The 57,671-nt window shown below is 55.9% G+C and carries 55 protein-coding genes (2 of these 55 cut by a window edge); 16 read left to right on the top strand and 39 right to left on the bottom strand.

Annotated elements, in window-relative coordinates:
• From aprB to rplM, 7 genes are all read right to left on the bottom strand, one after another.
• On the bottom strand, positions 1 to 155 hold the 5' end (the start) of the coding sequence (gene aprB / locus WC600_02525; protein ID MFA4901600.1) for an adenylyl-sulfate reductase subunit beta. Its footprint begins 268 nt before the window's first position; the window shows 155 of its 423 coding nt (coding positions 1-155); its start codon is at positions 153 to 155; its stop codon lies off the left edge, out of view.
• Positions 156 to 256: 101 nt separating this feature from the next.
• Positions 257 to 1,513 (bottom strand): sulfate adenylyltransferase, encoded by a 1,257-nt coding sequence (gene sat, locus WC600_02520; protein ID MFA4901599.1) that lies wholly within the window; start codon positions 1,511 to 1,513, stop codon positions 257 to 259.
• A gap of 179 nt (positions 1,514 to 1,692) precedes the next feature.
• On the bottom strand, positions 1,693 to 2,562 hold the full coding sequence (locus WC600_02515) for an adenylate/guanylate cyclase domain-containing protein (protein MFA4901598.1): 870 nt from the start codon (positions 2,560 to 2,562) through the stop codon (positions 1,693 to 1,695).
• Between the two features lie 229 nt (positions 2,563 to 2,791).
• Positions 2,792 to 3,592 carry a tRNA pseudouridine(38-40) synthase TruA gene (gene truA, locus WC600_02510; GenBank protein ID MFA4901597.1) on the bottom strand — a complete coding sequence of 267 codons (801 nt, stop codon included), beginning with the start codon at positions 3,590 to 3,592 and terminating at the stop codon, positions 2,792 to 2,794.
• A gap of 249 nt (positions 3,593 to 3,841) precedes the next feature.
• Positions 3,842 to 4,888: an N-acetyl-gamma-glutamyl-phosphate reductase gene (gene argC / locus WC600_02505; GenBank protein MFA4901596.1), complete on the bottom strand. Its 1,047-nt coding sequence runs from the start codon at positions 4,886 to 4,888 to the stop codon at positions 3,842 to 3,844.
• Positions 4,889 to 5,068: 180 nt separating this feature from the next.
• A complete protein-coding gene (rpsI, locus tag WC600_02500) occupies positions 5,069 to 5,464 on the bottom strand; it encodes a 30S ribosomal protein S9 (GenBank protein MFA4901595.1) in 396 nt (131 codons plus the stop codon).
• Positions 5,464 to 5,898, bottom strand: coding sequence for a 50S ribosomal protein L13 (rplM, locus tag WC600_02495; protein MFA4901594.1), 435 nt, complete (start codon positions 5,896 to 5,898; stop codon positions 5,464 to 5,466). Before rplM ends, rpsI begins: the two co-directional genes overlap by 1 nt.
• A 482-nt stretch (positions 5,899 to 6,380) precedes the next feature.
• Here rplM and WC600_02490 point away from each other — a divergent pair, with 482 nt between their 5' ends.
• Positions 6,381 to 7,133 (top strand): zinc ribbon domain-containing protein, encoded by a 753-nt coding sequence (locus tag WC600_02490; GenBank protein ID MFA4901593.1) that lies wholly within the window; start codon positions 6,381 to 6,383, stop codon positions 7,131 to 7,133.
• A 21-nt stretch (positions 7,134 to 7,154) separates the two neighbouring features.
• Entirely contained in the window at positions 7,155 to 7,907 is a 753-nt protein-coding gene (locus tag WC600_02485; GenBank protein ID MFA4901592.1) for an SH3 domain-containing protein, read from the top strand.
• Between the two features lie 225 nt (positions 7,908 to 8,132).
• On the opposite strand, the gene WC600_02480 is transcribed toward WC600_02485, so the two are convergent.
• Positions 8,133 to 9,116 carry a beta-ketoacyl-ACP synthase III gene (locus tag WC600_02480; GenBank protein MFA4901591.1) on the bottom strand — a complete coding sequence of 328 codons (984 nt, stop codon included), beginning with the start codon at positions 9,114 to 9,116 and terminating at the stop codon, positions 8,133 to 8,135.
• Positions 9,117 to 9,443: 327 nt separating this feature from the next.
• Between WC600_02480 and WC600_02475 the strand changes: the two genes are divergently transcribed.
• The 3 genes from WC600_02475 (at position 9,444) to WC600_02465 (ending at position 13,206) form a co-directional block, all read left to right on the top strand.
• Positions 9,444 to 11,651 carry a vitamin B12-dependent ribonucleotide reductase gene (locus WC600_02475; GenBank protein MFA4901590.1) on the top strand — a complete coding sequence of 736 codons (2,208 nt, stop codon included), beginning with the start codon at positions 9,444 to 9,446 and terminating at the stop codon, positions 11,649 to 11,651.
• 26 nt (positions 11,652 to 11,677) lie between these two features.
• The gene (locus tag WC600_02470; protein MFA4901589.1) at positions 11,678 to 11,818 is read left to right on the top strand and encodes a hypothetical protein; all 141 of its coding nucleotides are present in this window, start codon (positions 11,678 to 11,680) and stop codon (positions 11,816 to 11,818) included.
• A 251-nt stretch (positions 11,819 to 12,069) separates the two neighbouring features.
• Positions 12,070 to 13,206, top strand: coding sequence for a DUF4062 domain-containing protein (locus WC600_02465; GenBank protein MFA4901588.1), 1,137 nt, complete (start codon positions 12,070 to 12,072; stop codon positions 13,204 to 13,206).
• Positions 13,207 to 13,231: 25 nt separating this feature from the next.
• On the opposite strand, the gene WC600_02460 is transcribed toward WC600_02465, so the two are convergent.
• From WC600_02460 to WC600_02450, 3 genes are read right to left on the bottom strand one after another with little or no spacing between them, the layout of a single operon-like run.
• Positions 13,232 to 13,486, bottom strand: coding sequence for a BrnA antitoxin family protein (locus tag WC600_02460; GenBank protein ID MFA4901587.1), 255 nt, complete (start codon positions 13,484 to 13,486; stop codon positions 13,232 to 13,234).
• 9 nt (positions 13,487 to 13,495) lie between these two features.
• Positions 13,496 to 13,792 (bottom strand): helix-turn-helix transcriptional regulator, encoded by a 297-nt coding sequence (locus tag WC600_02455; protein MFA4901586.1) that lies wholly within the window; start codon positions 13,790 to 13,792, stop codon positions 13,496 to 13,498.
• Entirely contained in the window at positions 13,779 to 14,117 is a 339-nt protein-coding gene (locus WC600_02450; protein MFA4901585.1) for a type II toxin-antitoxin system RelE/ParE family toxin, read from the bottom strand. Before WC600_02450 ends, WC600_02455 begins: the two co-directional genes overlap by 14 nt.
• A gap of 797 nt (positions 14,118 to 14,914) precedes the next feature.
• Here WC600_02450 and WC600_02445 point away from each other — a divergent pair.
• Both WC600_02445 and WC600_02440 read left to right on the top strand, forming a co-directional pair.
• Positions 14,915 to 16,576, top strand: coding sequence for a B12-binding domain-containing radical SAM protein (locus WC600_02445; GenBank protein ID MFA4901584.1), 1,662 nt, complete (start codon positions 14,915 to 14,917; stop codon positions 16,574 to 16,576).
• A gap of 54 nt (positions 16,577 to 16,630) precedes the next feature.
• Positions 16,631 to 17,902 (top strand): AI-2E family transporter, encoded by a 1,272-nt coding sequence (locus tag WC600_02440; GenBank protein MFA4901583.1) that lies wholly within the window; start codon positions 16,631 to 16,633, stop codon positions 17,900 to 17,902.
• 38 nt (positions 17,903 to 17,940) lie between these two features.
• Here the strand turns inward: WC600_02440 and WC600_02435 are convergent, their stop codons facing one another.
• The 21 genes from WC600_02435 to ggt all read right to left on the bottom strand — a co-directional run bounded on the left by WC600_02435 (position 17,941) and on the right by ggt (position 36,403).
• Positions 17,941 to 18,744, bottom strand: coding sequence for a hypothetical protein (locus tag WC600_02435; GenBank protein MFA4901582.1), 804 nt, complete (start codon positions 18,742 to 18,744; stop codon positions 17,941 to 17,943).
• A gap of 86 nt (positions 18,745 to 18,830) precedes the next feature.
• Positions 18,831 to 19,523 (bottom strand): lysophospholipid acyltransferase family protein, encoded by a 693-nt coding sequence (locus WC600_02430; GenBank protein ID MFA4901581.1) that lies wholly within the window; start codon positions 19,521 to 19,523, stop codon positions 18,831 to 18,833.
• A gap of 46 nt (positions 19,524 to 19,569) precedes the next feature.
• Complete coding sequence (locus tag WC600_02425) at positions 19,570 to 19,944, bottom strand: DnaJ family domain-containing protein (GenBank protein MFA4901580.1); 375 nt, start codon at positions 19,942 to 19,944, stop codon at positions 19,570 to 19,572.
• 67 nt (positions 19,945 to 20,011) lie between these two features.
• A complete protein-coding gene (gene smpB, locus WC600_02420; protein ID MFA4901579.1) occupies positions 20,012 to 20,470 on the bottom strand; it encodes an SsrA-binding protein SmpB in 459 nt (152 codons plus the stop codon).
• Positions 20,467 to 22,251, bottom strand: a complete 1,785-nt coding sequence (gene ptsP / locus WC600_02415; GenBank protein ID MFA4901578.1) for a phosphoenolpyruvate--protein phosphotransferase — start codon at positions 22,249 to 22,251, stop codon at positions 20,467 to 20,469. The genes smpB and ptsP overlap by 4 nt, the downstream gene beginning before the upstream one ends.
• A complete protein-coding gene (locus tag WC600_02410) occupies positions 22,248 to 22,541 on the bottom strand; it encodes an HPr family phosphocarrier protein (GenBank protein ID MFA4901577.1) in 294 nt (97 codons plus the stop codon). Before WC600_02410 ends, ptsP begins: the two co-directional genes overlap by 4 nt.
• A 138-nt stretch (positions 22,542 to 22,679) precedes the next feature.
• Positions 22,680 to 23,528, bottom strand: coding sequence for a 16S rRNA (cytidine(1402)-2'-O)-methyltransferase (rsmI, locus tag WC600_02405; protein ID MFA4901576.1), 849 nt, complete (start codon positions 23,526 to 23,528; stop codon positions 22,680 to 22,682).
• 1 nt (position 23,529) lies between these two features.
• A complete protein-coding gene (locus WC600_02400; protein MFA4901575.1) occupies positions 23,530 to 24,486 on the bottom strand; it encodes a YraN family protein in 957 nt (318 codons plus the stop codon).
• Positions 24,483 to 25,121, bottom strand: a complete 639-nt coding sequence (locus WC600_02395) for a ribonuclease HII (protein ID MFA4901574.1) — start codon at positions 25,119 to 25,121, stop codon at positions 24,483 to 24,485. Before WC600_02395 ends, WC600_02400 begins: the two co-directional genes overlap by 4 nt.
• A complete protein-coding gene (gene rplS / locus WC600_02390; GenBank protein ID MFA4901573.1) occupies positions 25,118 to 25,471 on the bottom strand; it encodes a 50S ribosomal protein L19 in 354 nt (117 codons plus the stop codon). Before rplS ends, WC600_02395 begins: the two co-directional genes overlap by 4 nt.
• A gap of 4 nt (positions 25,472 to 25,475) precedes the next feature.
• Positions 25,476 to 26,216, bottom strand: coding sequence for a tRNA (guanosine(37)-N1)-methyltransferase TrmD (gene trmD / locus WC600_02385; GenBank protein ID MFA4901572.1), 741 nt, complete (start codon positions 26,214 to 26,216; stop codon positions 25,476 to 25,478).
• Positions 26,217 to 26,270: 54 nt separating this feature from the next.
• A complete protein-coding gene (gene rimM / locus WC600_02380; GenBank protein ID MFA4901571.1) occupies positions 26,271 to 26,798 on the bottom strand; it encodes a ribosome maturation factor RimM in 528 nt (175 codons plus the stop codon).
• A complete protein-coding gene (locus tag WC600_02375) occupies positions 26,791 to 27,021 on the bottom strand; it encodes a KH domain-containing protein (protein MFA4901570.1) in 231 nt (76 codons plus the stop codon). Before WC600_02375 ends, rimM begins: the two co-directional genes overlap by 8 nt.
• A gap of 59 nt (positions 27,022 to 27,080) precedes the next feature.
• Entirely contained in the window at positions 27,081 to 27,338 is a 258-nt protein-coding gene (rpsP, locus tag WC600_02370; GenBank protein MFA4901569.1) for a 30S ribosomal protein S16, read from the bottom strand.
• A gap of 49 nt (positions 27,339 to 27,387) precedes the next feature.
• Positions 27,388 to 28,725 carry a signal recognition particle protein gene (ffh, locus tag WC600_02365; protein ID MFA4901568.1) on the bottom strand — a complete coding sequence of 446 codons (1,338 nt, stop codon included), beginning with the start codon at positions 28,723 to 28,725 and terminating at the stop codon, positions 27,388 to 27,390.
• Between the two features lie 163 nt (positions 28,726 to 28,888).
• On the bottom strand, positions 28,889 to 30,328 hold the full coding sequence (locus WC600_02360) for an RtcB family protein (GenBank protein ID MFA4901567.1): 1,440 nt from the start codon (positions 30,326 to 30,328) through the stop codon (positions 28,889 to 28,891).
• Positions 30,329 to 30,384: 56 nt separating this feature from the next.
• On the bottom strand, positions 30,385 to 30,840 hold the full coding sequence (locus tag WC600_02355) for an archease (protein ID MFA4901566.1): 456 nt from the start codon (positions 30,838 to 30,840) through the stop codon (positions 30,385 to 30,387).
• A 149-nt stretch (positions 30,841 to 30,989) separates the two neighbouring features.
• Positions 30,990 to 31,652, bottom strand: a complete 663-nt coding sequence (locus tag WC600_02350) for an indolepyruvate oxidoreductase subunit beta (protein MFA4901565.1) — start codon at positions 31,650 to 31,652, stop codon at positions 30,990 to 30,992.
• Positions 31,653 to 31,868: 216 nt separating this feature from the next.
• Entirely contained in the window at positions 31,869 to 33,740 is a 1,872-nt protein-coding gene (gene iorA, locus WC600_02345) for an indolepyruvate ferredoxin oxidoreductase subunit alpha (GenBank protein MFA4901564.1), read from the bottom strand.
• Between the two features lie 331 nt (positions 33,741 to 34,071).
• Positions 34,072 to 34,473: a response regulator transcription factor gene (locus WC600_02340; GenBank protein MFA4901563.1), complete on the bottom strand. Its 402-nt coding sequence runs from the start codon at positions 34,471 to 34,473 to the stop codon at positions 34,072 to 34,074.
• 211 nt (positions 34,474 to 34,684) lie between these two features.
• Positions 34,685 to 36,403, bottom strand: a complete 1,719-nt coding sequence (gene ggt / locus WC600_02335; protein MFA4901562.1) for a gamma-glutamyltransferase — start codon at positions 36,401 to 36,403, stop codon at positions 34,685 to 34,687.
• Positions 36,404 to 36,531: 128 nt separating this feature from the next.
• Between ggt and pgsB the strand changes: the two genes are divergently transcribed.
• Genes pgsB through pgsW form a run of 3 tightly spaced genes read left to right on the top strand, consistent with a single transcriptional unit; the run spans position 36,532 to position 39,328 of the window.
• Positions 36,532 to 37,743 (top strand): poly-gamma-glutamate synthase PgsB, encoded by a 1,212-nt coding sequence (gene pgsB / locus WC600_02330; protein ID MFA4901561.1) that lies wholly within the window; start codon positions 36,532 to 36,534, stop codon positions 37,741 to 37,743.
• Positions 37,740 to 38,192, top strand: coding sequence for a poly-gamma-glutamate biosynthesis protein PgsC (gene pgsC / locus WC600_02325; protein ID MFA4901560.1), 453 nt, complete (start codon positions 37,740 to 37,742; stop codon positions 38,190 to 38,192). The genes pgsB and pgsC overlap by 4 nt, the downstream gene beginning before the upstream one ends.
• Positions 38,189 to 39,328, top strand: a complete 1,140-nt coding sequence (gene pgsW, locus WC600_02320) for a poly-gamma-glutamate system protein (GenBank protein MFA4901559.1) — start codon at positions 38,189 to 38,191, stop codon at positions 39,326 to 39,328. The genes pgsC and pgsW overlap by 4 nt, the downstream gene beginning before the upstream one ends.
• Positions 39,329 to 39,443: 115 nt before the next feature.
• Here pgsW and WC600_02315 read toward each other — a convergent pair whose 3' ends face one another.
• From WC600_02315 to ligD (WC600_02305), 3 genes are all read right to left on the bottom strand, one after another.
• Positions 39,444 to 40,247, bottom strand: a complete 804-nt coding sequence (locus tag WC600_02315; GenBank protein MFA4901558.1) for a hypothetical protein — start codon at positions 40,245 to 40,247, stop codon at positions 39,444 to 39,446.
• Between the two features lie 125 nt (positions 40,248 to 40,372).
• Positions 40,373 to 41,104, bottom strand: a complete 732-nt coding sequence (locus tag WC600_02310) for a DUF72 domain-containing protein (protein MFA4901557.1) — start codon at positions 41,102 to 41,104, stop codon at positions 40,373 to 40,375.
• Between the two features lie 77 nt (positions 41,105 to 41,181).
• Complete coding sequence (ligD, locus tag WC600_02305) at positions 41,182 to 42,777, bottom strand: non-homologous end-joining DNA ligase (GenBank protein MFA4901556.1); 1,596 nt, start codon at positions 42,775 to 42,777, stop codon at positions 41,182 to 41,184.
• A 1,029-nt stretch (positions 42,778 to 43,806) separates the two neighbouring features.
• Between ligD (WC600_02305) and WC600_02300 the strand changes: the two genes are divergently transcribed.
• Positions 43,807 to 44,445 (top strand): hypothetical protein, encoded by a 639-nt coding sequence (locus WC600_02300; GenBank protein ID MFA4901555.1) that lies wholly within the window; start codon positions 43,807 to 43,809, stop codon positions 44,443 to 44,445.
• 261 nt (positions 44,446 to 44,706) lie between these two features.
• Here WC600_02300 and WC600_02295 read toward each other — a convergent pair whose 3' ends face one another.
• From WC600_02295 to WC600_02280, 4 genes are read right to left on the bottom strand one after another with little or no spacing between them, the layout of a single operon-like run.
• Positions 44,707 to 45,291, bottom strand: coding sequence for a TMEM175 family protein (locus WC600_02295; protein ID MFA4901554.1), 585 nt, complete (start codon positions 45,289 to 45,291; stop codon positions 44,707 to 44,709).
• Positions 45,292 to 45,319: 28 nt separating this feature from the next.
• Positions 45,320 to 46,225: a non-homologous end-joining DNA ligase gene (gene ligD / locus WC600_02290; GenBank protein MFA4901553.1), complete on the bottom strand. Its 906-nt coding sequence runs from the start codon at positions 46,223 to 46,225 to the stop codon at positions 45,320 to 45,322.
• Positions 46,222 to 47,007 (bottom strand): Ku protein, encoded by a 786-nt coding sequence (locus WC600_02285; GenBank protein ID MFA4901552.1) that lies wholly within the window; start codon positions 47,005 to 47,007, stop codon positions 46,222 to 46,224. Before WC600_02285 ends, ligD (WC600_02290) begins: the two co-directional genes overlap by 4 nt.
• 31 nt (positions 47,008 to 47,038) lie before the next feature.
• A complete protein-coding gene (locus WC600_02280; protein ID MFA4901551.1) occupies positions 47,039 to 47,809 on the bottom strand; it encodes a Ku protein in 771 nt (256 codons plus the stop codon).
• 704 nt (positions 47,810 to 48,513) lie between these two features.
• Here WC600_02280 and WC600_02275 point away from each other — a divergent pair.
• The 5 genes from WC600_02275 to WC600_02255 all read left to right on the top strand — a co-directional run.
• Positions 48,514 to 49,140: a 2Fe-2S iron-sulfur cluster-binding protein gene (locus WC600_02275; GenBank protein MFA4901550.1), complete on the top strand. Its 627-nt coding sequence runs from the start codon at positions 48,514 to 48,516 to the stop codon at positions 49,138 to 49,140.
• Positions 49,137 to 51,566 carry a hydrogenase iron-sulfur subunit gene (locus WC600_02270; GenBank protein MFA4901549.1) on the top strand — a complete coding sequence of 810 codons (2,430 nt, stop codon included), beginning with the start codon at positions 49,137 to 49,139 and terminating at the stop codon, positions 51,564 to 51,566. The genes WC600_02275 and WC600_02270 overlap by 4 nt, the downstream gene beginning before the upstream one ends.
• Before the next feature lie 211 nt (positions 51,567 to 51,777).
• Complete coding sequence (locus WC600_02265) at positions 51,778 to 51,945, top strand: hypothetical protein (GenBank protein ID MFA4901548.1); 168 nt, start codon at positions 51,778 to 51,780, stop codon at positions 51,943 to 51,945.
• A gap of 72 nt (positions 51,946 to 52,017) precedes the next feature.
• Positions 52,018 to 54,330: a heterodisulfide reductase-related iron-sulfur binding cluster gene (locus WC600_02260; protein MFA4901547.1), complete on the top strand. Its 2,313-nt coding sequence runs from the start codon at positions 52,018 to 52,020 to the stop codon at positions 54,328 to 54,330.
• Positions 54,323 to 57,671: the 5' portion of an FAD-dependent oxidoreductase gene (locus tag WC600_02255; GenBank protein ID MFA4901546.1), read on the top strand. The gene runs 26 nt beyond the window's last position; 3,349 of the gene's 3,375 nt are visible here — the first part of the coding sequence; its start codon is at positions 54,323 to 54,325; the stop codon falls past the right edge of the window. The genes WC600_02260 and WC600_02255 overlap by 8 nt, the downstream gene beginning before the upstream one ends.

Raw genomic sequence — 57,671 nt, 5'->3', positions numbered from 1 at the left:
TTGTAGCATTCCCAACACTGTTCCGGCTCCTGGTTGAAAGCCTTTTTGCTCTCGGCATTCAGAACCATCAGGTCATTGGGGCAGATGTACTGGCAAGCGGTCTTGTCCAGGGCTTTACAGCCGTCACATTTTTCCACGATTACAAAACTCGGCATAACGTAAAACCTCCTCTTAGGGTTAAGCAGTTATCTTTATATACCTGCATGCTGTCGTGCGGGGCGCAAGAATCTTCCGCCCCGCACCACCTTACTGTTGCCTACTTTTTCTTGATGTCGCCGGTGGCGAAACCGTGCACCTTGACTTCCACTTTCTCGGTCAGGCCACTGTAGTACTTCCGGAGGACCTTCAGAACTTCGGCGCGGCTGAAGTGATCCGGCACCTCCAGGCCTTCGGAAAGCATCTTCCGCAGCATGGTGCCGGACAGCATGAGCCGGTCTTCCTTGCCGTGGCAGCAGGTGCGCATGGAGGCCATGCCGTCGCACTTGTGGCAATAGAAGGTCCAGTCGATCTTCAGGGGTTTGGTTTCCAGAGCATCTTCGGGGATGCAGTCGAAAATCTTCTGCGCGTCGAAGGGGCCGTAGTATTCGCCCACGCCGGCGTGGTCGCGGCCGACGATCAGGTGGGAGCAGCCGAAGTTCTGCCGGAACAAGGCGTGGAACAGGGCTTCCCGGGGGCCGGCATAACGCATGTCCAGCGGATAACCGCACTGAACCGCGGTGTCCTTCACGAAGTAATGCTCCACCAGGGTGTTGATGGCATCTACCCGTACTTCCGCCGGGATGTCGCCGGGTTTCAGTTTGCCCAGGAGCTGGTGGATCAGGACGCCGTCGCAGATTTCGATGGCGATCTTGCACAGGTATTCATGGGAGCGGTGCATGGGGTTTCTGAGCTGCATGGCGGCGATGGTGCTCCAGCCCTTTTGCTCGAAGATCCTGCGGGTTTCGTCCGGACGCAGATAGACGCCGGGGTAATCCTTGGGGAAGGAACCTTCGCTCCAGACCTTGACGGTGCCCGCCAGATTGACGTCAGCCTGGCCCATGACCATCTGGACGCCGGGGTGGTCCATCTCATCGGTGGTGAAGACCTGTTTGCATTCCCACTTTTTATCGATTTTGTACTTCTCGGTGACCTTCATGGTCCCCATCATCTCTTCGGTCTCTTCGTCCACCAGCAGGACTTCCTGGCCGATCTTGATGGAGTCGGCTTTGCCCTGGTTGACCGACATGGTGACGGGGATGGGCCAGAAGGTGCCGTCCGTCAGCTTCATAGCGTCGCTGCAGGAGCCCTTCCAGTCGTCGTGACCCATGAAGCCGTCCAGCGGGGTGAAGCCGCCGATACCCATCATGATGAGGTCACCGACTTCCCGGGAGGTCAGGGTGACTGCCGTCAGTTCCTTGGCCCGCTTCTTCTCTTCGGCGATCTGGGCCGGAGAAAGCAGTAAGGGTTTTAATTTCTTCTCTTTACCGTGCGGATTTACCAAACCCACTTTACATTTGGCAACTTCAACAGCCATCTATTTCCCTCCTCGGGCTTTAAAGAGTTTTTGTCAGAAATGCTAACTTTATGGAATAATGTGAAAAATTTCACATGCCATCCAGATTCTCACAATAAATCATCTCTCAATGCTTGTCAATAATATTTTTCACGAACTCATTTTTTTCCGACCGGTGCGGCAACCCTTGCATTTCCGCCTTAAGCTTCCAGCCGGTAAATGGGTGTGGGTTCCTTGCGACCTCGTAACACCGTGGCCGGCTCGGGCGTCGCCTGGAACCGCCCTTCCAGTTCCCGGAAGGTGGCTTCACTGATCAGGGTGTCGGCTTCCAGTTCTTTGGCCAGTTCCTGGAGCCGCGCCGCCACGTTGACCACGTCCCCCACCACCGTAAAGTCCATGCGCTTGGTTGAGCCAATGTTGCCCACAATAGCGTCGCCGGTGTTGATGCCGATGCGCATGCCCTGGATGGGAGTGAGACCCGCGGCCTGCATCTGCTTCAGGTGGCGCTGCATGGCCAGAGCGCATTTGACCGCCTGGGTGGCGGCCTGGGGAATCGGCAGCGGCACTCCGAATACTGCCATCAGGGCGTCCCCCACGAACTTGTCCAGGGTGCCCTGATACTTGAAGACCAGGTCCACCATTTCGGTAAAATAAGTGTTGAGGACTTCCACCACGGCTTCCGGGGCCATGGATTCAGACATGGAGGTAAAATTGCGGATATCGGCAAACAGGACCGTAACCTGCTGGCGACGCCCTCCTAAAGAGAGCAACCCCGGATTTTTCAGGATTTCCTCGCACAACTCGGGGCTCACATAGCGGGAGAAGGTATCCCGGAGCACGTGCCGTTCCTGGTAAAGGCGCAGGCGGCTCCTGAGCGACGCCTCATGGCTGGCCTCTTCCATGGCGATTTCTTTAAGGAGGGTCCTGAGCTCCGGATCGTCGGTCTCCTGGGCCAGGGTGGTGTAACTCTTCCGGGCCTCCAACTCGTGGGCAATAGCCAATTCAATGGCCTGAACAATGTTCAGTTCCGGTTTGGCTTCGATTGGGGCTTCGGGATTGTCCGCTACCATCTTATCCTTAATAAGGGACCTGGGCCAGGTCCACAGGCTGGGGTCTTAGGCTCTGAGAATTATATCACAATCTTTTGGCGAGGGAAGAGCAAGCTCATCTTTGGTCTAAATTTCTTCCAGGCTTCATGAGCCCATAGGCCTGCAGACATAATTACCTTGCACCATTGTTTGATATTTGACTGACCTTAATCCTCGCTAATAACCGGTAGGGCGGGCGTCTCGCCCGCCATCATTCAAGCGTCGCCTTTTGAGATGGCGGGCGAGACGCCCGCCCTACCATCTTTTCATAGTAAACTTCCACCAGATAGAGCCCCTGCGGCGGCGCCGTGGGGCCGGCCAGGTGCCGGGCGCCGCTGGCCAGCAGTTCCGCCAATCGGTCTGGCTGGGCCTTCCCCTTGCCCACCTCCACCATGGTGCCCACCAGGCTCCGGACCATGCCCCGCAGGAAGCCGGTGGCGGTGATGGTGAAGCTCAACCAGCCGCCGGGTTCCTCCCGCCAGGCCGCGGCCAGAACCTCCCGCACCGGGTTTTTGTTGTCGCTGCCGCTGGCCCGAAACGCAGTAAAATCATGTTCTCCTGGCAGAAACGCTGCGGCTGCGGCCAGGGCCTCAAGGTCCAAATGCAGGGCGATCCACCAGGCATAATGGTGATACAGGGGCGAGCGGGTTCTCCGCTTGAGGATGCGGTATTCGTAGGTCTTGTGCAGGGCGGATTTCCGCGCATGAAATTCCGGGGGAGCTTCCGTGGCCGAAAGCACCGCAATGTCCGGGGGGAGCATGGAGTTGAGCCCGTCGTGAAAGGCCTTGAGAGGGATGGTGCTCTTGAGGCGGAAACTGGCCACCTGCCCCAGGGCGTGAACCCCGGCGTCGGTGCGGCCCGAGCCGATGAGGGCCACAGACTCGCCGGTGAGACGTTCCAAGGCCTCTTCTATAGTTTGCTGAATGGTGGCGGCATCCGCCTGGCGCTGCCAACCGCGATAGCGGGTGCCGTTATATTCTAGCAGAAGGCGGATGTTGCGTCGGGGGTCCATACATTAAAGATATTTTGGAGGAAGACGGGGAAACAGCCGGGGGGGTAAAAGGGGAAGAGGCGAAAAGGGGAAAAGGAAAAGCAAATACGGAATATCCCCGGCCCCGATCACTATAAAGAAAAAATAGATAAATGAATTATATGCACGCAGACAGAACTTCCCCACCTTGGCGATAAACTTGAGTTGAGCTGGACCCCCGGTTTTTAACCCCTTTCGCCTTTTTCCCTTTTCCCCTTTTCGCCCATAGTTTTAAGGAACAAAGGGCACCACGTCCAAACCCGTGGTTTCGGGAAAGCCCATCATCAGATTAAAGTTGTGCACCGCCTGTCCGGCCGCGCCTTTGGTGAGGTTGTCGATGGCCGAAATGACAATGACCCGCCGGCCGCCCTGGTCCACCCTGAGGGCCAGATCGCAAAAATTGGCGCCGCGCACGTCCCGGGTATCGGGAAGACGTCCCTCCGGATGGAGGCGCACAAAGGGATGGCCCTGATAGAACTTCCGGTAGAGTTCCCGGAGATCGCCTTCGGACCGAGGCTCCGTCAGACTGGCATAAAGCGTTCCCAGGATACCCCGGCTCATGGGCACGAGATGGGGAGTAAAGGTAACTTTCACCGGTTTGCCGGCCAATAAACTCAGCTCCTGCTCCATCTCGGGGGTATGCCGGTGCTCAAAAACTTTGTAAGCCCGGAAGCCGTCATTGACCTCGCAGAACGAAAGCCCCAGCAGGGCCTGGCGTCCGGCGCCGCTCGCCCCGGATTTACAATCAGCTATCACGGAATCAGGCACCAGCAACCCGGCCTTAGCCAGAGGCGCTAACCCCAGGATCACGCCGGTGGGATAACAACCGGGGTTGCCCACCAGGCGGGTCCGGCGCACCTCTTCCCGGTGCAGTTCGGGCAGGCCGTAAACCGTCTCGGTTAACAACTCCGGCGCGGTATGCGTCTGATACCACTTTTCATAGAGGCTGACATCCCGGAAACGGAAGTCGGCGCTCAGGTCCACCACTTTGCACCCCAGTTCCAGATAACGGGGAATCATCCCCATGGCGGTTTGGTGGGGCACTGCAGTAAAGACCACTTCGGCTGCGGCCGCAATGTTCTCGGGGGTCGGGTCCTGGCTGAATGGCAGATCGACGATGCCGGCCAGGGCTGGAAAGATCTGGGAAAAGGGCCGGCCCGGATATTCTAAAGAGGCCAGGGCCGCCAACTCGCAACCCGGATGCCGCACCAGCAGTCGGACCAACTCCAGCCCGGCATACCCGGAGGCACCGATTACGGCAACTTTGATTTTGTCCATTATGGGGATCAATCCTTCCGTCGTCCCTTTTCTCCCGAGATGATCGGGGGGAAAAGGATAAAAGGGGAAAAGGTAAAAAGGGACACCGGCAAAGGAAGTCTTTTTCCCTTTTCGCCGTTTTCCCTTTTCCCCTTTTCCCCCTTCTCAGGGCGAAGGCCGAAGGTTCGCTGATGGAATAGCTTAGCGCTTGGAGTACTGGCAGCCGCGGCGGGCGCCCCGGAGGCCGTATTTCTTCCGTTCTTTGATGCGGGCATCCCGGGTAAGGAAACCGGCTTTCTTCAGGATGGCACGCAACTCCGGGTTAAACGCCACCAGGGCCCGGCTCAACGCATGCTTGACGGCCCCGGCCTGGCCTTCCAACCCGCCGCCCCGGACGTTGACCAGGATGTCGAATTCCGGGCCGACGTTCACCAGGAGCAGGGGCTTGCGCACCAGGTTCCGGGTGGTTTCCATCGGGAAGTAATCTTCGAACTCCCGCTGATTTACGGTAATCCGGCCGTTGCCGGGACGCATATAGACCCGCGCGATTGCGGATTTGCGTTTACCTGTGGCCTGGATGCTTACTTGCTCCGCCATTAATCCTCCCAGGGAAGGGGCGCCGGCTTCTGGGCCTCGTGAGGATGTTCGCCGCCGGCGTAGATTTTCAATTTCTTCAGCAGTTGCCTGCCCAAACTGTTCTTGGGCAACATGCCTCGCACGGCATGGCGTAAAACCTCCTCCGGTTTCTTCTGGAGGAGTTTCCGGGCGTTAATCTCTTTGATCCCGCCAGGATAGCCTGAATGCCGGTAATACATTTTATTGTCCAATTTTCTGCCGGTCAGATGAACCTGAGCGGCATTGACCACGACCACAAAGTCACCGGTGTCGATATGGGGCGTAAAGGTGGGCTTGTTCTTGCCCCGCAGCGTCATGGCAATACGGGTGGCCAGGCGGCCCAGGACCTTGTCCTGAGCGTCCACCAGGTACCACTCACGCGGCACTTCCCCGGTCCGGGCGGTATAACTTTTCATCGTTTCCGTATTCTTCATCTTTTCCATAAGGGACACTCCTAAATCAGAACCATATATATATATCGGGTGACCAGGGTGCTTGTCAAGAGGCCAACAGTTTTTCCAGGCATTTACGGGGAATTTTCTGCATATTCGCCCTTGATTGTGCCGGTTGGGCGCATCTGATATACCTACACCTGGATTGATTATACAGGAGACCTTAAAGTCTGCAAAGTCATGACTGGCATTATGTATACAGTCGCTCATGAGCCTTAGGCTCTCTCAAAACCATGAAACCCGGTAGGGCGGGCGTCCCCGCCCGCCACTCTACTTTGAACTTTGAACCTTGAACTTTTCCAACCAGAACGTCTCCAAGGGGCCATGAGGCGAGGGGCGCTGGCGGGAACTCCGCCATTGCCCGGATGAAATTCTAATTTCCTTTGCTTTGCTGGCAGAATGTGTTAGACAAATTTAATAACCTGTTGGTGAGAATATGGGAGTCTATGCCGTATTGTAATCAATGCCAGTTAGTCCATGGAGAGGAACACCGCTTCTGTCAGCGTTGCGGCCAATTGTTGAAAGGCTCTGACAATGAGGGGCGCTCCTGCGCCCGCTGCGGGACCTTAACCTTCCCCGGACAAAAATTCTGTACCGAATGCGGTTTGCCGCTGCGGACGGCCCGAGTCAACCCTGACGCGGAAGAGGCCCCCTCCAACCGGTCGCCGCTCTTTTATCCTCGGAGACCCGAACCTATGGCTCGTCGCCAAAAAAGGCGCCCTGGTCGTTTTCTGTCCCTCATCGCCCTGGTACTCATCATCCTGGGCGGAGTTTACCTTTGGCTTAATTTCTCGACGAGGAGCGTGCCCATCACCAAGGTTCCCACCACGTCGTCGCCCCAAGACGACCTGCGCCGGGAAGTGGAAAAAATTTCGGAGAAGATTCGCGCCGCACATCTCAACAAGGACATCAATAAATGGCTCAGCTGCTACAATTCCTCTTATCCCCATTTGGGGCGGGTGGAAAACCAGATGCTCGAGCTGTGGAAGAACTATGATATAAAGGAAGTCTCCTATCGTATTTCCAATGTCCAGCGGCTGAACGACAAGGAAGCCACAGCGGATATCGTCTGGAACATCCAGCTCTATGATCACCGCACCCATGATTACACCCTGGTGAGGCAGGGCTATAAGATTGTCGTGGAAAACGGTCCGGGAGGCTGGAAGATTCGTGATAGCAAAGAAATCGCAGGGGGATGATCGGACGTGGAGCTAGCGGCCATGCGTAAATCTTGGGCCACCCTGGGGGTGGGATTGAGCTTGACCTTGTGTCTGGCAGGCTGTCAGAGCCTATTCCCCCAGCCGGCGTATACGCCGCCTCCGGTACAAACCGCGCCGCCGCTTGCGCAGCCAGCGCCACCCCAGGCCCCCAGGGCCACTCTTTATGTGGCCGGCAATCGCCTAAACTTGCGGGCCTGCCCCGGGATGGATTGTCCCAAGATCGCCGTATTAGAGCGCAACGAGGAAGTAGAGAAAGTGGGCGACGCTGCGGATTGGGCCCAAATCAGGGTCAAACGGGACGGCACCATCGGCTGGGTGAGCTCTCGGTATCTCTCGGCCACCCCGGTGGCCGCACCGCCGCCGGAGATTGCCCCGGCACCCGCGCCAGCTCCTCAGGTAACCCCACCGCCTTTGCCGGAAATTCCGGAAAAGCCGAAGCCTGCCCCGGTGGTAAAACCTCCGGCCGTAGAGAAGCCTCCTGTCGTGGAAAAACCCAAACCGGCCAAACCCGCGGAAGTTCCGGCGCCGGCCATCAAGAAAAAACCCGAAGAAGCCGTTAAACCGGCTAAACCGACCAAACCAGCCCCGCCGGAGGAAGAAGAGGCTCTGGAGCCGGTAAAACCGGCTAAACCTGTGAAGCCCGAAAAACCGGCTAAACCGGCCCCGCCGGAAGAAAAACCCGCACCTCCGGAGAAGCCGAAGCCACCTGTGGAACCGGCTCCGGAGAAACCTTCCAGTATCCGGATTATGTAGGGATAGTAGCCAGTGGTCAGTGATCAGTGATCAGTTAGTGGCCGGGGTCTTCTGAGTCCCGGAAAAACCGCAAAGTCCAATATAATAAACAAAGCAAGGGCGGGTTATACCCGCCCTATTTTATGCCTAAATGTTTTTGTCTTAACAGGCTGAGCCTACAAAGTTCATGAACAACCCAGCCGTTATCTTTTCACTGACAACTGACCACTGACCCCTGGCTACTGCTCACCACTCCAAAAGCGTAGCCCCCCAGGTGGCTCCGGCGCCGAAACTGATGAGCAGCACCTTGTCGCCTGCTTTGATCTTGCCTTCCTGCACGGCTTCGTGCAGCGCGATAGGCACCGAGGCCGCCGAGGTGTTGCCATAGCGATTGATGTTGACGAAGACCTTATCCATGGGCACCCGGGCGAATTTAGCTCCGGCTTCCAGGATGCGGTAATTCCCCTGATGAATAATCAGATAATCGATTTCTTCCCGGGATATGCCGGCCATTTCCAGAATCCGGGGGATGGACATTTTCACTGCGTTCACCGCGAACTTGAAGATCTCCGGGCCGTCCATTTTCAGAAAATACCGGGGCGAATGGGTCTGCGGAGGAAGGAAGGGACTCACATCTTTATCAAAAGCGGTTTCGCAATAGAGGTTCTCGTTCAGTTTGGAGGCGATAAAAGATTTGAGGATGCGGCCCCGGGTGCTCGGGCCGATGACCACCGCACCGGCCCCGTCGCCGAAGAGCAGACAGGTGGACCGGTCGGTCCAATCCGTAAAACGCGAGCAGACATCGCTGCCGATGATCAGGGCATATTTGCCTTCAGAGGCCACCAGGCGCTCCCCCACATACAGGGCGTAGTTGAAACCGCAGCAGCCCGCCTGGAGGTCAAAGGCCGCGGCCTGCCCGCCAATTCCTAATTCCTCCTGGACCCGGATGGCTCCGGCTGGAAAAAAGTGCGCCGGGGTATTGGTGCCCAGGATAATGTAGCTCAACTGCTCCGGCTCGATACCCGCGGTCTGCAGGGCCCGGCGGCCCGCGGCCACTGCCAGGCTGACGGTGTCCTCATCAGGGGCGGCAATCCGCCGTTCCTGAATGCCGCTGCGTTCCACGATCCACTGAGCCGTGGTCTCCACAATCTTTTCCAGATCTTCATTAGTCAGGACCGTTTCCGGCAGATATACCCCGGTCCCCAGGATGCCGATTTGCTGTTGGCTCAACGTTACCACCTATAATTACAAGAGTATTAATACAATATATATCGCAGCGAGGGCAAAAAGGCAAATGAATTGGGGCAGTACCGAGCCAATTCATCGAGCCCCAAGGCCAGCCGCCGGGCCAGGCTAGCTTAATTTTCAGCTCCCCCTATGTTTTTTGTTCGCCTTAATTTATACTATTTATATGTATAGTATTTAATAGTTTGGCAGATCATTTAAGTGGTATGAAAAATTTCCTTGACACCCAAGATATTGTGCTTTAATATATTAAGTAATACAACATATTGCTATTTATACCATTTTTGCCAACCGCTTAAAATATAGGAGAAAATGATGGCGCCTCAGGGGGAAATCAGGGAAATCGCCGGAGAATTGCCGTTAAGCCATAACGCCATGGTAGTGTTGAAGAAGCGCTACCTGAAGAAGGACGAAGCCGGAGAGCCCACCGAAGCGGCCCCGGACATGTTTCGCCGGGTGGCCGACACCATCGCCGCGATCGATCGCATCTACGATCCTCAGGCAGACGTGGCCGCCACCGCCGCCAAGTTTTACGACCTCATGGCCTCCTTGCGCTTTATGCCCAACTCCCCCACCCTGATGAACGCCGGCCGGGAACTGGGCCAGCTCTCCGCCTGCTTCGTGTTGCCGGTGGATGATAATATCGAGTCCATCTTCGAAGCGGTGAAGCAGACGGCCCTGATCCACAAGTCCGGCGGCGGCACCGGCTTCTCCTTCTCCCGTATCCGGCCCGCCAACGACCCGGTGCTGAGCACCAAAGGCGTCGCCTCCGGCCCCATTTCCTTTATGAACATCTTCGACGTGGCCACCGAAACCATTAAGCAGGGCGGCACCCGCCGGGGCGCCAACATGGGGATCCTGCGGGTGGACCACCCGGATATCGAAGCCTTCATCACCTGTAAAAGCGACACCAAGCGCCTCACCAACTTCAATATCTCCGTGGGCTTAACCGACGCCTTTATGGAGGCGGTCAAAGAAGACCGGCCCTTTTCCCTGCTTAACCCCCGCACCGGCCGGGAAGTGAAACAGGTCAACGCCGCCCAGATCTTCGACCTCATCGTCCAGAGCGCCTGGTCCACCGGCGAGCCCGGGATCATTTTCCTGGACGCGCTTAACCGGGGCAATACCGTCCCCCATCTTGGAGAGATCGAGGCCACCAACCCCTGCGGTGAACAGCCGCTTTTGCCCTTTGAATCCTGCAACCTGGGGTCGCTCAACCTGGCCAAGGCGGTCACGGGCGCTCAGATCGACTATCCGGCCCTGCGTGAGATGGTCCACGGCGCGGTGCACTTCCTGGATAATGTTATTGACGCCAACCACTTCCCCTTAGATAGCATCCGGCAAAAGACCCTGGAAACCCGGAAAATCGGCCTGGGGGTCATGGGCTTTGCCGACCTGCTCCTGAAGCTGAACATCCCCTACAACTCTGAGGAGGCCGTGGGCGTGGCCGAGCAGGTCATGGCCTTCATCCAGCAGGAGTCCAAATCGGCCGCAGCTAAGCTTGCCGACCAGCGGGGCAACTTCCCCGCCTACCCCGGCAGCAAATACGACGGCAACGGCGTGGGCCGCATGCGCAACGCCACCACCACCACCATCGCCCCCACTGGCACCATCAGTATCATCTCCGGCTGCTCCAGCGGCATCGAGCCCCTGTTTGCGGTCTCCTTCGTGCGCCGGGTGCTGGAAGGCACCGAACTGGTGGAAGTCCACCCCTATTTCGAAGAACTGGCCAAAAGCCGGGGTATCTACAGCGCCGATCTCATGAAGCGCATCGCGGGCACCGGCTCCATCCGGGAATTCCAGGAAATCCCCCAGGACCTGCGCCGGCTCTTCGTCACCGCCCACGAGGTCTCGCCCTACTGGCACATCCGCCTCCAGGCCGCGTTCCAGAAATACACCGACAACGCCGTGTCCAAGACGGTCAACTTCCCCAAGCAGGCCGCAGCCGAAGACGTGCGGGAGGTCTATCTCAAGGCCTTTGAGCTGGGCTTGAAGGGCGTGACCATCTACCGGGACGGCAGCCGTGAGGAACAGGTCTTAAGCTTCGGCAAGGCCAAAGCCAAGATGCAGTACATCACCCCCCGGCCCCGGCCCGAACGCACCACCGGGGTGACCGAACTCATCACCACCGGCTGCGGTAAGCTCTACGTCACCGTCAACCAGGATGACCAGGGCTTCTGCGAGGTCTTCGCCCAGATGGGCAAGACCGGCGGCTGCGCCTCCTCCCAGATCGAGTCCACCGGCCGCCTGATCTCGCTGGCCCTGCGCTCCGGGGTCAAGATCGACGCCATCATCAGACAGATCACCGGCATCCGCTGCCCCAGTTCCTCCTGGACGAACGGCAGCCAGGTGCTCTCCTGCCCCGACGCCATCGCCAAAGTCCTGGCCCACGTCGCCCAAGTAGACCCCCCGGCCCCAACACTCGCCACCATGGGCTCCTGCCCCGACTGCGGCGGCGCCGTAGAACACGAAGGCGGCTGCCTGGTCTGCCACGGCTGCGGCTTTTCGAGATGTAGCTAGGGAATAACTCTTGAAGGAGATTTCAAATGGCTAAAAATGAGAAAACTTCCCCCAAGGTTGCCAGTAAAGCCTCGAAGTTATTGGCAAGTAAAAAAAGTTCTAAGGACGTCAAGTCTGTAGCTGCCAGTGCATTAACCCAAGCATCAGATAAGAAAAAGAAAAAGTAGCAAAAATAGCGTTCCGGCCTCCTGCCGGTGCAGATTTTGGGGGGAGGCCAGTCAAACTTAGGTTGATCTGCGCGCTTTGGAGGGGAAAATGAAAACAAAGACCCTGGTATGCAACCAATGTGGCTATGAGCAGAAAATCAAAACCTATAGCCGCGAAGAGGCAGAACGTGAACGGATTCAACTCGGATCGCCACGATGTGAGCGGTGCGGCAGCACAGATGTAAGACTTTACGATTGAATTAGAGGCACTTATGCTTGCGCGGGTTTTTGTCAGCTCCGTCATGGAAGGGTTTAGAGAATTCCGGCAAGCAGCCAAAAAAGGGATCATTGCCGCTGGAGCCCAGCCGATTCTAATCGAAGACTTTCCCGCTCTTGCCGTTTCGCCCAGAAATGCTTGTCTTGATGGAGTTGAAAGTTCCGATATTTTCATTGCTATCATAGGTAAACGAGGAGGTTGGACTGCGCCATCTGGTAAGCTAGTGGTGGAAGAAGAATACGAAGAAGCACTTCGCCGTAGGCTTCGGATATTGGCTTTCATTCATGACGTTGAGAGGGATGACGAAGCTCAACGCTTCGTTACCATCTTATCTGATTATGTCGGTGGGGTTCTTCGTCCAACTTTTAGAACCCCAGCTGAATTGGAAAACGCAGTAGAGCATGCACTGAAAACATATATCCCTCATTATAAGCATTCAAAGGTTGAGCTATCTATGATTCAAGAGAACCTAAAAAAGTGTCAAGAATTTAATTTGCATGATGAAACATTCTTGCGTTTTATTTTGGTGCCAGAGCGTATGGGAGAAGTCATCGATCCGGTCTTTATTGGATCACAAGAATTTATAGAGCAGCTTTACACTATAGGCCATTCAGCTCAAGTAAGGTTATTTTCATACGAGCATCCTAAAGCCCCTGAGATGAGAGTAAACGAGGTAATAATACTCCAACCATATCAGAACCGAAGCCGGGATAGTTTAGATGAAGTCCGCTTGGAAATCGCAGTAAGTGGTACGATAATAATTGATGCAAATGTAACAGGACGCATCCCAAGACGCCCAGACAATATGGATACTTCTTTTTATATATATAATGAAGACATTGAGGCTATTTTAAAGAAATGTTTTTCATTTTCCAATGGTTTTTATGCCACAAAGGACCCATATCAACGCTATGACCGGCTGCTTTACAATATTAGCCTGTGCGGTATTGGATATAGGAGTCTTGTTACTCAGGCTCCACCAGGGCATACTTATTCTCTTGCCAACCGGATTGATGATGTCGTTGCTGCTTTCGATAAGCCTCGATTAATAACTATGGCAGAACTTAGAAGTCCTGAAAAAGAAATAGAACGAGTTATCACCCTATTTAGTCGCCGCCTTAAGAGAGAATAGGGATATAGTTAATGGACTATTAGCATCAACCCTTGATGTGCGCCTCCATGTAGGCCCGGAGCAGGGCATTGATCCGGGTCTGGTAGCCTTTGCCCTGGGCCTTGAACCAGTCCAGCACATCTTGGTCCAGGCGGATGCACACGCTAGCCTTGGGTTGGGGCAGCACGATCACGGCCTTCTCAAAAAAGGCCTCATCCAGTTCGGGAATGTCGGAGTAATCGATCTCCTCATCCTTCATCTTCCTGAGGCGCTCCAGGTCCGAATGATATTCATTCTTCATAAGCCCGCCTTAACTGTCTCGCCGCAGCAGCTTTATTTCCAACTTGCATCCCACCGCGTTGGCGTAGCGGCGCAGGGTGTTAAGGGTGGGGGATGGTTTATGCTTGCCTCCGGCAGATTCCATACGGGCGATGGCCGGGGTCTTGGTTCCCATCCTTTTCGCCACCTCGGACTGGGACAGGCCGGCTGCTTTGCGCGCGGCAATTAATGCATCGAATACGGCAAACTCTTCCTCCAAAGCGTCATATTCCGCCTTGAATTCCGGGTTTTCCATCCACTCGGTAACCATATCTTCATGTGTTTTCATCCTGGACCTCTCTCAACCGGCGTCGGGCCGTAGCCAGTTCCCGCTTGGGCGTCTTGTCCGTCTTCTTCACAAATCCATGCAGGATAATGATCTTGCCTTGCAAAACCGTGCAATAGAATATGCGGGCGATGCCCTCTTTGCCTTTGGCTCGGATTTCAAACAATTCATCGCCCATGGCGCGGGTGTAAGGCATGCCTAAATTAGGGCCATGTTGGCGCATCTCGCCGGTTATCCTGGCATAGTAGGCCCGAATGCCCACCGGGAGGCTATCAACCCAAAGCCTGACGGCCTCGTTGTAATAGATAATCTCCCAGTTCATGGGCATATATTAACATATATGTTAACCTCAAACAAGAGAAATTCCCTCACCCTCGTTCCCAAGCTCCAGATTTTCTTCTCGTTCCCAAGCTCCAGCTTGGGAACGTAACTTTCCGGCGAAGCTCTGCTTCGCCACCTTATCGCCCTTTCACCTGGTGACAGAGGTCCGTTTCCCCTAACCTCCCATTCCCGGAATCTCCTATCTTGAAACTGAGTCAGGGCTCCTTCCCTTTCTGGCAATTTCCACACAAGCTGACCTATAGTTAGCCAAAACCATCGTCTAAGTTACCAGAACGAATGAAGCGAGATTGCTTATGGCTCCCTTAATCAGATCAACCTGCCGGCTATTTGCGACCCGTGCCGCTAAGGCAGCCTCCCTGCGAAACATCCTGCAACCACGAGCATCTCTGGCGGAACCAGCCCCCCTGCCAGCGGCACACCGGCGGCTGCGTACCGCAAGTAAGCGGTCCCAGAGCGGTACCAGGCGCCCCCCAGGCGAAGGTTAACGGCAGATAACGTAGCATCAACGATATGTTACGCATTATTGTCTCGCATTTTTCACATAAACCCAGCCAACCGGAACATTACAAGGGTGCAAGTTGCGTAAAATTATCGAGAAAATATAGAACATATTGATATTATTATATAAAACACGATCATAAAAAATTTTAAGTAAGTATCAGATACCAATAGGTTTTTTATGTTAGGCGATATTTTAAGAGTGAAAAATACTTGGAGGCGATGAAGGCCTGAAGCGGGGAGGATAATATCTCCTGCCCCTTTCGCCTTTCCAAACGGCCATTTTTGCCGTATAGTGTCCGGTATACTCACTTACAAGGAAATCCAGCGCTGAACGTTCTGTTAGCAAGTCCCAAGTATCCCCAAACCTTCTGGTCCTTCAACCGCGTCCTGAAGATGCTGGGGAAAAAAGCCCTCATGCCCCCTTTGGGCCTGCTCACCGTGGCAGCCCTGCTCCCCCCGGAATGGCGCCTGGCTTTCCGGGACCTGACCTTTCAGGAGATATCCCCGGCTGACTGGGAAGCGTGTGATCTGCTGTGCGTCTCCGGGATGATCGTCCAACATCAGGGCATCATTCAAACTATTCAAGAAGGCAAACGGCGGGGCAAGACCGTGGTGGTAGGAGGCCCCTGGGCCTTCCATTTCCCTGAAGACGCCCTGGCTGCGGGGGCCGACCTGGTGGTGAAGGGAGAAGCGGAACTGATCATGCCGCAACTCCTGGAGAGCCTCGAGCGGCGCGAGTCCGGCAAGGTCATCACCGCGGTGGGCCATGCGGACATTGAGCAGTCCCCCGTGCCCCGTTTTGACTTAGTTGACGTGAACAGCTACCAGAATATGGCCCTGCAGTTTTCCCGGGGCTGCCCTTTCAACTGCGATTTCTGCGACATCACCCTGATGCTGGGACGCCGGATGCGCACCAAGACTCCCCGGCAGGTGCTTAAAGAGTTACAGGTGATAGATGATCTGGGCTGGCGGGGGAACGTCTTCTTCGTGGATGACAACTTCATCGGCAGCCCTGTCAAGGCTAAAGGGCTCCTCAAAGAGTTGATCCCCTGGATGGGGGAGCGCGGCCATCGTCTCGATTTTTTCACCCAGGCTTCGGTTAATATGGCCGCTGACTCGGAATTGTTGGACCTGATGGTGAGGGCCGGCTTTACCAGCGTCTTTCTGGGAATCGAGACCACGGACGTGGACAGCCTGGTGGGGGCCGGCAAAATGCAAAACGCCGCGGTGGATTTGGGTGAGGCCTGCCTTAAGATCAGCCGGGCGGGACTCCAGATCACCGCGGGCTGCATCATAGGCTTCGATCAGGAAAAACCCGGCGCTGACCAGCGTTTATTGGACTTCGCCATCCGCACCCACATCCCCAAGTTGTTCGTTACCCTGCTCCAGGCGGGGCCGGGAACCGAGCTTTGGGACCGTCTGGACCGGGAAGGTCGCCTGCTGTCTCATTCTTACGAGAATCTCACCAACCAGACGGGGCTCCTCAACTTCGTGCCCACCCGCCCGCAAGAGGAGATTGTCGAGGAATTCATCCATCTCTATGAACGCCTCTACGAGCCTGGCTTTTATCTCGAGCAGAGCCTCAAGCATTTCATGGACATGGAACCCTTGAAGGTGAAAAAGCCCTTCTCTCTGCCTCGCCTCTTTGAAGTGCGGGCCTTGCTCACTATGTTCTTTCGCCAGGGGGTGCTCTACCCTTCCCGCAAACAATTCTGGAAGACCTTGTTTGCCGCGGCCAGGAAGATTCCCGAGCGTATCCCCTTTTTTCTCAGCCTCTGCGTAGAGTTGGAACACTATACCGAGTACCGTCATACCATTGCCCGGGAATTGCGGCGACAAATGGCTGAGCTTGCCTCACACCCGGATGGGAAAGAAGCGGTCGAGTTGTGGTCAACCAAGAAACTCTTGTCACAGAATTCACGCAACCGTAGCGCTTCCAAATAACGGCCCTGGTTTCTGCGCCTTTTAACCTTTCCAAACGGTGAGGTTTGACGTATAGTGGCCGCAAAATTCGCCAGTGATCGGTCAGCCATGGAAGAACCCAGCGCCAATCCAAACCAGCAAGCACCCGCTGGCACGGCTCCTCAGACACCGCCGGTTCAGGCCGTGCCCTGCCTCCCCTGCCCTCCCCTGGAGAACCGGGAAGGCTTCCCCACGCGGTTCGCCCGTCTCTTTTTCGGCGTCATCACCCTGCTGGTCCTCTATTTTTCGTATCTCATCATCAAGCCTTTTCTCCTGAACATCTTCATGGCCCTGGTAATGTTTTTTACCTTTAAACCGCTTTATCACGCCCTGACCCGGTGTTTGAGGGGCTGGAAGGGTATAGCCTCGGCGCTCACTTGCTTCATCCTGCTCCTGATCGTCCTGGTCCCACTGTTTAGCCTGATGAGCATCATCGCAACGCAGGCCCTGGAGTTTTCCGCCCAGGTAACTAAAGACATGCAAACCGGGCAACTGTGGGCCTGGATCTCCGCCAAAATCGACGCCTTCAAACTTTACCTGGTTCGCCTGAACCTGCCCCTGCCGCCGGGCGAGATCAAGCTGGACCAGATCGTCCGCACGGTGGTGACCAATGCCAGCGCCTTCGTCTACACCAACTCCATTGGCTTGATCAAGGGGTTTTCGGTTTTCTTTTTCGACCTGTTGCTGGTGCTCTTCATCACCTTCTTCATGTTCTTGCAGGGCGACGACTTTATCGAGGCCATCAAGCAACTTTCACCGTTGGAATCGACCCACAACGACGAAATCCTGCGGGAGACCGAAGCCACCATCAAGGCCACCCTGTGGGGTACGGTGATCGTGGCCTTCGTCCAAGGGACCCTGGGAGGCGTGGGCTTCCTGATCGTCGGCCTGCCCCAGCCGGCCTTTTGGGGCACGGTGATGATCCCGGCTTCAGTGATCCCGGTGGTGGGAAGCACCATCATCTGGGGGCCTGCCGCGGTCTATCTCCTGGCTACCGGGCATATTGCCAAGGGCGTGGTCTTGCTCCTTTGGGGGGGCATAGTGGTGAGTGTTATCGACAATGTCTTGAAGCCCATCCTGGTAAAAGGCAGCAGCGAAACTCCCAGTATCTTCATTCTGTTCAGCATCCTGGGGGGCCTGACCTATTTCGGCATGATCGGCTTTATCCTGGGGCCCCTGATCCTCTCATTTCTCCTGTCGCTGCTGCGCATCTACCAGAAAACCATCCTGAACCCGCCAGCCCTGGCGCCCATGGCGGTTATCGGAGAAAGCAAAAAACCCACCCCCCCGTCGGGGGATGGGTCTTGAAGTGATCAGTCCGATAAACCTGGAAATAGGTTCTGGGGTTAACCCGGCAGCGCCAATTCCCGCTTGACTTCCGAGAGATCCATTTCCCCCAGGGAAGCGGGGGCCCGAGACTCTAATTGTTCGATTTCCTGCTGTACTAGTTCCTTTTCCAGGTGCCGATCCTCATGGATGAACTGGCAGTATTCCTCGAACAGCTCCTGTTTCAGATCAGGGGAGAAGAGATTCTCTTGCTTAAACTTCTCCTCAAGGCTGAGGATGTTGTCCAGGAGATAGAAATATATGGACCGGGCCTCGGCCAGGCGGCCGCTCTGGGCCAGACGGTCGGCCCTGGCTTGAGCACGCCCCAACTTGTTTTCGGCCTCGGCCAGGGAGGCGGCTTCACCAGTCACCTCTTCCATTACCCGGTCAATGGACTCCAGGATATCATCCAGCCCTTGATCTTCTTCTTTCAGGATCGCCCGGGCAGCATCTACTCGATCCGCCAGATCAAGAATAATATCCAATAGTTCACGCTTGGAGTACTTCTTTAACCGTTCTTTCAACTCCGTCTGGTTAAGAAATTTCTCCGGTTCCTGGGTCCAGACCCGCAGCAGGGCCAACACATGGGGGCAAAGCGCCCCCCCTTCTTCCTGGGGGCAGGCGCATACATAGGTGAGCTGGTCATCGGCAATCCTGACCTCAACCCGGAAGGGTTGCTCATCCATCACCAATCCCCGCAGACGATCAGGTAAGCGATACCCGTACTCGACCTGATGGTTCTCGACCAGCACCCGGGCTTTGTCGTTGTCTTCCGGCGTTCCGATCTGGTCCAGCGTCTGAGCGTCTAAATCTTCAAACCGCATATCAGTAGTCAATCCCTTAATTATTTTATTAAAATTTAACACATTAACAGCGCAAAACAACCCTTATTGACCAAAATGTCGGGCAATTACAAAATTTTTTTCCCGGGGAGATAATAGGATTGGCTCCGTAAGAAAAGATGGTTGAGGCGAGATTCGAGTTCCAGGCGCCGGGCCTCCAGGACGGGCCCCCGGTCATCCGGCCGCACCCGGAGAGGTTCCCCTATCAGCAGGGCCAAGCGGCTAAAAGGCAGCGGCAATTCAAACCGATCCCAAGTGTCAAAGGTCGCCTTGTGGCTGGCGGCGACGGCTACGGGGAGGATAGGACACTGGGTTTCCCGGGCCAAATAAAGAGGGCCTTTTTGAGCCACCCGGGCCGGCCCCCGGGAACCGTCGGCAATCATGCCACAACTATGTCCCCTTTTAAACCAGACCGCCAGCTGGCGCAGGGCCTGGACCCCGCCTTTACGCCTGGATCCCAGACAGACCTCGAATCCCAGTCCCCGGGCCACCTCCGCAATAAACTCCCCATCCCGGCTGGGGCTGGCCATCAGGACCATGGCGGATTGAGTCCCTCGATACCGGTGGGCAAAGAACAGAGGGCTGAGCAAGTGGCAGTGCCAGGTGGTATAAATGACTGGTGGCCCTGAGACGATGAGCTTTTTGACCTCCGGCGCCGCCACCAACTCGCACGGGCAAGTCAGGAGGTAAGCCTGCACCAGGCGGCGGGCCAGGACGGGGGCGCAGCGTTGCCAGAGGGGATGGTCGAAGCGAAGTTTCATTGAGAAAAGAAATGAGGCGCGAGGCGCACCCGCTGAAAGATAGACTTTATCGCTTTGACTCCAGGCGTTCCAGGACCTTAGGGGTGTAAAGGTCATTTTCCAACAGTTGCGCCGATACCGGCCGCATCATGTTCAACTTCATGATCAGGAAGTTGAGACGGCGCATCTGCTTGAGCTTCTCGGCCTCATCCGGCATGGAGGCCACCAGGTCCTGAAGATTGACCACTTCCTGACGCAATACCAACTCCGGAGGCAAACAATCGGCGTTTTTCAAGATCTTATAGGCCATACGCAACTCAGGAGGAATATGGCTGTCATCATCCAAGTTGAGGGGCTGCCCCTTGCCCTGAAGGTCGTCGAATTCTCCGGCCTCAATGGCCTGGAGGATGCGGTTTTCGGCGAGTCTGGTGAAACAATCCATGCAGTGTTTCCTGGTTAAATCGTTTCTGAATCCTGCAAGGGCGGACACACGGGTCCATCCCTACAATTTACCGCTGTTTGCGGGCCCGGTCCAGTTCCCGCTTCTGCTCCCGTTTTTTGATAGTTTCCCGTTTGTCATACTGTTTTTTGCCCCGGGCCAGGGCAATCTCCACTTTGGCATGTTCGTTCTTAAAGTACATGCGCACCGGAATCAGGGTGAAGCCCCGCTCCTGGGTCTTGCCCAATAGGCGCCGCAACTCCCAACGGTGCAGCAGAAGTTTCCGGGGACGCTCCGGATTGTGGCTGTCATCCGCGGCATGGGAATAGGGGCTGATATGGACATTGTAGAGATAGAGCTCCCCATCCTTGAAGCGGGCGTAGGCGTCGCCGATGTTGGCCTTTCCCTGCCGCAGGGATTTGACTTCGGTCCCCTTCAATACTATGCCGGCCTCGTACAGGGCGTCGATGGCGTATTCGAAAAAGGCCTTCCGGTTGCGGCAGATGATCTTAAGGTTATCTTCTTTCATAAGGTCCGGTTGGTGGCCAGAGGACGGCCAAAGCGAAAAATATCCGGAAAGCGGTGATCCATCTCCCGGTTGACGTACTCGTTGACTTCCTCCACGGTGGCCCGTTTCATGACTCGGCGAGCGATTTTCCGGGCCTCATCCAGAGGGGTCATACGAATGACCCGCTTGACCACCGGGATGGAGGTGGGGTTCATAGAGAATTCTTCTACTCCCAGCCCCAGGAGCACCGGGATATAGAGCGGGTCACCGGCCATCTCCCCGCACATGGCCACCCGGATGCCGGCCTTGGCGGCTGCCCGGACCACATCCCGGACCATACGCAGCACCGCAGGATGCAGAGGTTCATACATGTCCGCCACCGACTTGTTGCCCCGGTCGATGGCCAGGGCATACTGGATCAGGTCATTGGTGCCGATGCTGAAAAAATCAACTTCCCGGGCCAGCAAGTCGGCCAGGGTGACGGCCGCCGGCACTTCGATCATAGCCCCCACCGGGAGATTAGCGTCAAAGGGGATATTTTCCCGGGCGAGTTCTCCTTTGACGGACACTAGGAGCAGGCGGGCGTCATGCAGCTCCCGGGGGCTGGAGATCAGGGGGAACATGACCCGCGCCTTGCCGAAGGCTGAGGCGCGGAGAATGGCCTTGAGCTGGGTTCGGAAGATTTTCTGCTCTTTGAGGCAAAAGCGGATGGCCCGGAGCCCCAGGGCCGGGTTCATCTCAGGGGCATACTCCAGTGGAGAGAGAAATTTGTCCCCCCCGATGTCCAGGGTGCGGATGGTGACTTCCCGGGGGGCCATGGCTTCCACTACCTGCCGGTAATGCAGGAACAACTCCTCTTCCGTGGGCATCTGCCGCTGGCGCAGATAGAGGAATTCGGTCCGGTAGAGCCCGACGCCGTCAGCGCCATATTTCTGAGCCAGGGAGACTTCCTCCGGCTGTTCGATGTTGGCCAGCACCCGGTTAGGGTGGCCGTCGCTGGTCACCGCGGGCAGGGAACTGCCCTGGGTCACTTCCCGTTTAAAGTTCTCGAATTCCTCCCGGCGGACTTCGTAACTGCGGAGCATGGCAGCATCCGGATCGATGATCACCCGGCCGGTAAGGCCATTGATGACGACCAGGTCCCCGGTCTCAATCTCCAGGGTAGCGCTGTCCAGGCCAACCACTGCCGGGATTTCCAGGGAATTGGCGATGATGGCCGTATGGGAGGTCTTGCCGCCCCGCTCGGTGATGAAACCCAGCACCTGGGTTCCGGACATCTTGGTGGTGTCCGCGGGAGACAGGTCCCGGGCCACGATGATTACCGGCTCGGGAAATTCAAAGGTTTTGCTGCTGCCACGACCGGTCAAGTGCCCTAGCAGGCGGTGGTAGACCGCTTCCACGTCCTGGATGCGCCCCCGGATGTGCTTATCCCCAATGCGTTGAAAAACTTCCTTAATCTTCAGAAAAGCCTGGTACAGGGCCCGTTCGGCGTTGAAATTCTGCTCTTTGATGAGTTTTTGGGTCTCCAGAAGCAGCATCCGGTCCCGCAGGATGAGCAGGTGAAGTTCCAGGATGTGGGCGTGCTCCATCAAATCGTCGGCGATTTCCCGCCGGAGCCGGGTAATTTCCTCTTCTGTCTTGTCCACCGCCCGGTTGAAGCGCTCCAGTTCGTCGGCGACCTCCTGGTCGGTGTAGAGCAGGCGCGTGGAAACCTGGCCCTCCTGGGTAAGGACGTGGGCCGGCCCCATGACAATGCCGGGAGAGGCGGCAATTCCCTGGAGGATGAGATTCTTAGAGGTCATTTCTCCTCAAACTTCCGGGCGAACAGAGCGGCTATGAAGGTGGCGGCTTCCCGGGCCTGGGGGCCTCGAGCGCGCAGTACCAGCCTGGTGCCTTGGGGGCTATCCAGGGCCAGAACGTCTAACAAATCCCGGGCGTTGACTTCCAGGCCTTCTTTTTCCAGAGTGATATCGGCGTCGAACTGCTGGGCCGCGGTAGCGATCTTGGCCGCGGGCCGGGCGTGCAGTCCCAAACGATTTTCCACCCAGAGTTCCTTCTCGATGGTCCAGAGCTTGGTTTCTTGAGTACTCATTGTATCATGAAATTTCAACTTGTTCCCAAGTTGCACTTGGGAACATCAATGGGCGCCAAGTTCAGCTTGGCTCATTAATGTACGTTCCCAAGCACAGCTTGGGAACGAGCCATAACAAACAATATGAGCCGCTCGACCTTATTCAACCCGGCCTTGCTCTTTTAAGGCCAGGTAGGCCTGGTAGGCCCGGCGCCGGGGAATCTTGAGAGCTTCCGCCACCTGGTCCGCTAGCCGCCGCCCCGTCAAGCCTTGCCTTTGGGCGATTTCCAGCAGATGTTCGTCCAAATCCATTTCTGAGGCCACCACTTCAGACGTCGGGCAGGAGAGCACCAGGGCGCATTCGCCTTTGATCTCAATGGCCTGGACCTTGGCCGCTATCTCAGCCAACGGCCCCCGCCAGGTTTCCTCGAATTTCTTGGTGAGTTCTCTTACCACCAGGACCTGCCGATAGGGCATGGCCTCGGCGATTTCTGTCAGCGTCCGGGCCAGGCGCCGCGGTGATTCATACATAATAATCACTCGGTTTTCCTGGGCCAGTCCCTGGAGCATTTTGAGCCGACGCCCCTCACCCCGGGGCAGGAAGCCAACAAATAGTATATCCCCTTTGAATCCGGAAAGCGAGAGCGCGGCGAGACCTGCGGCAGGGCCGGGCACCGCTTCCACCTTTACTCCCGCGTCCCAGGCCCGGGCCACCAGATCGGCGCCCGGGTCGGAAAACCCCGGGGTGCCCGCGTCGCTCACCAGGGCAACATTTTTTCCCTCAGCAAGGCGCCGGATCAACTCCGGGCCGCGGGACGCCTGGTTGTGGGCATGGTAGCTGATGAGCGGCGTGCTGATGCCATAGTGGCTCAGGAGTTTCCGGGTGTGTCGGGTGTCTTCCGCGGCAATAAGATCCACCTCTTTGAGCACCCTGAGCGCCCGCAGGGTGATGTCCTCCAGGTTGCCGATGGGCGTGGCGACGATGAAAAGTATGCCTATGGTGCTCATCTTAAAACGCGTTAGAAATAATCTCTATCTGAGGGCCTGCATCTGACATAGTAATGGCCACCACATCAAACCGCACCGGCGTGTCGGTAAAGCGCTTGTCCTTCATATAATAATCGGCCAGACGACGTAATTTGGTTTGTTTGGTGGCCGACACCGCCTCCTGAGGGCTGCCGAACCGCGTGCTCTTGCGGGTCTTGACCTCGATGATCACCAGGGTCTTGCCCTGCCGCGCGATGAGGTCGATCTCCCCTAAGGGTGTTGTGTAGTTGCGCTCCAGGATTTTATAGCCCTGTTTCTTCAAGACCACCGCGGCCAGGTCTTCGCCGGTGTCGCCCAATTGCCGCCGGGCATCAGAGGGCGGACACGCAGGTCCGCCCCTACAGTTTTCGGAGGATGGTCTGCGGGTTAATGTGTTCAGCCAGTGATCAAAAAGATCTTTTCCTTTCGCACGGGGATTTTCCCGGTCTAAATCCCAGCGTTGCGGGTTGTACTTGATGTATTCTCGAATGCGATTTAAAGCCTCATCATTTCGAATCACATGCTCATAAAAGCTCCGTTGCCAGAGGAGACCTTTAAATGGCTTCCAGCCATGCTCTTTCACACCGTGAATATATTCATTCGTCGACATGGTCTTGAACCACTGCACAATCCTTTGTAGGGGCGGACCTGCGTGTCCGCCCTCAACGTCGGGTCCGGATGGCTCCGAAATAAAAACAATCCCGTGGAAATGGTTGGGCATGACTACATAATATTCATCTATTTTGACCGAGAGAAACTTCTTTTCTAACTCTTTCCACCATCTTGCCACCGCGATGCCAGCCTGATTTAAGCGCATCTCTCTGTTGAGAATTCTTCCCAGTAAACCCTCCCGGTTTTGAACGCAGACTGTGACAAAATAAGTTCCCTGCTGGGAATAATCGTATTCGGCCAGACGAGCAGATTTCCGATGCCAGATCATTCCCCATTCTCCATCCACTCCTTGACGCCCCGGAAGGTGCGGCGGTGGAGGACGCAGGGGCCCCAGCAGCGCAGGGCTTCGAGGTGTTCGGCGGTGGCGTAGCCCTTGTGCCGTGCGAAATTATATTGGGGGAAGCGGCGGTGCAGGTCCTCCATGAGCCGGTCTCGGTAGACCTTGGCCACCACGGAGGCCGCGGCAATGGAGGGGCAGCGGTCGTCGCCCTTGATCACCGGTTGTTGGGGATAAGTCAGGGGCAGAGGCTGGTTGCCGTCCACCAGGACCATCTCCGGGACCAGGGACAGGTCCCGAATGGCCCGGGCCATGGCATGAAGAGAGGCGGCCAGGATGCCCTGACGCTCGATCTGGCGGGGTCCCACCTCCCGAAGGGCCAGGGCCAAGGCCTGAGCCCTGATTTGGCCATCCAGTTCCACCCGGACTTCAGGCGAGAGGCGCTTGGAATCCCTAAGGCCGGGAAAAGCAATGCCGGCAGGGAGGATCACGGCCGCGGCCACCACCGGACCCGCCAAGGGGCCCCGGCCCACCTCATCCACGCCGGCAATTAAGGTCAATCCCTGAAAACGCCAAAAACCTTCCGGGTCAGCCAGCACATCGACGCTGCCCGGAGCGCGGCTCATTGCATCGGGGTCCGCTTTTCCTTGATGCGGGCCGCCTTGCCCTTCCGCTCTCTCAGATAGTAGAGGCGGCTCTGCCGGACTTTACCCCGGAACAGGACGACCACCTGGTCGATGTTGGGAGAATGGATGGGGAAAATCCGCTCCACCCCTACGCCATAGGAAACCTTGCGCACCGTAAAGCTGGCCCCCGTGAGGCCGCCCCGCTTCCGGATGACCACACCCTTGAAGACCTGGATGCGCTCCTTGTCACCTTCCACAATGCGTACATGCACTTCCACGGTGTCCCCGGGACGAAATGCCGGCAGGTCCGCCCGCATCTGCTCCCGGGCCAATTGGTCTACTCTTTCCATATCCTCACCTATCTTCCGCCTGGCCTTGGGCCAGGGATTTGATGAATTCCCGGTCTGCTTTGCTGAGCACGGCTTGGGCCAGCAAATCCGGCCGCCGTGTTACGGTCCGGGCCAGGGCCTGCTGCCGCCGCCACCGGGCAATGCGTTGATGGTCGCCCTCCAGCAAGACTTGGGGGACCTCGTGACCCTCGAAAACCCGGGGGCGGGTGAAATGGGGGTATTCCAGGAGGCCCTCCTGGAATGATTCCTCTTCGGTGGCCCCCTCCCCTCCCAGCACTCCGGGAAGCAACCGGGTCACCGCATCCGCCACGATCAAAGCCGGGATTTCTCCCCCGGTCAGAATATAATCGCCTATTGACAACTCTTCATCAATATAAAAATGCACCCGGTCGTCCACGCCCTCGTAATGCCCGCAGATGAGCAGGAGGTGGGAGAGACCGGCCAGCTCTTGCGCTTTGGCCTGATTAAAATCCGGCCCCGAGGGACCCAGCAGGATCACCCGGGTTTTAGTGTCTTCCTCCCGCACTGCCCGGATGGCCGCCACCAAGGGCTCAATCTTCATGACCATTCCCGGACCGCCGCCGAAGGGCCGGTCGTCCGTCACCTGGTGCTTATCGGTGGTATACTCCCGCAGATTAATCACCCGGTAGGTGATCGCCCCCTGGACCTGGGCCCGATGGAGCATGCTCTGGCTCAAGGGGGAGGCGAAAAACTCGGGAAACAGGGTCAACAGGTCAATCCGCATCAGCTTCCAAGAGTTTCTCAAAAGGCAAAGCCCGCGGCTTCCCCCTTACAAAAGTTACAAAAGACCCTCGGGAGGCGAAGCCTTGAGCACCCCTTCCTCCAGGTTGATCTCGATGATCACGTCCTCCACTGCGGGCAGCAGCACTTCCCGCTCGCCCTGGCGCACCACGTAAACGTCATGGGCCGGGGTCGGGATAATCTCGTCCAGATACCCCAACAAGGCCCCGTCGGCGACGTTAACCACCGGCAGCCCCAGAACCTGGAACCAATAAAATTCCCCTTCAGGGAGCGCCGGGAACCGCACACGATCCCCTTCGACTGCCAACCCCACCAAAGCTTCCGCCTGATTCCTGCTATCTACGCCAGCCAGCCTGAGGATCACCTGGGTTTTGAGACGTCCGGCTTCGAGAATCTGATGCCTTCGGCCGCCGATCCACACTTCCCCCAACGCCGCGAATACCTCCGCGTCAGTCGTGGTAGCCTCGGCATCCGCCCGAACCTTGACGGCTCCCCGGATGCCGTGGGCTCCGGAAATCCGCCCCAGGCCCACTAAGGGACTGGGAGCCTGCGGTCCGCTACTCAATGATCTCCAGGACCGCCCGTTTGCGAATCTTGGTGGACGCAGCGCTGAGAATGGTGCGCATGGCCCGGGCGGTGCGCCCTTGCTTGCCGATCACCTTGCCGAGATCTTCTTTGGCCACCTTCAACTCGATGACCGAGGTTTGCTCCCCTTCGATTTCCTTGACCTGCACCTGATCGGGATTATCCACCAGCGACCGCGCGATGAACTTCACCAATTCCTTCATAGTAGCCACCTCTGTCAAGGGATGGGGCGATTAACCTCCCTGGTGCTCCTGGGCCGCGTTCAGGCCTCGGCCGCGGCGGCGGCTTTGGGCCGCTTCAGCAGGCTGGCTACCGTATCGGTACAAGTGGCCCCCTTGCTCATCCAATCTTTGAGCAGGTCCTCTTTCACCGATACCGCCGCCGGCTCCTGGCGCGGGTCGTACGTACCTATGATATCCAGGAATCTGCCATCCCGGGGAGACTCACTGTTGCTCACCACAATGCGATAAAATGGGCGCTTTTTGGCGCCGTAACGGGCCAATCGGATTCGTAATGCCATGATGCTGCTTTTATCCTCCTAAGGTTTGATAGGTCGTATCCGAATATCGTTAAAAAAAATTCATGGGGAGGCGCATCTTGCCCTTCTTGCCCCCCTTAGCCACCTGCTTGATCATCTTCTGGGTCACGACAAAGTTTTTGAGCAGCCGGTTGACGTCCTGGACCGTGGTGCCGCTTCCCAGGGCGATGCGCCGGCGGCGGCTGCCGTTGATGATGTTGTGGTCAGCCCGCTCGCCGGGAGTCATGGAGCTGATGATGGCCTCAACCCGTTTCAACTCGCCCTCGTCCGGCTGCATGCCTTTGAGGTCCTTAATTTTGTTGCCCAGCCCCGGAATCATGCCCAGAAGCTGCTCCATGCTGCCCATCTTCTTGATCTGCTTAAGCTGTTCCCGGAAGTCGTCCAGGGTAAAGGTTTCCTGCCGCAGCTTCTTTTCCAGATCCTTAACCTGATCGGCGTCGAAGGCCTCCTGGGCTTTTTCGATCAGGGTGAGCACATCGCCCATCCCTAAAATCCGGGATGCCAACCGGTCAGGGTGAAAGACTTCCAAGGCGTCCAGCTTTTCCCCGACCCCCAGAAACTTGATGGGCTGGCCGATCACTTCCCGCATGGAAAGCGCCGCACCGCCCCGGGCATCGCCTTCCACCTTAGTGAGGATGACGCCGGTGAGCTTCAAAAGGTCGTGAAAGCTTTGGCCCACCGCCACCGCGTCCTGGCCGGTCATGGCGTCGGCCACCAGGAGAATTTCTTGGGGCTCGGCTGCGGCCCGGATGGCCTTGAGCTCATCCATCAAAGGAGCGTCGATGTGGAGGCGCCCGGCGGTGTCCAGGATCACCGTATCAAAGCCCGCAGCATAGGCCGCTTCCATGGCGGCCCCGGCAATGGCCACCGGATTCTGACTCGCCTCGGTGGGATGCACCGCCACCCCGATGTCGGCCCCCAACCGCTTCAGCTGCTCGATGGCCGCGGGCCGCTGGACGTCCGCGGGCACCAGATAGGGCTGGCGGCCCTGGCTCTTCAGGCGCTTGGCCAGCTTGGCCGCGGTAGTGGTTTTCCCCGAGCCTTGCAAGCCCACCAGCATCAAGGCCACCGGCGGTTTGCCGCTCAGATCCAGCCGGGGCGATTCGCCGCCCAGAAGCGTGGTCAGTTCCTCGTGGACGATCTTGACGACCTGTTGGGCCGGAGTCAGGGACCGCATCACCTCTTCGCCCACGGCCCGGTCTTTGATGCGTTCGATGAAGGACTTGGTAACTTTATAATTGACGTCGGCTTCCAGAAGCGCCAGGCGCACCTCGCGCAGGGCTTCCTGAACCTGGGCCTCGTTAAGCTTGCCCCGGCCTTTGAGCTTTTTGAAGACCGCGTTTAATTTGTCGGAGAGTCGGTCAAACATAATGAGCTATCTGCTTTCAGTTACCAAGGTCAGCTTCCCCTTTGTACCCTTGTTATACCAGAAAACCTAAAACTGAAAACGGAAAACTATCCTTTATTCACACCATAGGGCGGGCCGTGCCCGCCATACCTGGCTGCGGCGGCCACGGGCCGCCTTATAGCTATTATCCTTTAATAACCCCTAACGGTTTCAACTTGGCCACTTTCTTGGCGATCCCGGCCCCGTGGACCACATCCACCACGCCGGCCACGTCTTTGTAGGCCTCAGAAATCTCTTCGTCAATGGTGGCCCGGCCCGCGCCCCGGACGATGATGCCTTGAGCGGCCAATTCCTGAATGATGGACCTCCCTTTGGCCACCTTTTTCGCCTGGTGCCGGGACATTTTCCGGCCGGCGCCGTGGCAGGTGCTGCCAAAGGTTTCGGTAAGGGCTTTTTCGGTCCCCACCAAAACGAAAGAGTAACGGCCCATGTCCCCGGGGATGAGCACCGGCTGGCCGGTTTCCCGGTAAGCTTCAGGCACCTCCGGGTGATGCGGCGGAAAGGCCCGGGTCGCGCCCTTGCGGTGGATGCAGAGCTTCCGGGGCGTGCCGTCCACCGTATGGGTCTCGAGCTTGGCGATGTTGTGAGCCACATCGTAGACCAACTCCAGCCCCAAATCCCGGGGGCCCATTTTAAAAACCTGCTCAAAGGACTCCCGCACCCAATGGGTGATCATCTGCCGGTTGGCAAAGGCGAAGTTGGCCGCGCCGGCCATGGCCGCCAGGTAATTCTTGCCTTCAGGCGAGGCGATGGGGGCGCAGCACAGTTGCCGGTCCGGCAGTTCGATGCCGTACTTGGCGCTGGCTTTGAGCATCACCTTGATAAAATCCTCGCACACCTGGTGTCCTAACCCCCGGGAGCCGGTGTGGACGATGGCGGTCACCTGGTCTTTGAAGAGGCCCAACTTAGCGGCCAGGGGCGCATCGAAAATTTCACAGACATAACCCACTTCCACGAAGTGGTTGCCCGAACCCAGGGTGCCTAACTGGTCCTTGCCCCGGTTCATGGCAAACTCGGAGACCAAGTCGGGATCGGCACCCTCGATCCTGCCCCCGGCCTCGATGTGGTCCAGATCGGAGGCCTCGCCGAAGCCTTCCTTCACCGCCCAGCGAGCGCCGTCCTTGAGCACCTTTTTAAATGCGGAGCCGGTGAGCTTGAAATCCTTCCGCCGGGAACCCACCCCCGAGGGGATGTTGTTGAACAGGGTGTTAACCAGGTCTTCCATGCAACAGGCCACCTGGTCCCGATGCAACTTGGTGCGGAGCAGGCGCACGCCGCAATTGATGTCGTAGCCCACGCCGCCCGGAGAAACGATGCCGTCTACCGGGTCGAAGGCCGCCACGCCGCCGATGGCGAAGCCGTAGCCCCAATGGATGTCGGGCATGGCCATGGAGGGTCCCACGATTCCCGGCAGGGTGGCGACGTTGGCCACCTGCTGGAGGCTCTGGTCATCCTGGATGGAGGGCAGCATCTCGCGCGAACAGAAAACCAGCCCCCGGGTGCGCATCTTGCCTTCCCGGGGAATCTCCCAGCGATAGTCGTCGATTTGCCGCAACTTAACCATAAGCAGTTGTCAGTTGTCAGTGGTCAGTTTTCAGTGGTTATCTTCTTGACCCTGGTTCACAAATCCAACACCACCGTAGCTCGCCAGCCATCCAGTTCCGGCACGATTGCCAATTTATGGAACGTCGCGGCCTTGACCGCGGTTTTGCTCGGATGCCGGGAGGGATCAAAAATCTCCCCCTCCACTTTGGCTTCCAGGCGCTCGGCGGTCAACGACGCCACCTGAAAGTCCCGGCCCAAAAAGCCATCAATGTCAGAAAGATAGAGCAGGTGGTTGAGCCAATCCACCAGGAGGGCCTCACGGTCGCTGGATTCCAGGCTTACTTGCCGGGTCTCCCGGCGTCGCACGGACCGTATATCCGTCAACGTCGCGCTCAAAGCGCGACCTGCATTTTCAAAGAGCTCCGGGAGGTTTTTCCCCCATATACGCCAGGCCAGATCAGCAGTATGAGGTATCTGCCGGTATGGGCGACGTCGCGGCCGGGAAGCAGCCTCCACGTTTTTGAGCCTCATAATTTGATAAGCTAATAACTTTACAATTTATATCAAGTCTTTCAGAGCAATTGCCAAAAGTTTTGTCCTTGACCCCTCACCTTAATCCTCGCCCATAAATAAGGAAGAGGTTAAGGGGTGCGCACACTACAGCAGGACTCCGCCGGAATTCATTGCAGGGACCGTCGCTGCCAGTTGCTGGAGTCCCGGGCGGCCGCGGCTCCCAACTCAAAGGCCTTAAGGTTCGAGGCCAGAAATTTTTCCTTGGTCTGGGTGCGGACGACCTTGAGGATCGTCTCCGTCGGGATGGGCAGAGAGTCGGTGGCTGCCAAGGCACCCAAAAGGACCATGTTGACGGCCAGGGGGCTGCCAGCCTGCCGGGCCAGGTCGCCGGCGTCAAAGGCCAAAAGCGCGCCCACATGCTCGGCCAGGCGACGGAACATCTGGTCCACGGCAGGATAGTGCGCCTGCCCGATGGCCACCGGGTAGGGCACTAGGGTGGCGGTATTGGCGATCACCAGGGTGTCCGCATGGCAGCGGTCCAGGGCCCGGAAGGCCTCCAGGGCCTCGAAGCCCAAGACGATGTCGGCTTCGCCCGGGGAAATCAAGGGGCTTTGCAGATCTCCCAGCACCACCGTGGAGACCACGATGCCACCCCGTTGGGCCATGCCATGGGTTTCGCTTACCATGGGATTGAACCCCGCGGCCAGGGCGGCCTCGCCCAGGAGGCGGCTGGCCAGGAGCGTCCCCTGGCCGCCCACGCCGGTGAGGAAGATGCGCAGGTTTTTATTAGGGTTTTCGTTTTTCGTTTTTCGTTTTTCGGTAGAGGTCATTTGCTCAACCATGTTCAACCATATGGCGGCCCGTGGCCGCCAAAGTCGGTGTGCGCGACACGCCCTATATTTCTGAATGCACAGGCTGGAAAGCCTGTGCCACCAGTTCAGGGGGGTGCAGGGGGCTAAGGACTACAAGCGAGACGCCTGTGGTTTTTCGTAAGGGCGTCCCCCGGTCCTCCCCGCAAATCTCCCCTATCCTCTATGCTCCTGCCTTTATGCTCCTGACTTCACCGGGCGGATGTGGTCGCACCACTGGACGCAGAAGGCGCAGCCGGAGCACAGGTCCGAGTCGATCATCAGGTGGCCTGCTTGACCACCTTCCAAGAACATAGCCGGGCAGCCGAAATTATCCAGGCAGTCCCGGCACTCGCCGCAGCCCCCGACCACCTGGAAGCGGGCTTGACGTTTTTTGCCCGAAAGCCGCTGGGCATAGAGGTGACACGGGGCCTGGGAGATGAGCACCCGCACGCCTTTGGCCCCCAGGGCCTCTTTGGTAGCCGCCAGGCTCTCTTTATATTTAAAGGGATTGGACACCCAGAGTTGGTCCACTCCCAGGGCCTTGACCACCCGGGGGATGGGGACGTGCACGCCGGGATAACCCGGAGGCGCCATACTCACGCCGGGATGGGGCTGGGAACCGGTCATGGCCGTGGTGCCGTTGTCCAAAATGACCAGGAGAAAATCGTGACCGTTGTGCACGGCGTTGGCCAGAGCGGGCAGCCCGGCGTGAAAAAAGGTGGAGTCGCCGATAAAGGCCACCACTTTTTGGCCGGTAGCCTGGGAAATCCCAGCGGCAGTACTGATGGAAGATCCCATGCAGATGAGGAAATCCGCCATGGACAAAGGCGGTAGGAGCCCCAGGGTGTAGCAACCGATATCCGTGGGAAAGATCCCTTCCACGCCCAGGTCTTTGAGGGCAATCTTCACCGCATAGTAGGTGGCCCGGTGAGGACAGCCCGGGCAAAGATTAGGGGGGCGATCCGGCAAGGCCTGCCCCAATACTGCCTCAGGGACCATCAGTTCCGGCGCCTCATAGGCCACCCCGAAAAAGCGGGCGATGACCTGCCGCACCAAGGCCGGGTGGTACTCATAAAGGCGAGAAAACAACTCAGGTCCTTTGCCCCGGATGGTCACGGTAATCTCCCGGTCCTGGGCCACGGCCTTGAGACCCTCTTCCAGATAAGGCTCCAACTCCTCCACCACCAGGACTTTCTCCAGAGGCGCCAGGAAATCCGCCAGCAACTCCTCGGGCAGAGGGTGGGTGAATCCCAACTTGAGCAGCCTGACTTTATCAGTCAAGTTCAGCTCCACCAGGGCATCAGTGACATAGGTGCTGCTCACCCCGCTGGTGACAATGCCCCAGGTTCCGGCCCCGCTGATCTCATTGAAGGGCGAACTCGCGGCCAAAGTCCGGGCCTGGTCTTCGGCAATCAGGAGGCGCACGTGGGCCTGGCGGGCCACGGCCGGCACCATGACTTGGCGGAAGGGGTCCTTATGGAACCGCCCGAGCCCCGGCCGGGGCGCCAGCTCTCCCAGGGTCACCCCGCCCCGGGTGTGGTTAACCCGGGTGGTGGTGCGCAAGAGCACCGGGACCTTAAGCTCCTCGGAGAGGGCGAAAGCCGCCAGGGTCATGTCCTTGGCTTCCTGGGGGGTGGCAGGCTCCAGCATGGGCAAGCCCGCCATCTTGGCGTAGTAGCGGTTGTCCTGCTCATTCTGACTGGAGAACAGCGACGGGTCGTCAGCGCTGACAATCACCATGCCGCCTTTGACCCCCACATAGGCCAGGGTCATGAGGGCATCGGCAGCTACATTGAGGCCCACGTGTTTCATGGCGGTAAGCACGCGCCAGCCGCAAGCCGCGGCGCCCGCCGCCACTTCCAGGGCCACCTTTTCGTTGGTGGAGAATTCGAACCGGAGGTCGGTCTGCCGGGCAATCTCATAACACCGGTCGCCGATCTCGGAGGCGGGAGTCCCGGGGTAAGTTGTGACCAAGGCCACCCCAGCTTCCAGGGCACCCCGCACAATGGCTTCATTACCCAGGAAAAGCCGCCGCTCCCCTGCGCGTCCGGATAAAAGCTCTGACATAAGGTCTCTGCCTGAAACGTTTCCGGGGCCATGGCCGACCGCTCTTCGTGATGGTGGCCTGCCGACCATTCCCCCAGGTTGGGAAAATTTGCATAAATTATAATTATTAACATATTTGCCGCGAATTACGAATAAAAAAACCACTCGGCGCGGATAGACGCTTGTTAAGACCACAGGGAAGTTGAAGGACCGGGGAAAATGAAGGGGAGTTGATTAAAACGAGTCCAGCAAAAAAACCTTCAAGTAATTATATAAATAATTATATTATCCGGGATACAATAAATATTAATAATAAGTAAATAACGTTATAAGTAATTTAGTATATTATCAATTATTCCTCAAGTAGCGGCGATATGAAGATCTTGCCCTGGCGGACTATCTCGATGGCGGCAAAGAGCGCCACATCCGCATCTTCTTTGAGAAGATAGCCATGGACACCGGCCGCCAAGGCCTGGCGCAGGTATTCTTTGCTCCGGTGCATGCTCAGGATCAACACTTTGATGTTAGGGTAGAGATGCCTAATTCTCTCTGCCGCCGCCAACCCTTTAAGGCGAGGCATAGAAATATCTAAAATGACCAATTCAGGAGCTATTTTCCCTAATAATTCAAGAAGTTCTACCCCATCTGCCGCTTCGCCCACCACGCGCATCTCACGGTCTTCCTGGAGGATCTTTTTGATTCCCTGGCGCACCAAAATATGATCGTCGGCCAATACAATATTATAGGGGGCCATAGTTCAGGTCCTTATCGGCAGGCAACTTCCTAAACAAAAATTAATTTTCCTCGGTTTGAGGAGATGGTGTTGTAGCTTCCGAGTTCCGTATTATTTAATCATTCTCGCCCCCTCTGTCAATCCAAAATGCCCGGAAATATTGGGCTCTCTTACTGAAACCTAACCCATTGATTTCATGTGGCGGGGACGAGAGACTCGAACTCGCGACTTCTCAATATCCGCTGACGGTCCCTTCCCGCCTCGGGTCGGCAGCACCAGAAAGGACACCGGTCTTTGCATCGATCATCACTCCTTGGGCCCCGCCTAAATAGATATCGAAATCTTTCTTGAGAACAATGGGATATCCTTGGCGCGCCAGAGCATTTCTAACCTTGTTGGGAATGCGGGATTCTAATAATAGCTCCCCGGTTACGGTGTGACGGTGAATCCTCGGCGCATTAATCGCCTCCTGCAGCGTTAATTGATGATCGATGAGATTCATCAGAACCTGGGTCAACGCCGAGGTGATCCTGGTCCCCCCGGGCATGCCGATGGCCAGATATGGCCTGCCGTCTTTGAGTACCAAGGTGGGAGCCATGTTGCTCAGGGGCCTTTTCCCGGGTGCAATGGAGTTCGGTTCGCCCGGCTGAGGAGCAAAATCCCCCATCCCGTCGTTCAAGAGGATTCCGGTTCCCGGCACCACCACCCCGGAGCCAAAGAAAGCATCAACGGATTGGCTTAGGGCGACCAGATTTCCATCCTTATCGGCAACGGATAGATGGGTGGTTTGATCGGACTCTTGAAGAGCAGAATTACTCGTAATTAATTTTCCCTGCAACTGGCCCTTTGGTTTAGTTTTCATCCCCTTTCTTAATCTTTCCGCGTGTTCCTTGGAAAGCAACTCCTCCAGGGGAATCTCCACAAAGTCTGGATCTCCTATATACTGCGCCCGGTCGGAGAATGCCTTTTTCATGGCCTCGGTCATGATCTCAATGCTTTCGGGACCGTTCAGGCCGAGCCGGGCTATATCGTGTCCTTCAAGAATATTCAATAGCTCGATCAACTGGGTCCCTCCCGAACTGGGCGGCCCCATGGAAATGATTTCATAACCACGATAATTCCCTTCGACCGGCGACCTCACGACGGCCCGGTAGTTTGCCAGATCCTCCCGGGTGATCAATCCGCCCGATCGTTGCATCTCATTGGCAATGGCCTCGGCAATAGCCCCCTGGTAGAAAACCTCTGGACCTTGCGCTGCAATCAGACGGTAAGTCTCGGCCAGGTCCTTCTGGTATAAGCGAGTCCCCACTTTAAAGGGGCCTCCGTTCTTAAGATAGATTTTGGCGGCCGCCGGGAATCTCGAAAGCTTGGGGGCATTATTCGCCATCATGCTATTGAGAAGGTTGGAAACTGGAAAGCCTTGTTCGGCGAGGTGAATGGCAGGCTCCATGACGTCTTTCAGGGCCATAGTGCCGTATTTTTGGAGCGCCAGCGTCAGTCCGGCTACGGTTCCCGGCACAGCCACGGATCGAGGACCAATCTTCATTTGGTCGACTCCCCACTTCAGGAACATCCCCGCGGTCGCTTTGGCAGGCGCCATTTCGCGATAATCGATGGTCACCACCTTCGCACCTAAGAACTTGGGCAAATAAATCTGCATGAACCCCCCGCCCCCGATCCCGGAGGCATTGGGCTCCACCACGCCCAGAGCAAAGGCAGTGGCTACCGCGGCATCAACCGCGTTTCCCCCTTTTTTCAGAATATCTACGCCGACCTCTGCAGCCAGGGGGTGGGCTGCAGCTATAACTCCGGACTTGAACTCCGGAGGTGGCGGGGGCGCACTTTGCTCTTCCAGGGCCTGACTTCCTGAGATGGTGGGAAGGACAACCAGGAGGATGAGGGCCGACAAAAACAGGCGAGAGACCATCTTAGCTATTGTATCCGCATGCATATGGATCACCGAAGGTGCTCGGGGTTTCAGCCGCACACGGGGGAGCAACCCTTATGAATCCAATCTGCGGCTCATATATTGTCATTTGACAAGTAGGTATTATATTAAGTTTAAAAAATCGGAAATAAATGTTCGGGATAGAAATAATCCTTTTTTTCTTTGTCGTTCTGGTCTTCCTGGGCGTCCAGGAGGCTTTTTTTCATAAACGGAACATTGCGAAGATACCGGTCCGCATCCACGTCAACGGCACCAGGGGAAAATCCAGCGTCGTCCGGCTTATTGCGGGAGGCTTGCGGGAGCAGGGCATTCCGACCTGCGCCAAAACCACCGGAACTCTGGCCAGGTTTATCCTGCCCGACGGCGTGGAGTATCCGGTCTTTAGACCTGCGGGGGCCAATGTCATCGAGCAGGTGCGCGTCGTTGCCGTTGCGGCCGCCAACGGGGCCCAAGTCCTGGTGGTGGAGTGCATGGCGCTCCAGCCGCTGCTCCAGTGGCTCTGCGAGTCAAGTTTCGTCAGTGCGACCCACGGAGTTATCACCAATGCGCGGGAAGACCATCTTGACGTCATGGGTCCGGAAGAGGATAACGTGGCGCTAGCCCTGGCTGGGACGACGCCAATCGGGGGCAAGCTTTTTACGGCCGACATCAGGCATGTCCCTATCTTCGAGCAGGCGGCCCGGGACCGGAGGACCAGGCTATTCGCGGTGGGACCGGAAGATATGGCGGCTATTACCGATGAGGAAATGGCCAGGTTTTCCTACGTGGAACATAAGGAAAATGTGGCGCTGGCCCTCAAGGTTTGTCTCGATCTGGGAGTGCCCCGCGAAATGGCGCTTCGGGGCATGTGGAAGGCCGCACCTGACCCGGGAGCCCTCACCTTCTCCACAATCCGGTTCTTCGGCCGGCACATTTACTTCGTTAATGCCTTTGCGGCCAACGACCCGGAATCGACCGAGCGTATCTGGAACCTTGCTCTTAAGCAGCATCCTGACGTGGAAAAACGGATCGTGATCTTCAATTGCCGGGCAGACCGGCCAGTCCGTTCGCGACAGCTTGGCGAAGCCTGTGCCGCGTGGTCCCCCGCTAATCACTACCTCCTCATGGGTACGGGCACCTATTTTTTTACCAGAGCAGCCATATCCCGGGGCATTGCCGCAGATAAGCTGATCTTCGCGGAGAATAAAAGCGACAGCGACCTATTCGAACACATAGTGGAGCTCGCCGGAAGCTCCGCGGTGGTAGTGGGTATGGGGAATACCAAGGGTCAGGGACTCAGCCTTAGCCGCTTTTTCCGTCACCGGAGCATCCTGAAAGAGGTCCTGAAGAAGGAACTACCATGATCGAGCTACTGCCCGTTTCCATCGGCATAGGCCTGGTAGTGAGCATTTTCCTGGCGGAAATATTCGGTCTCGCCGGGGCAGGTCTGGTTGTGCCGGGATATCTTGCCCTCTATCTCACCCAGCCAGTCATAGTGGTGACGACCCTGGCGACGGGTTTTGCCGCCTTTGTTCTGGTAAGAGCCATCGGTTCTTTCGTTATTGTCTATGGGAGGCGGCGCACTGTCCTGATGATCCTGGCCGGGTACCTCATGGGCATGCTGGCACGATACTTCGTCCATCCCGGGGTGACCGATCTGGAATTTGCCGTCATAGGCTTTATCATTCCCGGACTCATTGCGGTTTGGCTAGACCGGCAGGGAGTAATTGAAGCGATCTGTTCCCTGCTCACCGCGGCCATCATTGTCCGGCTTATCCTCGTCCTTATATTCGGAGAGGCCCTGAATCAATGAAAAAAATTTATTGGCGGCCCCACGGCACTCCTCTTCTGGCCATTATCCTGGTGGCGGTCTTTGCAGTCGGGGGGGACCTGGCGGTTGAGCGGTTCCAGATCACCGAGAGAAGTCCTTACTATGCAGCGCAGTTGGAGGCGTCTCACCTGGCCTTGCAGGCCATGACGGTGATTAAGGAGGAGCGGCTGAAAAAGGGAGATCCTCTTGAACCGCAGGTCGATCCTGCCCAATCAGGGCTTATCGGCAGCTTCATAAGCCCGGTCACGAGTAGCTCCGGCAACCTCGAAGCTAAACAAACTTCGATAAACCCAAACTTCGCCGCAGTCATCGTCGACCTTCTCGAACAGGCCGGTGTCCGTCAGGGCGACCAGGTTGCAGTCAGCGTAACCGGTTCCTTCCCCGCCATGAATATTGCGCTCTACGCGGCCCTCAAGGCTTTGCATCTAAAACCTACCATAATCTCTTCGGTCGCTTCGTCGCAGTGGGGCGCCAATGATCCAGATTTCCTGTGGATTGATATGGAACATCATCTCTATAACCAGGACCTCTTCCCCTTCCGTTCCGTGGCTGCATCCATCGGTGGCAGATACGACAAGGGGAAAGAGATGTCGGAAGCGGCACGCCAGTCCATCATCCAAGCGATAGAAAAAAATGGCCTGGCCCGGATCACGGACACGACGTTGCATGAGAATGTGGATCAGCGCATGAGTCTCTATTTCAAGGAAGGGCGTCCCAAGGCTTATATCAATGTTGGCGGGGGAATTGCCGCAGTAGGCGCCGAGCGCCGGAGGCGCGGCTTAATTAAATCTGGCCTGACGCCCTCGCAGGATCACCTGATAAAAAATGGGAAATTCGTGGTATCCCGGTTTCTCCAAGAAGACACCCCGGTGATCCACCTGGAAAACATCAAACAGCTAGCTGCCCAATACGGGCTGCCCACAGCCCCTGACAGATTACCCGAGGTTGGCAAAGGAGGCGTCTACTCCAGGACGCGGTATAATAAATGGCTGGCCGGCGCTGTCCTTACCGGGATTTTTGGCGGCCTCTATTTCTTTTCCCGGACAGATCTGGGCTTTCGGATGCTCACGGTATCTTACCGCCGGAAGGGCTCGGCTCCGCCCGAACCTATGGTGTAAACCGGCGACTGGATTGTACGAAGGACCTCAAGGATGTTGACTATGGCATTGGTACTTTAGATGCAACCTTGGCTGACTTTGCGGTGATGGGAAACACTGTCTGGCCTTGGGGGTATTAAAACGGAGACTTGAGTAAGGCTTCCGTCCTGCTGCGCTCAATCTGACGGTTAATTGCCAGAATCAGTTTTTCAAGTCTTCCGACTAAATCGAGCACCGCGGGGCCATCCGCCTTGAAGCTGGAGGTTTTGGACTCCACGATCCGGCATTTCGCGTTGATCTCCACCTGGGCAGATTCTACGCCCAGGGTCTTCCTGGCGTAACAGGTGACCGTGCCGGAGCCCCGGGCACTGAACCTCTGGTTGAAAATCTGGGGCTCATATCCCTGAAACGCCTCGGCAATAGTCCCTTTGAAGGTGGGGCAGGAACTCTTTTGGGTGTCGTTGCTCAAGGTCCCCACATCGACTTTAAAGGGCTGGCTCTTACCGGCCCCGTGCAGGTCCAGGACAAACTTGATATGGTTCTGCTCCACCACCTGCTTCAAGCGATCTTTATAGCGAGTCTGGACGTCGTTGTTAGGGTCCTCGCCCGCCCGGTTCTTCACATACATGACGTGGGCCCCGGTCAGCTCACCGAGCTTTATGGCCATAGAGGCGGTGTAGGCGTCCTCTTCTTTCCAGCGGGCCTCTTTGGTTCTGAAATGCTTCGCACCATGGGGAGCGGAAATGAGGATGGGAATGTGACCTTTGATATAGCCGAAGTAGTCACGGCTCGGCTCATCATAGTTGATTTGATTGAATTCAATCTGCCTGATCTCCCGCAGGATGCTGCTCATCTGTTCTTCACCTGAAACTCGGCCCGAAAGCGGCAGAAACACGAGGAGGGCTGCAGCAAGACCAATGCCCCTTATCCATTTAGCCATATTTGTTTCTCCCCTGCCCGAGGCTTAATTCCGCTCCAGGCATCGGGGGAATTGAAAAATTATATGCAAACTTTTAAAGTATACCAAAAATGCGCCCGCAATCATATCCCACGTCGAACGCTTAATTATCCTCCCGGTCTTGAATTCTCTTTTCCCCTTGAATCGGTAAGCTCACGAAAACCTATCGCCATTTCTGGCCCTTTGGCTTCTTCCTCGTGTTTAAAGAAAACGAAAGCCTTCTCCCATTTCTGTGCAAGGATTTTTTCCAGCCATTGTGACAGATCGGCATCCGTATAATCGGAACGGCGCAGGCGCAGGTACCCCCATGGCGCCGTATTGATAATCCCATCGGCCGGATTCTCATCGGCATCCGCGATGCACAGGCTGCATCCTCTGCCACGCAGGAGGTCAAGAATTTCAACATCGAGCCAGGATGGGCTGCGGAACTCGAAGGCGCAAGACATATTGCCGGGAATCAGGTCGAGAAAATCTTTAAGCCGCGGGCGGTCCGCATGAAAACTCGCGGGAAACTGAAACAGGACCGGCCCCAGTTTCCTGTCTAAAACTGAAAGCGTCCTAAATAAGTACTCGGTCTCCCCGCTCACGTTTCTCATTCGCTTCCGATGCGTTATGACCTGAGGCGCTTTAAGGGCGAAAATAAAATCGTCGGGAACCTGTTCGGCCCAGGATGCGAGGACGCCCTCTGTGGGCATGCGATAAAAAGTATTATTGATCTCTACTGCGGAGAGGCGTTCCGAATAGAAGCGGAGCATTTCCTTGGGGGAGATCTTTTCCGGATAGAATTTACCTTTCCATTCCTTGTACCCATACCCGCTTGTACCGACATAGATTTTCATATTTTATGAAAGCTCAAGGGTCAAGGTTGCAAAGTTGCAAAATGCACAGGCTGGAAAGCCTGTGCCACCGATACTTGTCAAATTTCTTCGGGCTTTTCGCGCACCACTTCACGAGGAGCCTTATCTTCGCGCAGCCTTGAAAAAACGGGGTGTCTCATCAGGCCATCCTCAGTCCAGCCGGCGAAAGCAACTTCGCAGACCAGATCAGGCTTTACCCAGGTGACCGGAGTGTCGGTAGTCGGCTCTATTTTAAAGGGGCATTCTTCCTGGATCAGGGGCTGCAATCTTTCATATATGTTCCTTAATTTCTCCGCTCCGAATCCGCCTCCCGAATGACCGATGTAAATCAACTCGTCCCCTTCAAACACACCTAAGACCAGGCTGCCGAAATATTTTCTCCCCCCTCTCGGTTCCGTGAATCCCGCAATCACGCTTTCCTGGGCGAGTTGCGTCTTTATCTTCAGCCACTGCCGGCTCCTCCTGCCCATCCGGTAGGTACTTTGAGAATGTTTGGCGATGATCCCCTCAAGTCCCTTTTCTTTGACGACATTGAAGAACAAGACGCCCTCTTTCCAGACGTGATCACTGAATTTTATGTCCTTGGCAACAGGGAGAATTTCTTTCAGCAGTTCTTTTCTCCTTAGCAGGGGCAGGCTCAAAAGATCATGTCCACGGAGAAACAGGAGATCAAAGACATAGTAGATCAAATAACCACTTCCAGATTTTTGGTAATTTTGCAGCATCTGGAAATCGGGAAGTCCCTGATCATCCACGACGACGATTTCGCCGTCCAGAACTGCGTCAAATTCGAATTTTTGCAGCGACTCGGCAATTGGGAAAAACTTTTTATTGAGGGAGATTTGGTTACGGGTATAAAGCGAAACCTTGCCTGCCTGGATTTCGGCAATGGCCCGGTATCCATCCCATTTCACCTCAAAGAGCCATTCCGGATGATCAAACGGTTCTTTAACCAGGGTCGCAAGCATCGGTTTCAGGCCGTGCGGCATCGGTTTGACCGGTGCATTCAACAGGTCTGCGCTCTCCATTGCTTCGGTAAGGCGGATCTGGTTTAGATCCTTTTGCCTGGAAGTGATCGAAGGGTTGGCTGCGGAAATTTCCTCCAGGGTCTTATTGGACGCCACGGAACGGTTCTCCCGAAGAACGTCCTCTTTAGTTGCATAGCCATCTTTTTTCTTCAAAAGTAGCCATGACTTCTCGTCCATTCTGGTTCTGACCAGTGCGAATTCACCCTTTAGCTTTTCCCCAGCGAGCACAAACTTCATATTCCCTTTGCTTAATCCGTCCAGCAGGAGTTTCTCACTTTCCTTTCTATCTCTTGCGGAGGGGTGTTGATAAAAGCCCCGGTCCCAGACGATAACGCTGCCGGCGCCGTAATTGCCCTCCGGGATAACGCCCTCAAAATCTTGGTAATCAAACGGATGGTCTTCAACCATGACGGCCAGTCTTTTTAAGGCAGGATTGAGCGAAGGCCCCTTCGGCACCGCCCAGCTCTTCAGCACCCCTTCCAGCTCCAGCCTGAGATCATAATGAAGCCTCCGGGCCGCGTGCTTATGAACGACAAAAATGAGATGGTCTCCCTCCTGCCTCAGGACCGGCTTCGGTTCGGGAGTCTTCTCAAACTTTCGTTTGGATTTGTATTCCTTTAATCCCATATTGGGTTAACCTGCGACAGCTCCGGGGAATATGGACCGGATACGGAAAGTCCATTTTCCATAAATAGTAGTGGTCAAGACGTGAGCAGGCAACTTCTCCGTTAGCCTCTTTTTTCGTTCCCAAGTGCCACTTGGGAACGAAAATGTTTGCCGGGCTGAGATGGGCGGCGAAAAAACCAATTATAAGTACAACTTAGGCAAAGCAACCATTGAACATAAGCCAAGATAGGCATATTCCTCGGTTTTTAGGAATTAGCCGACCATTTTCGCAGGGCTTGCGGCGCGAAATGAGGGGGCCATGAGGCCATCCTGTACCGGCACCTGAAAAAAATCCGCAGTTTGGTTCGCATAAGTACCTCATTTGGCTCACTTTAGACCGCTGAGGTGACGCAGACTTAGCGGTCTGACACCGCTTAAGCGCCGCTGGTGTACCGCATTTGTGCCGCTTGGCGGCCGGGCGGTCCGGGGATAGAGCGGTTAAGTTACACATGTAAAATAAGGTAAGGCCGGGGAAGAGAAATTTCCAGAACAGCAGAGACAGTTGACCCGTTGGAAAAGTTCAAGGTTCAAGGTTGGGGGGCGCCCGGGAGGAACTTGTCAGGATTTACGGAAGGGCCAAAGGCCCAGGAGCAACTGCTCAAAATATAATGCTAAAGGCGGGATGCGCTTCGTTTCCCGCCTAAGGGCTGACATGCTTTATCTTCGAATTTTTAATGCAGGCCCCCTACCAGACCACATTTCCTTATCCAAATCTTATCTGTAATTAATTTATATAACTTAGAAAAATCTGGTTTGGCAAGATAGTAGCTATCCCCTTGTCTCCCAAACAGGAAAAAATTCCGATTCGGCGGAGCCTATGCTAACATGGCTCTATTAAGACCAAATCTCAAGATTTATGGTCAGCGGCTGACACGATGCCATGGTATTTAATAAGGACAGGAAATCTAATCTCATATCTTGTGCATATGAATCTAAATATTGTTAGCGCCGTCAGATGACGATGATGTCTAGTTGTAGGGGGACGTAGCGGTGAGCGCGATAGAAGGAGCTCTTCTGTCAACTCTAGTGGGTGTCCCATTTGGGATTGCTGCTTCGTTTGCGGCGTGGTTCATCGTTTTCCGCGTGGTCGTCCCGAAGTTCAGATTCTCGGAGCAGATCAACAAGCTCCCCGGGCTCTATCCTGGGGAGGCGCCCCGGTATCGTGTCAAGTTCAAGAACGTCGGGCGCAGGAACGCAATCGATGTCGATGTGTTTTCTCGTCTGAGAGTGCGCAACCTGTCGCATAAGCCTGAGTTCTTGGATACCTGGACCATAGTAACTCTGAGTAGCGATACAACTCACGAGCCGCGGATACCAAGAGGGGCCAATCGCATGGTAGTCCTCGGCTTGGACGACACCCCGGAACTGTCCAGCGCCAAGTTCCAGGTTGCCCTGAACGGCCGCACTCCGACCCTAGAGGTCCTCTTGTCGCTCGGAAAGGAAGCGGAACTCGTTGTCTATGTGCTTGGTTTCGACGAGTTCAGTGGTGCTCGCAAGGCGTTCATCTCGAAGAACTACCGAATCAGTGACATATGCGAAGGGAAGTTTGGCGGGAAGGATGGGCTCGAAGTTCTGCCTCTCGCCAGCGAGAAGACAGGCGAACTGAGGGGCATAGCCTGTAGCCCGTAAGGCGGGAAAGCGAAGCGCATCCCGCTTTTAGAATTATTCTATCTCTAGACTTCGAGCGTTATCATCTGCCGCCCATTCAAGGTTATAAATGCCGCGTTCCACGTATCGATGAAAGCTTGAATACGGCCAAGGCGCGACCCTCGTAAAGTGACAAAAGCGTTGCGGCCAAATGCCTCGTTCTCCCTTCTGCAAACGCCGGGCTGAGGCTACCGAAGGCGGGATGCGCTGCGCTTTCCCGCCCTCCAATACTTCTGCCAAAAGTCAGGTTTTCTGGCTCGAAAGCATTCTCTCTATACGCCGATCCGGGATCAACCAAATCAGTGCGACTAAGATATATATACCTTGCGCAACCCAGCACAACCAGAACGACGCCGGGATTGCCAGGACATAGAGGACCGTCGACAGCTTTCCCTTCCAATCACGGCCAATCGCCTTCTTCAAAAGCGAATCGTGGCCCTGCGAGGCGATTATCACATGTTGCAATATAAAGTAGGCGATGGCTGCCATGAGCAGAACCACCCCATACAGGGCCGACGGGGTTGCGGCGAAATGGTTTTCGCCCATCCAGCCCGTGGTAAAGGGAATGAGCGACAGCCAAAACAAGAGGTGCAGGTTAGCCCAAAGGATCGATCCCGTCACCTTTTCACAGGTATGTAGCATGTGGTGATGGTTATTCCAATAGATGCCCAGGTAACCGAAGCTCAAAACATAAGTCAAGAACACCGGGGTTAAGGGCGCCAGAGCCTGAAAGGTCTCGCCATGAGGAACCTTTATCTCCAGCACCAAGATGGTGATAATAATGGCAATCACGCCATCACTGAAGGCTTCTAACCTGTTTTTGCGCATTTCCCCTCTATGGCGTGCAAAGAAACCATCATAAATGAGGCAATTTCTGCCTCTTCACCAGCACTTCTCGAAAGAGGTCACCCTGCTTTTCGGCCCGGCTCACGGCTTCCGAATACATGACCTGAAGCTTTTCCGGGTCGCCCTGCCTGGCCAAGTTCTCCAATTCGCTCCAGGCCAGGGGGCACGAGACCATCGGCTTTTCCCTGGCGCGCAGAGAATAAACACAGATCATGGTCTTTTTGGAGTCGTTTTGTTCCCAGTTGATAAAAACCTTGGCTTTCCGGTATTCCTTGGCCATTTTGGCAGTTACCAGATCCGGATAATTTTTTTGCATAATTTCGGCCACGGCTTTGGAAAATTTCTTGGTATCCTCAAAGGTCGTCTCGGCGCGGTTCAAGGGGACATAGACATGGAGCCCTTTTTGGCCCGAGGTTTTGACCAAGCTGGTAAGCCGCAAAGGGCTAAGCAGGTCCCGAAGTATCAGCGCCACCCGGGCACAATCCAGAAGGTTGGCCGGTTCGCCGGGGTCCAGATCGAAGACCATGGAATCGGGGGTATCGGGGGAGGCGGCCCTGGCCAGAGGCACATGGAGTTCAAGAGACGCAAGGTTCTCCACCCACATCAGCGTGGAGAGATCGTTGACCAGGCAGACGGTCATCTGCTCTTTATCCTCCAAGCGGACCTCAGCGGTTTTCACCCAGGCCGGATGATGAAAAGGACAACGCTTCTCGAAAAAGAAATCCTGGTCCACTCCTTCGGGATAGCGCTTTAGGGTCAAGGCCCGGTCTTGCAAATGGGGCAGGATGAACGAGGCCATCCGCCGGTAGTATTCCAGGATTTGGGCCTTCGTGAAACCAAAGGAGGGATAGAGGTCTTTTTCGAGGTTCGATAACGAGAGTCTTCTCCCGGCGATCTCGACAACCTTTTGGCTCACCGGTTCTGTTTCACTTGACGCATGCTCTCCTCCAGAGCGGCGATCAGATCGGGCGGACCTGCTCCCGCTTCTTCCTCTACAACAGGCGCTTCCACCTGGGCTTTTTCTTTCGCCTTCCGCTGCAGGAGATCCATGATCTTTTTCCGGCGCTCGTCCGCATAATGCACCGGGTTGAAGTCCGCCAGCATTGTTTTTATGCTCTGTTTTATGCGGCTTTTCTCTTCGGCTTCGATCTTTCCTTCTTGTGGTGAGATGTCTTCGTCGGGAAGAATTTCTTCGCTGTAATGCAGGGTGATCAGGGTCAGTGCACCCTCCGTGCTTTTGACCGCAACGAGATACTCACGCTCATGCAGCACAAATCTTGCGAGCCCGGCTTTGTTGGTTCGGCGCATCACCTCGACCAGTAGCCGATAAGCTTTTTCGCCCCCTTTCGAAGGAACAAGATAATACGGGTGATCATAATAGATAGGATCCACTTCCTTCATATCGATGAACTCGACGATCTCGATGGTGCGGCTCCGTTCGGGAGACACGGATTCCAGCTCCTTGTCCGTTATCGGTAGGTATTGGCCGGGTCCAATCTCAAATCCCCTGATAATCTCATCCGGCGGGACTAACACCTCCTCTTTGGGACAGTACATTCTTCTCGCGAGAGGGGAATAATCTTTGCTGTGAAGCATATGCAAGGAGACCCGCCCGGGCTCGATAGCCTTAACCAACTGTACCGGAATCGCTACCAGGCTAAAACTGATCGTCCCGCTCCAGATTGCCTGCACAGCCATTTCATTGCCTCTGCGAATCGAGGGTCTTCATTTAGGCGACTTTCTTCAGACTCGCTTCCAGAGCCTGAAGCAGCTTATCCGGTGCCGTGCGTTTCATGGGCCTGGGGCGCAGGATGGCAATTTTTTCTCCGCGCGCTTTTTTATCGATTAAATTTTGCAGCTTTTTCTGATGTTCGTTTTCGAATTTCTCCGGCTGAAAAGGAACGGTCAACTGTTTGATCAGATCGCTGCCAATTTTCAGTTCTTTTTCAGACAAAGAAAATTTCTGGAGGTCAAGAGATTTTACCGGAATCACTTCGTCGGCATACCGCAGAGTATTCAGGCGCAGGATCTGCCCGCTTGCCTGCAAGGCCCCGAGATAGGACCGCTTCCTCATGGTCCAGGTGCAGATACCTTCTACACCCATCTCCTGCAACGCTTCGACAAGCGCGTTATATCCTTTCAAGAGGGTATCAGGTTCCAGATAGTACACCCGCTCGAGAAAGATGGGATCGATTTGTGCAGTTTTGACGAATTCGTGGATTTCGATCATCCGGCTGCTTTCGGGTTCGGTCTGTTCGAGCTCCAAAGGGTCGACAAGAATATATTTTCTATCCTCCAATTCAAACCCTTTGGCCTGTTCTTCCAACGGTACGGGCACTTTTTCATACGCACAGATCATCTGCTGGTGCAATTTCACACGATCACGTTTGTGGAGAAGGTGAAACTGAATCCGGTCTTCCTTCACCGCGGTATGCAGCTTCACGGGCACATCCGTATCCCCAAAATGAATATACCCTTGCCAGATCGTTCTTCCCGCCACTCAATCCTCCGCATAGCTTTTATGACCGGAACAGTTGTTCGCCCTTTTATCGGCTATATTACATGATAAGTACCACGCAAACCCGCTGTCAAGGTCGGGTGCATGAGTACGCGCCTTATTAGAACCCAAAGGGCTCTCCTTTGGCCCCCTTTACAATCTGTAAAAATTACTGACATATGGCCAGACAAAAGCGTCCGCTTTTCAAATACTATCAAAATTTATTTAATTAAACCAATAAGTTAATCGAAAGGAGACGGCAGACTCTTTTTGGAACGAACATTGCTTATTTTATCGGTGATGGGTTATGCTTGAATTGAAAGTGCAAGACACCTGCCCTCGGGTGTCCCTCCTGCAGATAAGCAAAGGAATGGTGATGCAATCGCAACACCATAAGAAGTTATGGTCCTAAAATTTGCGGCAGTGGAGCTTACCTGGTCAACGCCCCCCTGCCGGGGGAAGCCCTTTGAGGGCTTATTCCGGCAAAATATCTTCACCGGCCACTCCAGCATAAAATTGACATTGGGTCATCTCCTTTGGCATAATGCATTTCGCCGCACGTCTTCAGCGAAAAAGTAAGTCATGGAATATATGCTCTGTTTCATGAAAAAAAAGATGCCAACGATTCCATACTTTGATAAAATAATGTCTACAAGTAAAGGAGTCATACTTAAATTTTCATATTTTTTTGAAGTGGAGGATGGGACATGATCAATTTCACCATAAATGACCTGGAAGTCAGCGGTGAAGATGGCTGGACCATTTTGGAGGTGGCTCGGGAGCACGCCATCGACATCCCCACCCTCTGCCACCACGGCGCCGTGGAGCCCTCTGGAGCCTGTCGGCTCTGTATGGTGGAAGTCAGCGACGGGCGCAGAAGTCGGGAGGTAGCTTCCTGTGTCTATCCCATCCGGGAGGGCATCAAGGTGGCCACCGACACCGATCGCATCAAGAACTTACGCCGCTGGGTCCTCCAAAAGTTGGTGGACGAACATCCCGGCTCGGAGCGCCTGCTTGCTTTGGCCAAGACTTATGGCGTCACACCCTCAAGGTTCAAAAGCAGCGACTATGAAAACTTTTGTATTCTCTGCGGCCTCTGCGTCCGGGCTTGCGATGAAGTGGCCGGGGTCGGAAGCTTATCCTTCGGCAACCGGGGCGTGAACAAAGAAGTAACCACTTCTTATCATGAACCCAGTCCGGAGTGCATCGGCTGCGGGATCTGTCTGTACGTCTGCCCCACCGAAGCCATGGCACGATTCTATGCGCAGGTCAGAGTAGGTGGAATTTTCGCAAGCGGCGCCGGGGAATCGGCAGCATTGAGGAGTCGCCCATGAAAGACGACGCGAAATTAGGGATTTTCCTCTGTGCCTGCGGGGAAAAGATCGGCGGCAGGCTAAACCTGGCTGAACTGAAAGAACAGTTAGGCCGCTACCCGGACGTGAGCCATTGCAGCATCCACTCCTACCTCTGCCAGGGGCCGGGGCTGGCGGCCTTGACCCGGGAAGCGCAGGATCGGGGCCTCAACAGGGTGCTTCTGGGGGCCTGTTCGGACCGCATCATGAAGAAGAAATTCGCGGCGGCCCTGAAGCCCTTGGACATCACGGCTCCCCAAATTGATCTGATTAATTTGAAAGATCACATCGCCGCGGTTCATGAGGATGGTGCGCCGGCGCTGACCCGGAAAGCCGCCGCCCTGTTGATGGGGGGAGTGGGCAGCCTGGGGATGTTGGAACCTTATGCGCCACGGTTGGCGGATTTCCAGGGACCGGTCCTGATTCTGGGGGGCGGCATCTCCGGATTCGCCGCGGCCCGAGAACTGGCCCATAATGGCATGGAAAGCCTGATATTCTCCAGCGCTCGCAACCCCGGGGACGTCCTGAAAGAACTGCACCGCACCTATCCCGGCAGCCGCACCTACTTTAAGGATTTGGAAGCCATGCTCGCCGAAGTTTTCGCCAGCTCGCTGGTGAAAATGGCCCCGGATCGGCCCGTGGAATTCGTGGTGGGCCAGGTGGGCAATTACCGCGTCGGATTGCAAAATTCCCACGGAGCTAGCGAAATGACGGGTTCGGCCATCATCCTGGCCCTGGATCGGGAATACGCCGCAGGAGAGAGTTGGACTATGGGCGGCGGCGGTCGGGTCATAGACCAGCTGGACCTGGATGAGCGCTTAGCCGGGAAACGGATGAACCCCGGAAGTGTAGTGTTTTGGGTTAACCACCAAGGGCAAGACCGGCTGGCCCAGGAACTCTCCGCTGCCGCGGCCTGGCGCAGCAGTCAGGTCCTGGTCCAGGAATTTCCCGGGGTCAGGCCCACGGTGCTCTATCCGGCTGATGTCAAGCTGCCGGTGACCGGAGCTGATCTGGTGGCGGCCAAGCAGCGTGGCATCGGGCTTTATCCCTATAACCCCGACATCCATCCGGTGGTGAAATCCGGTTACCTGCATTATGTAAACCCGTATGATCACCTGGAGTATGAGATTGGTTGGGATACCCTGGTGGTTTCGGCTATTCCCGGGCAACCGGGTGCTAAAACCCAGGAACTCATGAGCGTTCTTCCCATCTTCTCCCGTAACGACGGCAGTTTCAAGAAAGGTCCCATTGCCCTGAAACCCGATCGAAAGCCGGTGAAATCGCTTATTTTGACCGGTTCGGCCCTGAAGCTCTGCGATCTGGGCGAGGCCCTGCAGCAGGGGAAAAATGCGGCCCGGGAAGTCCTGCACTTGCGGGATAAGGCCCGCAAAGGCGACCTGGCCAGCCCGCTGGTGTTAGTCACGGTGGACCAGGATCTGTGCGATGGCTGTGGACTCTGCAACGAGATCTGTATCTGTGGCGGGGTGGAAAATGTCCTTCCCGGTAGGGGGGCCACTCCTCGGAATGAGAGTCCCTATACCTGTGACGGCGGCGGCAGCTGCGCCGCGGCCTGCCCCTATGAAGCCATGAAGTTGCTCAACAACAGCGCGCATCAGTTGGAAGCTCGGATCCGGGCCATCCTCTCCCGGATGCAAGACAACGAGATACTGGCCTTTGTGTGCAGGTGGGGCGGCCAGAGTGCCGCTGAGCTGGCTGCCATTCAGGGGCTGTCCTATTCCAGCCGGGTTTACCTGGTCACGGTGAACTGCCTGGGCTCCATCGACCCCACCATCTTGTCCATGGCGTTTCTGAACGGAGCCAGCGGCATCCTTCTGGCCGGCTGTCCGCCCACCGCCCCCTGCCACTGCGGCTACGGCGTGGATCACACCTGGCACCGGGTTGATCTGATGAAGAAGCTGCTGGCCATGTGTGGCCTGGAAAGGAAACGAATTGCCTTGGGGTATGTGGACGTGAACCAGCCTGAGGCCTTTGTGCGCATGACTGATGCCTTCCTGGACCACCTGAACGATATGGGGCCCCTGGTCCGCTCCGAAGACCAAAAGAAGAAGCTGCTGGCGGCCCATGCCACCATGCATCGGCCCCGGGTGCGCTCGGTTTTAGGGGTGAGCTTGAGAAGGCCCTCGGAGAAGGAATTCCCCGGCGACCAATACAATGCCGTAGATTTCGACGAAAGCATGCAGGATGTGTTACGGGAGGAATATCTGGCCGCCAGGATTATCGGCGCCTTGAGCGGCGGCCCCCTCAATCCCCCGGAAATTGCCCAGGCCTTAGGGGAACGTTCGGCTAAAGTTTCCCCGGTCCTGAACGAATTGCTGCGGGATAACCGGCTCATCCGCCAACGTTGGGAAGACGGCTACCCCCTGTATGCCTTGGCCAAATCAGGATAGGCCTGGGCCCGGGTTTCTTTCGGACCAATTCCGGGTTCTTAAGGGCCGCCAGGCAGATGTAAAGGGGTTGCCGGATAAAGTAACTCCAAAGGTTCCTTCTTTTTATACCTTCTCCCCTTAACGGGAAGAGGATAGGCTTAAGGGTGAATTAAGAAGAACTTGTGGCAACAAGTAAGAAAGGCACGGCAGGAGGGGTTATCCCGCCAAGATCATGTACAACATGAAGGCCCGGGCTGAGAACCGGTGCAACTCCATCGACCTGTTTCTCAATGAAAGCATTGCCCAGCTTTTCAGTCTGGCCCATACCCAAATCCTGGAACAATTACAAAATGGAAATTATTTAAATAAGGTCTTCAACATTATTCAGTCCCGGTATTGATAACATGCTTTTGGGGACAGTCTGAAGAGCGATTTCATATTCGCTCACGTGTGGACTTTCAAGGGGAAGATTGTGAAGAAAAATAATGTCAGCCCGGACTTGTACCGCGAGGTGGAGAGGCTTGGGGCCAGGGACATGGAAGCCTGTATGCAATGTGGCAACTGTGCCTCCGCATGTCCTTTGTCAGCCGGGGAAAACACGTTTCCTCGAAAAATTTATCGCTATCTTCAGCTCGGCCTGAGGGATAAGCTGTTGGAATCTCCGGAACCTTGGCTCTGTTACTATTGCGGTGATTGTAATACCGACTGCCCACGAGGCGCGGAACCCGCTGAGACCATGATGGCGACTCGCCGCTGGTTGATGACCCAGTATGACTGGACAGGAATTGCCAGCAGATTTTATACGTCGCCCAAAACAGAGGTCGGGGCTTTTCTCGGCGTTGGGCTATTCGTCATTTTGCTTTTCCTCCTCTTCCACGGGCCGGTCGTTACCGATCGCGTGGAACTCAACACCTTCGCTCCGGTTCATTGGATCCACCTCGGCGACCAGATCATGATGGGATTCGTCTTCGTGATGCTGTTCTCGAATGCGGCCTACATGTTTTATGGAATCATGCAGGGCACGAAGATACCGCTGCATCTCTATTTGACCCAGGCGCCGGTGTTCTTCATCAATTACTTCACCCAGAAACGCTGGCGGAAATGCGGAACCGGCCCAGGTAGCGCCTGGTGGCGGCATGTCTTCCTGTTCTCGGGTTGGGTGGCGATGGAGATCCTGGTGATGGCGGCTCTCACGGCCTTCCAGACCGATATTGTCCACCCATTTTGGCATTGGACCCGGCTGTTGGGCTATTACGCCACCATAGCTTTGATGGTTGGCTCCACAACCATGTTGTACAGCCGATGGTTTAAGAAAGAAGAGAAGCTCCACCGGTATTCGGATTTTACGGATATGTTCTTCCTGGTGTTGATTGTCGCCATCGCAGTCACTGGTATTCTGGTCCATTTTTTCCGGCTGGCCGGGCTGCCGATCATGACTTACACGGCTTATGTGATACACCTTGCGATCACTGTAGGCATGCTTACCCTGATGCTGCCCTTTGGCAAACTCTCCCATCTGATGTACCGGCCTTTAGCCATCTTCCTGACCACATTGAAAGAAAAGGCCCTGCGTGACTCTCAGGTTGACCTGTCTACGATCCGGAAAGATATCGGTGCGACCTTCGAGAGCTGTATGCAGTGCGGCGCCTGCACCGGGGTTTGCCCCTGGGGCGAGGTTACGAGCTACAGTCCCCGGAAGATCCTTCGCGATATCTCTCTGGACAGGTCCTCAAACGTATCCGTCGATGAGGCCGCATGGACCTGCGCATCCTGTAACAGCTGTGTCGAGCAGTGCCCCCGCGGTATCGGCATACTTGACCTGATCAAATCCGTCCGCCGCCATGTTGTCGAGGCCGGAGCCCTGCCGAAATCTTATAATGCCGCGGTGCAGAGTCTGAAGCAAAACGGCAATCCGTGGGCAGGAAAAACGGCAAATCGCCTGGATTGGGCCCAGGGCGTCAACCTGCCCACGTATACCCAAGAACATGAGTATTGCCTGTTCACCTGCTGTACCACCGCCTATGATACCAGCAATGATAAAGGCAGCCAAAAGGCAGGCCTCGCGCTCTTGAGCCTGCTCGAACATGCCGGGGTCTCCTATGGAACTCTTGGAACCAAGGAGAGTTGTTGCGGTGATGTGGTCGATAAGATCGGCGCGGCAGATGTGGTTGCCGATCTGACCAAAAAGAATACCGAGATGTTTCTTACGGCTGGTGTGGACAAGATCCTGACCACCTCTCCTCACTGTCTGAATTCATTCAAGAAAAATTATGCAGGGCTACAGCAGATAGCCCAGACTCACTCTACCGAGCTTCTGGATGAACTCATCGTCAAGGGTGCCATCAAACCCGTCAACAGCCTTGATCTCAAAGTGACCTACCATGATCCCTGCTATCTTGGCAGGCATTCTGGCATTTATGAGGCGCCCCGGAGAATCCTTGAAGCCATACCCGGCGTTACCCTGATTGAAATGCAGAATAACCGGGAGCGGAGCTTCTGTTGTGGCGGCGGCAGCGGCGGGCCCTGGAAGGACCGCGTTGCCAAAGAAAGTCTGGGAGAGATTCGGGTCAGAGAGGCCATCGCGACCGGTGCGGACGTGATCACCACCGCATGTCCTTACTGCATTCGAACCCTCAATGAGGCCATCACAAAACTAGGGGTCGGAAACCAGATAAAAGTCCTGGATATAACGGAACTGCTTCTGCAGTCAGTTGATTTGTCGGATACATTTGCCAAAACCGGAAAAAACCATATGAGGCTTTCTCAGGAGGACCTTCATGTCTGAGCGAATCGGGTTTTTCATCTGCCACTGCGGCATCAACATTGCCTATCGTGTCAGAGTAGAGGAGGTGGCGCAATATGCGGCCGCCTTCCCGGGTGTCGTAGTTTCCAAAGATTATCTGTTTATGTGCTCGGATCCGGGACAGGATCTCATCGAAAAGGAAATCAAGAATCAAAACCTTACTCATGTGGTTGTGGCCTCCTGTTCGCCTCGCATGCATGAAAAAACCTTTCGGGCCGCCTGCCAGAGGGCGGGGTTGAATCCTTATCGGGCCTTCCATATGGTCTGTGTCCGTGAACATGGATCCTGGGTGACGGAAAACGAGGATGAGGCTACGGCAAAGGCGATCGTCCTCGTCAGGGCCGGTCTGATGCGGGTCACGAATCAGAGTGCGCTCTTCCCGAGCACATTCTCGGTCAATCCGAACACCTTGGTGGTCGGTGGCGGTATCGCCGGCATGCAGGCGGCTCTGATGATCGCCAGTTCCGGCAATAAGGCCTATCTTGTGGAACGGCAGCCAACAGTTGGGGGTCACATGCTCCAGTATGACAAGACCTTCCCGACTTTGGACTGTGCGGCCTGTATCGGTACGCCGAAAATGGTGGCCGTCGGCCAGAACAAGAACATCCAGTTAATGACCAATACCGAGGTAGAGAGTGTCAGCGGTTTTGTCGGCAACTTTAAAATCAATGTCAATCAGCGCTCTCGCTATGTGGGGACGAACTGTACCGGTTGCGGAGACTGTGCCAAGGTCTGCCCGGTCGAGGCCCCGAACGAATGGGATGTCGGGTCGAAGATGCGCAAGGCCGTCTATATCTCCTTCCCCCAGGCTGTGCCAGTTCGCTATGCGATTGATAAAAAAGATCGGGCTCCCTGCGTGCAGACCTGTCCGGCCGGTATCAATATTCAGGGGTTTGTCGCCCTGATTAAGGCCGGCAAGTATCAGGAATCACTCAACCTGATCATGGAAACGATGCCGCTTCCCGGCTCGCTCGGCCGTATCTGTCCCGCTCCCTGTGAGGTCCAGTGTCGCAGGCAGGAGGTTGATTCCCCGCTGGCGATCTGCCAGTTGAAACGGTTCGCTGCAGACCAGGTTGATTGGGACACATTGCCGGTTCCGGCAATCGAGAAGAAGCCTGAAACTGAGAAGGTGGCCATCATCGGTGCGGGTCCGGCAGGGCTTTCCGCCGCCTATTTCCTGGCTAAAAAAGGGTATCATCCGACCATCTTCGAAAGGGCGCCTTTTGCCGGAGGCATGCTCCGTGCCGGTATTCCGGACTACCGGTTGCCCCCTGCAATCCTCGAACAGGAGATCAACTATATCAAGAAGCTGGGCGTGGATATTCAACTGAATGTATCCATCGGCCAGGACCGCCCGGTTGCCGGTCTCTTTGAGGAGGGATTTAAGGCCGTCTATCTGTCAGTCGGTGCGCAGAATAGCATGAAGATGAACATCGTGAACGAGGATGCCGAAGGCGTCTTGCACGGCGTCGATTATCTCGGCCTGCTCAATTGCAAGCAACCCGTCAAGACCGGCAAGAAGGTCGTGGTGGTCGGCGGTGGCGACACGGCCATCGATGCGGCCCGTGAGGCCCTCAGGCAGGGCGCCTCCGAGGTGAAGATGCTTTACCGGCGGAGCAGGTCGGAGATGCCGGCAACAAAGCATGAGATCCAGGCCGCGGAGGAAGAAGGCATCAAAATCGAACTGCTGGTGAGTCCCGTTGAGGTCCTGACCGAAGACGGAAAGGTTTCCGGGCTGCGTTGCATCAAGATGGAGCTTGGTGAGCCGGATGTATCCGGCAGAAGGAGACCGGTCCCGGTTGCCGGTTCGGAATTTGATGTCGAATGTGACATGATTATTCCGGCCATCGGTCAGCGGGTCAACACCAGTTTCCTGGAAGGCACGACCGGGGTCGAATTAACCCGGTGGGGGACGGTTGCAGCCGATCCGGTGACATATCAGACAACCTTCCCGGGTATCTTTGCAGGGGGCGACCTGTTTACCGGTCCGTCCATCGCCGTTGAGGCAGTGGCAGCGGGACAGCAGGCGGCTATTTCGATAGAAAAATACCTGCTGGACGAGGAGCTGGCGGAAAACAGACCTGGCAAACCGACCGGGAGTAACTGGAAGGGGATTCCGAAAAATGCCGTGTGCCTGCCCCGGGCGAAGATGCCTGTCCTGCCGGTCGCCCAGCGCGTCAACAATTACAATGAAATCGAACTGGGATTCACTGAGGAGCAGGCCAGGGCAGAGGCGGCCCGCTGCGTGGATTGCGGCGGCTGCTGCGAGTGCAAGCTCTGTGTCACTGAGTGCAAGGCCGGCGCCATTGACCATGAGATGATCGATAAGAAGGAAACCATCGACGTCGGCTCCATCATCATTGCTACCGGTTTCGATCCGATGAATCCGGTCAAGATGACCCAGTACGGCTACGGCAAGTACCGGAACGTCTTTACCAATATCGAATTCGAGCGTCTTTCCAATGCTACCGGGCCGACAGCCGGCAAACTCAGGAAACGTGATCTGAAAGATCCGCTAAAGTTCACCGATGCGCCGAAGAGCGTGGCGATTCTCCATTGCATAGGCAGCCGCGACAACAACTACCATGAATACTGCTCCCGCACCTGCTGCATGTATGCCCTTAAGTATGCGCATCTGCTCAAAGATAAATGCGGGCATGATACTGAGATCTATAACTTCTATATCGACATGCGCTGCTTCGGCAAGGGATATGAGGAATTCTACAAGAAGGTCCAGGCCGAAGGAGTCAAGATGATCCGCGGTAAGGCCGCTTCCATCACCGAGGATGAGAACGGTATCCTGACCGTTAAGGGAGAAGATACGCTTTCCAACCGCCTGATCGAGATCAAGGTGGATATGGTTATCCTCTGTACCGCTATGGAAGCCAGGCCGGATGCCCCCGATGTCATGCGGAAGTTCGGGATAGGTATCGGTGCGGACGGATTCTTCCAGGAGCAGCATCCAAAACTGGCACCTGTATCCACCCCCACGAGCGGAGTCTTCCTGGCCGGGGCTTGTCAGGGACCGAAGGATATCCCGGATACAGTTGCCCAGGCGCAGGGAGCTGCAGCGGAATGCCTGGCGTTGAGCGCCGCGGGTCAGGTTGAGATCCCGCCCATGATATCCAGTATCGATCCTGACATATGCGTCGGTTGCCAACTTTGTATCGGGCTCTGTGCCTATTCGGCCATTGAATTCAATACGTATGCCGGAATCAGTGAGGTCAACAGTGCTATTTGTAAAGGATGTGGAAGCTGCTCCGGCGCTTGTCCAAGCGGCGCCGCCAAGGTGAGGCACTTTACCGATAAGCAGATCTTTGCCG

The organism is Desulfobaccales bacterium (assembly GCA_041648175.1).
Lineage (GTDB): Bacteria > Desulfobacterota > Desulfobaccia > Desulfobaccales > 0-14-0-80-60-11 > 0-14-0-80-60-11.
The sequence above is the reverse complement of the archived record's forward strand: the minus strand, read 5'-3'. Positions and strand labels throughout refer to the sequence as shown.

Coding starts and splice junctions, on each gene's coding strand:
- WC600_02435 (MFA4901582.1), bottom strand. CDS start 18,744: ATGCGGTTTGAAGATTTAGACGCTCAGACGCTGGACCAGATCGGAACG.
- sat (MFA4901599.1), bottom strand. CDS start 1,513: ATGGCTGTTGAAGTTGCCAAATGTAAAGTGGGTTTGGTAAATCCGCAC.
- argC (MFA4901596.1), bottom strand. CDS start 4,888: ATGGACAAAATCAAAGTTGCCGTAATCGGTGCCTCCGGGTATGCCGGG.
- ffh (MFA4901568.1), bottom strand. CDS start 28,725: ATGTTTGACCGACTCTCCGACAAATTAAACGCGGTCTTCAAAAAGCTC.
- pgsC (MFA4901560.1), top strand. CDS start 37,740: ATGATCGAGCTACTGCCCGTTTCCATCGGCATAGGCCTGGTAGTGAGC.
- pgsB (MFA4901561.1), top strand. CDS start 36,532: ATGTTCGGGATAGAAATAATCCTTTTTTTCTTTGTCGTTCTGGTCTTC.
- WC600_02400 (MFA4901575.1), bottom strand. CDS start 24,486: ATGATCTGGCATCGGAAATCTGCTCGTCTGGCCGAATACGATTATTCC.
- rpsI (MFA4901595.1), bottom strand. CDS start 5,464: ATGGCGGAGCAAGTAAGCATCCAGGCCACAGGTAAACGCAAATCCGCA.
- WC600_02355 (MFA4901566.1), bottom strand. CDS start 30,840: ATGAGGCTCAAAAACGTGGAGGCTGCTTCCCGGCCGCGACGTCGCCCA.
- rplS (MFA4901573.1), bottom strand. CDS start 25,471: ATGGAAAGAGTAGACCAATTGGCCCGGGAGCAGATGCGGGCGGACCTG.
- rplM (MFA4901594.1), bottom strand. CDS start 5,898: ATGAAAAGTTATACCGCCCGGACCGGGGAAGTGCCGCGTGAGTGGTAC.
- ggt (MFA4901562.1), bottom strand. CDS start 36,403: ATGCATGCGGATACAATAGCTAAGATGGTCTCTCGCCTGTTTTTGTCG.
- ptsP (MFA4901578.1), bottom strand. CDS start 22,251: ATGACCTCTAAGAATCTCATCCTCCAGGGAATTGCCGCCTCTCCCGGC.
- WC600_02350 (MFA4901565.1), bottom strand. CDS start 31,652: ATGACCTCTACCGAAAAACGAAAAACGAAAAACGAAAACCCTAATAAA.
- WC600_02455 (MFA4901586.1), bottom strand. CDS start 13,792: ATGAAAACACATGAAGATATGGTTACCGAGTGGATGGAAAACCCGGAA.
- ligD (MFA4901556.1), bottom strand. CDS start 42,777: ATGGGATTAAAGGAATACAAATCCAAACGAAAGTTTGAGAAGACTCCC.
- WC600_02470 (MFA4901589.1), top strand. CDS start 11,678: ATGGCTAAAAATGAGAAAACTTCCCCCAAGGTTGCCAGTAAAGCCTCG.
- WC600_02315 (MFA4901558.1), bottom strand. CDS start 40,247: ATGGCTAAATGGATAAGGGGCATTGGTCTTGCTGCAGCCCTCCTCGTG.
- WC600_02360 (MFA4901567.1), bottom strand. CDS start 30,328: ATGGTTAAGTTGCGGCAAATCGACGACTATCGCTGGGAGATTCCCCGG.
- WC600_02295 (MFA4901554.1), bottom strand. CDS start 45,291: ATGCGCAAAAACAGGTTAGAAGCCTTCAGTGATGGCGTGATTGCCATT.
- WC600_02410 (MFA4901577.1), bottom strand. CDS start 22,541: ATGAGTACTCAAGAAACCAAGCTCTGGACCATCGAGAAGGAACTCTGG.
- WC600_02395 (MFA4901574.1), bottom strand. CDS start 25,121: ATGAGCCGCGCTCCGGGCAGCGTCGATGTGCTGGCTGACCCGGAAGGT.
- WC600_02375 (MFA4901570.1), bottom strand. CDS start 27,021: ATGAAGGAATTGGTGAAGTTCATCGCGCGGTCGCTGGTGGATAATCCC.
- WC600_02310 (MFA4901557.1), bottom strand. CDS start 41,104: ATGAAAATCTATGTCGGTACAAGCGGGTATGGGTACAAGGAATGGAAA.
- WC600_02450 (MFA4901585.1), bottom strand. CDS start 14,117: ATGCCCATGAACTGGGAGATTATCTATTACAACGAGGCCGTCAGGCTT.
- truA (MFA4901597.1), bottom strand. CDS start 3,592: ATGGACCCCCGACGCAACATCCGCCTTCTGCTAGAATATAACGGCACC.
- WC600_02285 (MFA4901552.1), bottom strand. CDS start 47,007: ATGGCTGTGCAGGCAATCTGGAGCGGGACGATCAGTTTTAGCCTGGTA.
- WC600_02270 (MFA4901549.1), top strand. CDS start 49,137: ATGAAAGACGACGCGAAATTAGGGATTTTCCTCTGTGCCTGCGGGGAA.
- WC600_02490 (MFA4901593.1), top strand. CDS start 6,381: ATGCCGTATTGTAATCAATGCCAGTTAGTCCATGGAGAGGAACACCGC.
- pgsW (MFA4901559.1), top strand. CDS start 38,189: ATGAAAAAAATTTATTGGCGGCCCCACGGCACTCCTCTTCTGGCCATT.
- smpB (MFA4901579.1), bottom strand. CDS start 20,470: ATGAAAGAAGATAACCTTAAGATCATCTGCCGCAACCGGAAGGCCTTT.
- WC600_02265 (MFA4901548.1), top strand. CDS start 51,778: ATGTACAACATGAAGGCCCGGGCTGAGAACCGGTGCAACTCCATCGAC.
- WC600_02275 (MFA4901550.1), top strand. CDS start 48,514: ATGATCAATTTCACCATAAATGACCTGGAAGTCAGCGGTGAAGATGGC.
- iorA (MFA4901564.1), bottom strand. CDS start 33,740: ATGTCAGAGCTTTTATCCGGACGCGCAGGGGAGCGGCGGCTTTTCCTG.
- WC600_02515 (MFA4901598.1), bottom strand. CDS start 2,562: ATGGTAGCGGACAATCCCGAAGCCCCAATCGAAGCCAAACCGGAACTG.
- WC600_02465 (MFA4901588.1), top strand. CDS start 12,070: ATGCTTGCGCGGGTTTTTGTCAGCTCCGTCATGGAAGGGTTTAGAGAA.
- WC600_02340 (MFA4901563.1), bottom strand. CDS start 34,473: ATGGCCCCCTATAATATTGTATTGGCCGACGATCATATTTTGGTGCGC.
- WC600_02460 (MFA4901587.1), bottom strand. CDS start 13,486: ATGAAGAATGAATATCATTCGGACCTGGAGCGCCTCAGGAAGATGAAG.
- WC600_02485 (MFA4901592.1), top strand. CDS start 7,155: ATGCGTAAATCTTGGGCCACCCTGGGGGTGGGATTGAGCTTGACCTTG.
- rpsP (MFA4901569.1), bottom strand. CDS start 27,338: ATGGCATTACGAATCCGATTGGCCCGTTACGGCGCCAAAAAGCGCCCA.
- WC600_02475 (MFA4901590.1), top strand. CDS start 9,444: ATGATGGCGCCTCAGGGGGAAATCAGGGAAATCGCCGGAGAATTGCCG.
- rsmI (MFA4901576.1), bottom strand. CDS start 23,528: ATGAGCACCATAGGCATACTTTTCATCGTCGCCACGCCCATCGGCAAC.
- trmD (MFA4901572.1), bottom strand. CDS start 26,216: ATGCGGATTGACCTGTTGACCCTGTTTCCCGAGTTTTTCGCCTCCCCC.
- WC600_02430 (MFA4901581.1), bottom strand. CDS start 19,523: ATGAAACTTCGCTTCGACCATCCCCTCTGGCAACGCTGCGCCCCCGTC.
- WC600_02425 (MFA4901580.1), bottom strand. CDS start 19,944: ATGGATTGTTTCACCAGACTCGCCGAAAACCGCATCCTCCAGGCCATT.